Below are 55,382 nucleotides of genomic sequence, written 5' to 3' on the forward strand. Positions count from 1 at the left end.
CGGTTGCGCGGCGACTTGGGATCCTCGGGGAAGAGCGGGTCGCGGTCGGCCAGCCCCACGACGGAGGCGATGCGATCCTCGGCCACGCCCGCGGCGGCCAGGGCGCGTCGGCTGGCATTGGCGCGGTCCGACGACAGTTCCCAATTGCCGTAGTTGCCGCTGCCGTTATTGGCGAAGGGCGTGTTGTCGGTGTGGCCGGTGATGGACACCTTGTTGGGCAGCTTGGCCACCGCTTGCGCCACCAGCGACAAGAGCTGGGCCGTCTGCGTGTTCATCTTGGCGCTGCCGGACGGGAACATGGAGTAACCGTCCTGATCCACCAGGTTCAGCCGCTCCCCTTCCGGGGTGCGCTGCATGATGACGTTCTGCTGCAGGGCCTTCAGTTCCGGCACCTGCTGGATGGCCTGGCGGACCTCTTTCTCGATTTCCTTGAACTGCTGGTCCTCGTGCTGGGCCAGGGCCTGCTTCAGCTCCTGCTCGTCCACCTTGCCGTCGCCGTTCTGGTCCATGTCCAGCCGGCCGTCGCCCGACTTGCTGCCGTCGCTGCGCCCGCCGTTGTTGTCGGTGGTGCCGCTGGTCTTCTCATCCTTGCCGTCGGGCTTGCCCTGGGCCTCGTCCGTGGCGTCCTCCACCGACTGGAAGGCGTTGGACGCCTGGGGGCGCGAGGGCAGGGGCACCGCCACCGAGGTGGGGGAGCTGTTGTTCATGGCCGCGCCGTTGACCGTGATGGTCTTGCCGCCCAGCACACCGCCGGCGCCGCTTTCCTGCTTGGACGGGGTGGCGGGGCTGAAATAGTCGGCCAGGCCCAGCTTCTGCTCCGCCGTGGTCACGCTCAGCAGCCACAGCAGCAGGAAGAAGGCCATCATGGCGGTGACGAAGTCGGCATACGCCACCTTCCAGGCGCCGCCGTGGTGCCCGTCGCCGCCCTTGTTCACCTTCTTGATGATGATGGGCGCCTTCTCGTCGCCCCCCGCGCTGGCCAAGCCGGTATCCCCCATGCCTTCCGTGGGCGACCAGTGTAACCGGGGGCAGGGGCGGCGCGACAGATCCTAAATGGCCCGGCCGCGATGAACGCCCCTCCCAGGTCCTACCCGGAACGATCGGTCGCGGGCGGCATATGGTCATGGCGCCGCTGCTGGCCAAGGGCGGGCTTTCCCCGGGCCGGGGCCCATGGTATCGCTTTGACCATGGCGACCATGACCGAACATACCCTTCGGGGTCTCTCCGCCCTGGGCTTCCACCGCCTGGCCTACACGCAGTGGATGCCAGAGGGTGGGCTCCCCGGACGCACCATCGTTTGCTGCCATGGCCTCACCCGCAACGGCCGCGACTTCGACGTGCTAGCGGCGGACCTGGCTGACAGCCTGGATGCCCGCGTGGTCTGTCCCGATGTGGTGGGCCGCGGCAAGAGCGGCACGCTGGCCAATCCCGACCTCTACGGCTACCCGCAGTACCTGGCCGACATGGCGGCGCTGATCGCGCGCCTGGATGTGGAGAGCCTGGACTGGGTCGGCACCTCCATGGGCGGTCTGATCGGCATGATCCTGGCGGCCCAGGGCGATACCCCCATCACCCGGCTGGTAGTGAATGATGTCGGCCCCCTGGTGCCCAAGGTGGCGCTGGAACGCATCGGCACCTATGTCGGCACCAACCCAGTGTTCCGTACGGTGGACGAGGTGCAGCGCTACCTCAGCCTGGTCTACGCCCCCTTCGGCGACCTGACGGAGGCGCAGTGGCGCCACCTGGCCGAGCACGGCTATTGGACGCGGCCCGATGGCACGCTGGGCCTGGCCTACGACACCGGCATCGCCCGCGCCTTCCAGACCCAGCCCATCACCGATGTCGATCTATGGCCGGTGTGGGGCATGATCCGCTCCCCTGTCCTGGCCATCCGCGGCCTGCAGTCCGACCTGCTGACGGCGGAGATCGCGCAGGCGATGACGGAGCGGGGACCCAAGGCCACGCTGTTCGAGGTGGCGGACGCCGGCCACGCCCCGGCGCTGATGGATCCGGCGCAACTGGCGGCCGTGCGCGACTTCTTGCGCTAAGGTGCCGTACCCCGTTTCGCCTTTGCCCCCCGGCTACCCGGCCTTCCGGCCGCGCCTGCCGTGGCTGGGCCCGGACCTGCAGACCCTACGCAATACCCTGCGCCGCCCCCGGCACGCTTTGCCGGCGGGCGAGGTGCTGGTCTTTCCCATGGGCGACGGCACCGGGGACAGCCTGGCCGGCACGCTGCACCGTCCCTCCGCTCCGGCCGCCGGCCGGCCCTTGGTGGTGCTGATCCACGGCTTGGCGGGGTCGGAGGACAGCCCCTACATCCGCGCCGCCGCCGGGGTGGTGCTGGCCCGCGGCCATGCCGTCCTGCGCCTGAACCTGCGCGGTGCCGGTCCCATGGTCGGCCGGACGCGCCAGCGCTATCACGCTGGCCGCACGCAGGATGCCCGTGCCGTGCTCGCGCACCTTGCCACGACCCTGCCGGACCTGACGGCGCCGGGTGTGGTGGTGGTGGGCTATTCCCTGGCCGGCAACATGGTGCTGAAGCTGATGGGGGAGGTGGGGGCGCTGCCCCCCATGGTGCGCGGCGGCGTGGCGGTGTCGGCGCCCATCGACCTGTCCGCCACCTCCCGCCGCTTCCTGAAGGCGCGCAACCGCCCCTACCACCTGTGGCTGTTGCGCCAGATGAAGTCGGAGACGCTGGCCAAACCGGCCGAGCCCGGAACGGCCGAGGCGGAGCGCCAGGCGGCGGTGCGGCGCGCCCGCACCATCTACGACTTCGACGACGGCTATGTGGCGCCCGCCAACGGCTGGCGGGACGCGGAGGATTATTATCGCGTCAATAGCGCGCTCCAGTTCCTGCCAGCCATCACCCGGCCCACCCTGGTCATCCACGCGCTGGACGATCCCTGGATCGCGCCGAAGCCCTATCTGGCCTTCGACTGGGCGGCGCACCCGGCACTGGTCCCCCTGATCGTGACCAAAGGGGGGCATGTCGGATTTCATGCCGCGGCTGAGGGGCGGGGCGCTATTTTAGGTGGTGGATGGCTCGATCGATGCCTGGTGCGTTTTCTGGAAACGCTGGCATGATGGGGGCGCGATAATAAACATCTGGGAGGGTCATTCCTGTGCTGGATCACATTGGCTTCTCGGTCGCCGACTTCGCGACCTCCTCCGCCTTCTACGATCACGCCCTCGCCCCGTTGGGCATCACCCGCCTCATGAACATCACCGAAGAGATGACGGGCGCCGGCGCCCACGCCGGCTACGGCAGCGACGGCAAACCCTATTTCTGGATCGGCACGGGGCGGCGCCTGCAGGGCGGGGCTTTGCACATCAGTTTCGCGGCGGCGGATCGCAAGACGGTCGACGCCTTCCACGCCGCGGCCCTGGCCGCCGGTGGGCGGGATAACGGCGCGCCGGGCCTGCGCCCGCACTATCATCCCAACTATTACGGGGCTTTCGTGCTGGATCCCGACGGCCATAATATCGAGGCCGTCTGCCACGATCCCGAATGACGGACAGGCGGCGCGGACCGGATGCGCGTCCGGTCCGCGCCTTGCCCGGTCAGTGGCCGGCCCGCAGCAGCCGGGCGGCGTCGATGGCGCCATAGGTCAGGATGGCGTCGGCGCCGGCGCGCCGGAAGGCCAGCAGCGTTTCCAGCAGCGACTTCTCGTAATCCATCCAACCGTTCCGGGCGGCCGCCTTCATCATGGCGAACTCGCCGCTGACCTGGTAGGCGAAGGTGGGCACGCCGAACTCCGCCTTCACCCGGTGGACGATGTCCAGGTAGGGCAAGCCCGGCTTCACCATGACCATGTCCGCGCCTTCCTCAAGGTCCAGCTGCACCTCGCGCAGGGCCTCGTTGGTGTTGGCGGAATCCATCTGGTAGGTGCGCTTGTCGCCCTTCAGCAGGCCACCGGTCTTCACCGCGTCGCGGAAAGGGCCGTAGAAGGCGGAGGCGTACTTGGCGGCATAGGCGCATATGCGGGTCAGCTCATGCCCGCTCTCGTCCAGGGCGTCGCGGATGGCGCCGACGCGGCCGTCCATCATGTCGGACGGGGCGATGATGTCGCAGCCCGCCGCCGCCTGCACCAGCGACTGCTGCACCAGCACGGCCACCGTCTCGTCGTTCAGGATGCGGCCGTCGGTGACGATGCCGTCGTGGCCGTGGCTGGTGTAAGGGTCCAGCGCCACGTCGCCCAGGGTGCCGATGTCCGGCACCTCGCGCTTGATGGCGCGTAGGGCCCGGCACATCAGGTTGTCGGGGTTGGTCGCCTCGCTGCCCATGGGATCCTTCTGGTCCGCCGACAGGCAGGGGAACAGGGCCACGCAGGGGATGCCCAGGTCGCGCGCCTCGGCCACGGCCGGCACCAGCAGGTCGATGCTGAGCCGCTCCACCCCCGGCATGGAGGCGACGGGTTCCCGCTGGTTCTCACCATCCACCACGAAAACCGGCCAGATCAGGTCATCGACCGACAGCCGGGTTTCCGCCACCAGCCGGCGCGTCCAGGCATCGACGCGGTTGCGGCGCGGACGCTGGCGGGGATCGCCGCCGAAACGGCGGGGCAGGGAGGCATGATCAACCATGGAAGGTCTCCAAGTCCTTGAGACGTTTGGGAATGACGTTGGGTAAGGAACCGGTGGCGGGAATGCTACGCCTGGGATCCCCGCCCCTCAAGGGTGCGGACGGGGGCGGGCCGCCCGCCCAGGTCAACGCTGCCCTGCCGGAGGCGGGGTTGGGGAGCCGGGGCAGGGGGCGGCGATGGCCGCCGGGCTGGCATTGCCCGGTGCCGCTCCCTATGATCTCCGGCAACGGGCGGGGCTGCTGGCCGCCGCCCCACAGATAAATCCGAAGGCCCTGAGGGCCTCGGCAGACTTCGGGGGATGAGGGAATGAACGAGACCGTGGATCTAGGTGCGGCGGAACAGCCCCACGTCATCTGCACCGTGCGCGGCGCCATCGGCCATGTGCTGCTGAACCGGCCCAAGGCGCTGAACGCGCTGACCCTGGACATGATCCGCATCATCGATCCGCAGCTGGCCGCCTGGGCCCGGGACCCGGCCGTCAAGGCGGTGGTGATCCAAGGGGCTGGCGACCGCGCCTTCTGCGCCGGCGGCGACGTGCGCGCCGTGTGGGACAGCGGCAAGGCCCTGCAACGCGGGGAAGGTGATGGCGCCGTCGCCCGCGACTTCTTTCGTGAGGAATACCGGCTGAACCGCCGAATCAAGCGCTACCCCAAGCCCTACATCGCCCTGCTGGACGGCATCACCATGGGCGGCGGCGTGGGCCTGTCGGTGCACGGCAGCCACCGGGTGACGACCGAGAAGGCCCTGCTGGCCATGCCGGAGACGGGAATCGGCCTGTTCCCCGACGTGGGCGGCGGTTACTTCCTGTCCCGCCTGCCGGGGGAACTGGGCACCTACCTGGCGCTGACCGGGGCCCGCCTGGGCGCCGCCGACGCCGCCTATGCCGGAATCGCCACCCACCACGTCCCCTCCGCCCAATTGGGCGCGCTGCTGGAGGATCTGGCCGCCGCCGATTATGGCGCGCATGCGCACGCCGCCGTCGATGCCGCGCTGGCCCGCCACGCCGCCTTCCCCGGCGAGGCGCCGCTGGCCGCCCACACGCCCTCGATCGACCGCAGCTTCAACGCCGAGACGGTGGAAGAGATCCTGGCCTGCCTGTGCGATGAAACGCAGGGCTTCGACGACGCCTGGGCGTCGGCCACGGTGAAGACCCTGTCGCAGATGTCACCCACCAGCCTGAAGGTGACCTTGAGCCAGTTGCGCCGGGGCGTGTCGCTGGAGATCGAGGATGTGCTGGTCATGGAATACCGCATGACCCAGGCGGTGATGGCCGGCCATGACTTTTACGAAGGCATCCGGGCCCAGCTGGTGGACAAGGACCGCCAGCCGAAATGGCGGCCGGCGACCCTGGCCGAGGTGTCCGAGTCTGAGGTGGAGCGCCACTTCCAGCCGGTGCCATCCGGGGACCTCGCCTTCACCGATTGACGTACACCGGAGCGGTAGGCCAGGCGGGAATCGCCCGGCTTATCCCTCCGGAAGAGATATGCCGGATAAACGGATGGCGGACCTACCCTTTAGGGGTAGGAAAGCCTCGACTCAGCCGCCAGATTCTGAGCATTTCTTACATTATCGGGTCGATTACCCGGGGGCGATGCGTTAAAGTCTTGTCCGTCCAATGGAATCTACGTATCCCAAATGGTTCATGCCGGTTTACTTGCCGGCGAACACTCTATGTCGTCGGTTCAGTGTGAAGGAGAGGGCTTTGAAGCAACCTTACTACGACAGCATCCTGTTGATCGAAAGGCTGCATCGGCACTTTCTGGAAGTGCTGAAGGTCGAACTGGACCGGCAAGGTGTGCAGGACATCAACAACGTCCAGAGCTTGATCCTCTACAACATCGGTGAGGATGAACTGACGGTGGGGGAGTTGACCGCGCGGGGCTACTACCTGGGGTCGAATGTCTCCTACAACGTCAAGAAGATGCATGAGAATGGCTACCTGACTCAGGAGCGGTCGGCCCATGACCGCCGCTCCGTGCGCGTCCGCCTCTCGGACAAGGGCATCGCGCTGCGCGACAAGATCAACACCCTGTTCGAGCGCCAGGTGGGCGCCCTGGGTGAGGCGGGCCTGTCGGCGGATGAACTGAACAAGGCCAATGAGTTGATGCGCAAGTTGGAGCGGTTCTGGACTTCGGCCCTGGACTACACCAACTATCCTGCCAGTTCCGCCGCCTGAACGTCGGCGTTTATTCCAAGCAGGATGCCGGATGATGGCCGGGAACGACGAAGTCTATGTCGAATACCATCGGATCGGTCAGATCGTGAAGGCGACCGCCATCGACGCCAATACAGGCGTCGAAGTGTCGATTCAGGGACCGGCCAACCTACCGCAGGAACATTTGCGCCGGGTAGTGGTGGCCAAACTGCGGTACGTCCTGGCGAAAAGGCGGAACAAGCCGCGTGGTATCCTGGCTTGAACAGCCGTCCAGGTGGCCAGAAATGAAAAACCGCCGCTCCTCATCGGGCGGCGGTTTTCATTTGGGCCGGCCCGGCCCTCGAGGGGCTGGACCGCAACGCGGTAACTTAGGACGCGCGGCGCCGCGGCTGATCCGCCGGGGCCTTGCCCAGGCCAATCTTCTTCGCGAACTCCGACCGCTGGGCGGCGTAGTTCGGGGCGACCATGGGATAGTCGGCCGGCAGGCCCCACTTGGCGCGGTATTCGTCAGGGGTCATGTTGTAAGTCGAGCGCAGATGCCGCTTCAGCATCTTCAGCTTCTTACCATCTTCCAAGCAGACGATGTATTCCGGGGTCACAGACTTGCGCACGGGCACGGCAGGACGCTGCGGCTCAGGCTGAGCCTCGACCTGCGGCATGTCGAGGCCGGCCAGAGAGCTGTAAACCGTGCTGATGATCTCGGGAATCTGCTGGGCCGGCAGGGCATTTTTGCCAACATAGGCAGAGACGATTTCCGACGTCATCCGGAGAAGTTGAGACGCGCGCAGGTCGCCGTCCTGTTGTTCAATCATTTCAACTGCCTTGACACATTGGAACGAAGTGCGTGTACCCCTCGCACAGTCATAATGTTATGTCAATGTTAATTCGGCTTGTCCTATCGACGTAGGCCTGGTCTTCATACCCTTCATCAAGTGTTTAGCCGTGTTGACTTGGATGGGGATAGTTGGAGCAAATCCCGTTGATTGTGACGTCCATCACATGTCGACAATTTTAGACGGATTGCGGGCTTCACCGTTGAGTTGCTGCATTGGCGGGCTATTGCAGGCGCAGGGGATTCTACTCGACGTTGTCGGGGGACCATCACAACCACCAGCGCGAACACACCCGGCGCTTCGCCGCGTTTGACCGACGCGCCGGGTTTAGATCGGCGTGCCAGGCATATCCTGGCTGCGCCGCCAGCGGATCCCGGAACTGGTGCCGGCAGGGCGCATCTGGTAGTGTCCACACGGTTTTTAGCCCCCACTTCTTGTGGCGCCGCACCATTCGCGGGCGTCCGGGCCCGGGGGCGGCGCCGGGGAGCGGGCCATGCGGGCGCGCCCCCGGGCGCGCGCGTTCACGAAATGGGTTGGGCCTCATGACCGCCAAGACGTTTGCCATTGCTTCCGATCACGCCGGCACCGAGCTGAAGGCCGCGCTGAAGGCGCTGCTGGAGGAACAGGGCGTGACCGTCCTGGACCTGGGCACCAATGGCCCCGCAAGCGTCGACTACCCCAATTTCGCCGACGCCGTGGCGGCCGCCCTGGCCGACGGCCGGGCCGAGGCCGGCGTGCTGATCTGCGGCACCGGCATCGGCATCAGCATCGCCGCCAACCGGCACCGCCATGTCCGCGCGGCCCTGTGTCACGACATCACCACCGCCCGCCTCTGCCGCCAGCACAACGACGCCAACGTCCTGGTGCTGGGCGCCCGCATCGTCGGGCTGGAGGTGGCGCGCGATTGCACCTTGGCTTTCCTGTCCACGCCGTATGAAGGGGGACGTCACGCCCGGCGCGTTGCCATGCTGGGCTGAGGCGCCTTTCCCCGGGACCGGCGCCCCGGCGCGGGTCCAGACGACATGGGATCCGCATCATAGAGGGTTGTCAGAATGGCTTTTACTCAAAGCGCCGGTTTCTTCAGCGACACGCTGGCGGCGGCCGATCCCGAACTGGCCCGCGTCATTGGTGACGAGCTGCACCGCCAGCAGGACCAGATCGAGCTGATCGCGTCGGAGAACATCGTTTCCCGCGCCGTGCTGGAGGCCCAGGGCTCCGTCCTGACCAACAAGTACGCCGAAGGTTACCCGTCCAAGCGCTACTACGGCGGCTGCGAATATGTCGATGTGGCCGAGCAGCTGGCCATCGACCGCGCCAAGGCCCTGTTCAACTGCGCCTATGCCAACGTGCAGCCGCATTCCGGCGCGCAGGCCAACCAGGCGGTGTTCATGGCCCTGCTGAAGCCGGGCGACACCTTCATGGGCATGGACCTGACCCATGGCGGCCACCTGACCCACGGGTCCGCCGCCAACCAGTCCGGCAAATGGTTCAACGTCGTCAGCTACGGCGTGCGCCCGGAAGACCACCGCATCGATTACGAGGCGATGGAGGCCAAGGCCCGCGAGCACAAGCCCAAGCTGATCATCGCCGGCGCGTCCGCCTACCCGCGTGAGATCGACTTCGCCCGTTTCCGCGCCATCGCGGATGAGATCGGCGCCTACCTGATGGTGGACATGGCCCATTACGCGGGCCTGGTCGCCGCCGGCGTCTATCCCAGCCCGCTGCCGCACGCCCACATCGTCACCACCACCACGCACAAGACCCTGCGCGGTCCGCGCGGCGGCATGATCCTGTCCAACGACCTGGATCTGGGCAAGAAGATCAACTCGGCGGTGTTCCCCGGCCTGCAGGGCGGCCCGCTGATGCACGTCATCTCCGCCAAGGCCGTGGCCTTCGGCGAGGCGCTGAAGCCCGAGTTCAAGGAATACGCCGCCCAGGTGAAGGCCAACGCCCAGGTGCTGGCCGACGTGCTGATCAAGGGGGGCTTGGACATCGTCTCCGGCGGCACCGACAGCCACATCGTGCTGGTCGACCTGCGTCCCAAGAAGCTGACGGGCCGCGACGCCGAGGTCAGCCTGGAACACGCCGGCATGACCTGCAACAAGAACGGCGTGCCCTTCGACCCGGAGAAGCCGATGGTGACCTCCGGCGTCCGCCTGGGCACCCCGGCCGCCACCACGCGCGGCTTCGGCACCGAGGAATTCCGCCAGGTCGGCGAGATGATCATCGAGGTGCTGGACGCGCTGGCCAAGTCCAACGGCGACAACTCGGCCGCCGAGGCGCGGGTGCGGGAAAAGGTTCAGGCGCTCTGCCGCCGTTTCCCGATTTACTGAAACAGGGCTGGTTGAACGGCCTTACACGGAGGGGGACCAGGAGTAATGCGCTGCCCGTTTTGTGGTAACGACGACACCCAGGTGAAGGATTCTCGGCCCACCGAGGATAACTCCGCCATCCGCCGCCGCCGCTTCTGCCCCTCCTGCGGCGCGCGGTTCACGACGTTCGAGCGCGTGCAACTGCGTGAGCTGACCGTGGTGAAGGCGACCGGGCAGCGCGAACCCTTCGACCGCGAGAAGGTCTTGCGGTCGATGCGGGTCGCCTTGCGCAAACGGCCGGTGGACGCCGACCGCATCGACCGGGTGGTGAACTCCATCGTTCGCCAGCTGGAATCGTCCGGTGAGACGGAAATCCCGTCCAAGCAGATCGGCAGCATGGTGATGGATACGCTGGCCCAGTTAGACCAGATTGCCTACATCCGCTATGCCTCGGTCTACAAGGATTTCCGCGAAGTGGCCGATTTCAATGAGTTCGTCGGCCATCTTAAGACCGATCCTGAAGTCTGACGATATGATACCTACAGGCGGGGCTTGAACGAGCCCCGCCTGACGGCCCATCCTATGGACTGAGGAGAGGCCGCTTCCCATGTCCACGATTCCCAGTCAATTCTCCGCTGACGACGTCGCGCACATGCGCGCGGCCCTGTCGCTCGCCTCGCGCGGCTTGGGGCGCTGCTGGCCCAACCCGGCGGTGGGCTGCGTCATCGTCAAGGACGGCCGCGTGGTGGGTCGGGGCTGGACCCAGCCCGGCGGGCGCCCGCATGCCGAGACCGTGGCCCTGGCCCAGGCCGGCAACGCGGCGGAAGGGGCCACCGCTTACGTCACCCTGGAACCCTGCAGCCATGTCGGCAAGACGCCGCCCTGCGCCGACGCGCTGGTGGCGGCCGGCATCAAGCGCGTCGTCGTCGCCATCGGCGATCCCGATCCGCGCGTCTCCGGCCGGGGCATCACCCGCCTGCGCGACGCCGGCATCACCGTGGAATTGGGCCTGCTGGAGGATGAGGCGCGGCTGGTGACGGAGGGCTTCCTGCGCCGCGTCACCGAGGGCCGGCCCATGGTGACCCTGAAGCTGGCCACCACGCTGGACGGCCGCATCGCCACCAAGGCGCATGAAAGCCAGTGGATCACGGGACCCGTCGCCCGCTCCTGGGGGCATGGCCTGCGCAGCACCCACGACGCCATCATGGTGGGCATCGGCACGGCCCTGGCCGATGATCCGGAGCTGACCTGCCGCCTGCCGGGGCTGGAGGACCGATCCCCCATCCGCATCGTGGTGGACAGGCGCCTGCGCTTGCCGCTGACCAGCCGCCTGGTGTGCGACGCCCGCCGCGTGCCGGTGTGGGTGGCGACCCTGGCCGGCGGCGATGCCACCCGCCGTCGCGCCTATCAGGACTGCGGGGTGGACATCATCGAGATTCCGGCCGACGCCGACGGCGTCATGCCGCTGACCGACGTGCTGGCGGCCCTGGGCGGCCGGGGCCTGACCCGGGTGCTGGTGGAGGGCGGGGCGCAGCTGGCCGCCTCCCTCTTCAAGGAAGATCTGGTGGACCGCCTGGAATGGTATCGCGCCGCCAAGGTCATCGGCGGCGATGGCCTGGCCGCGGCCCAGGGCTTCGGAGTGGAGCGGCTGAACGCGGCCCCGCGCTTCACGCTGGTGGACGTGCGTTCCGCCGGCGATGACAAGGCCGAGAGCTATCGCCGCACCGGGTGACCGGTTTGCGGCTTTGCGCAAGAAACGCCGCCATTTTCCACTCGCCAGCCGGGGCTCCCGGGCCTAGTTTGTCGCCCATGTTTACCGGACTCATCACGGATGTCGGGCAGGTCACCGCTGTTGAACGGCGTGGCGATACCCGTTTCACCATCGCCACCGGTTTCGACCTGGACACGGTCGCCATCGGCGCTTCCATCGCCTGCAACGGCGTCTGCCTCACCGTGGTCGAGAAAGGCCACGACGGTGGCCCCGGGGGCGGCCCCGGGGGCGACCAGGGCGGCGGCCGGGGCTGGTTCAAGGTGGACGTGTCCGCCGAGACCCATTCCAAGACCACCACCGGCACCTGGCAGGCCGGCACACCCGTCAACTTGGAGCGGTCCTTGCGCCTGGGCGATGAGCTGGGCGGCCACCTGGTCTACGGCCATGTCGACGGCGTGATCGACATCGTCGATGTGCAGCCGGACGGCGACAGCCAGCGCTGGTGGTTCGACGCGCCGCCGCACCTGGCGCGCTTCATCGCCGCCAAGGGTTCCGTCGCGCTGGACGGCGTGTCGCTGACCGTGAACTCGGTCGAGGGGACGCGCTTCGGCATCAACATCATCCCCCACACCCAGGAAAAGACCACCTTCCAGCACCTGAAGGCTGGCGGCGTGATCAACCTGGAAGTCGACATGCTGGCGCGCTACGTCGCCCGTCTCGCGGAAACGAAATAATGAGCAACACGCCGGTCTCCGTGGCCCTGTCCACCCCTGAGGAACTGATCGAGGAGGCCCGCGCCGGCCGCATGTTCATCCTGGTGGATGACGAGGACCGCGAGAACGAGGGCGACCTGGTCATCCCGGCGGAGTGCTGCGACGCGGCCGCCGTGAACTTCATGGCCCGCCACGGCCGCGGCCTGATCTGCCTGTCCATGGACACGGTCCAGATCAACCGGCTGAACCTGCCGCTGATGTCGCGGGACAACGCGTCGCGCCACCAGACGGCCTTCACCGTGTCGATCGAGGCGCGGGAAGGGGTCACCACCGGTATTTCCGCCCCCGACCGCGCCCGCACCATCGCCGTCGCCATCGCCCCCAACAGTGGTCCGCAGGACATCGCCAGCCCTGGCCACATCTTCCCGCTGGTGGCGCGCGACGGCGGCGTGCTGGTCCGCGCCGGCCATACTGAAGCGGCGGTGGACTTCGCCCGCCTGGCGGGCAAGCTGCCGGCCGGCGTGATCTGCGAGATCATGAACGACGACGGCACCATGGCCCGTCTGCCGGACCTGCTGCCCTTCGCCGCCGAACACGGCCTGAAGATCGGCACCATCGCCGACCTGATCGCCTATCGCCGCCGCACCGAGACGCTGGTGGAGCGCACCTACACCACCGCCATCGAAAGCCGCCACGGCGGCCACTTCACCGTGCACCTCTACAAGAACCGCATCACCGGGGCGGAGCATCTGGCTCTGGTCATGGGCGACGTCGCTGACGGCCGGCCGGTGCTGGCCCGCATGCATGCGCTGGAGGTGGTGCACGACCTGCTGGGTGACGTGCGGCGCCAGGGCGCTGGCGACCTGGACATCGCCATGTCCACCGTGGCGCGTGAGGGGCGGGGCGTCATCGTCGTCATCCGCGACGCGCAACCCTTCTCCCTCTTGGATCGTCTGCGGGCGCTGGACGGCGCCGGCACCCCCGACGGCGGCCAGTTGCGCGACTATGGCGTGGGCGCGCAGATCCTGCTGGATCTGGGGGTCAAGGAACTGCACCTGTTGACCAACAATCCCAAGACCCTGGTGGGGGTCGAGGGCTACGGCCTGACCATCCTCAGCCAGCGCTCCATCCCGCCGCGCCCCCCGGTCGCCTGACACACTGCCGCCTAACCCCCCGGTCGCCTGAAGGAGCCGCCGCTTGGCCGAAGCCCCCCACATCATGATCGTCGAGGCCCGGTTCTACGAGGACATCGGCGAGGAGTTGGTGCGCGGGGCCGTGGCCGAGATCACCCGGGCCGGCGCGACGTACGAGCATTTCCAGGTGCCGGGAACGTTCGAGCTGCCGGCGGCCCTGCAGTACGCCGTGAAGTCTATGGACTTCTACTCCGGCCGCCGCCGCTTCGACGGCTATGTGGCGCTGGGCTGCCTCATCCGGGGCGAGACCACGCACTACGACACCGTGGCCGCCGAATGCGCCCGGGGCCTGAACGAGCTGGTGCTGCGCCATACCCTGGCGCTGGGCTACGGCGTGCTGATGGTGGAGAACCGGGAACAGGCTTGGGCCCGCGCATCGGTGGCGCAGAAGAACCGGGGCGGGGAGGCGGCCCGCGCCTGCCTCGACATGATCGAGTTGAAGCGGCAGTTCAGGTTGAACACGCGTTAATTAGGTGTTCCCTCAGGCGCCGGGCGGCCACATCCGTGGCCTTGGCTTGTCCTCGCTGCGCCCTGCGGTGCTCGCTCCGGCGGACGCGGTCGCGTCCTATAGAGGTAGGTAAAAGCTCGGGGTGCTGGTGTCGCGGCTGGCTGCTTTACGGGCAGGCCGGCTATGCCGGATGATTTTTCGGTTGGCCGGCGGGCCCGGCTGCCGCATCTTTCCCTACTTTCCGATTCCCCTTCCTTCCTGGCGAAAAGCGTTCCCGACATCATGGCTCCCCGCAAAAAGGTCACCACCCCCACGCCCACGCCGGAAGTGAAGCTTCCCACGCCCAAGCGGGCCGGTTCCGCCAAGGCACGGCGCAGCGCCGCCCGCCTGAACGCCGTGCAGGCGCTGTACCAGATCGAGCTGACGGAAAGCTCGCCCGAGGTGATCATCACCGAGTACGCCAATTTCCGCCTGGGCCAGGAACTGGACGGCGACCGCTACGTCTCGGCGGATGGGGAACTGTTCGCCGCCATCGTGCGCGGCGCCACCTCACGCCAGCATGAGATCGACCCGGTGCTGAGCCAGGCGCTGGACCGCCAGCACCTGGATCGGCTGGAACTGCTGCTGCGCGCCATCCTGCGCGCTGGCGCGTGGGAGCTGCTGGCCGGCGGCGACACCGCCGCCCGCATCGTCATCAACGATTACATCGACGTGGCCCACGGCTTCTTCGCCGGCCGGGAACCCGGCATGATCAACGGCGTTCTGGACAAGGTCGCCCGCATCGTCCGCCCGGATGAGCTGGCGTCCCGCGCCACCAGCACTGAGGGCGCCCAGGGCTGACGCCCGCCCCGACCGTGAGAGGTTGACCCAGCGGATGGTGGACACGGGTACCGATCCCTGCGCCCCGGCGCTCGCCGCCGTCGCCAAGCCGGACAAGGCCGCCGACCAGCCGCTGGGGGAGTTCGACCGCATCGCCCGCTATTTCCGTCCGCTGGCCCAGGGCTTTCCCGGGGCGCAGGGCCTGCGCGACGACGCCGCCTATGTCACCGTGCCGCCGGGCAAGGAACTGGTGGTCACCACCGACGCCATGGTGGCCGGCGTTCATTTCTTCCCCGAAGACGCGCCCGGCCTGGTGGCCGGCAAGCTGCTGCGCACCAACCTGTCCGATCTGGCGGCCAAGGGGGCGGAACCCCTGGCCTACAGCCTGGTCACCAGTCTGCCGCGCACCCTGCCGGAGGATTGGCTGGCTGGATTCGCCGGCGGCCTGGCCGCCGACCAGGCGGAATTCGGCATCCACTTGCTGGGGGGGGACAGCACCGTCACCGACGGGCCCATCACCCTGGCCATCAGCGCCCTCGGCCTGATCGACGCCGGCACCGCCGTCCGCCGCGTCGGCGCTGGGCCGGGCGACCTGGTCTTCGTCACGGGCACCATCGGCGACGCCACGCTGGGCCTGGCCCTGGTCCGCCAGCGCAAGGGGCCCGTGCCCGAGGATGACCGCCAGTTCCTGCTGGACCGTTTCTACCGCCCTCGGCCGCGCCTGGGCGTGGGTGCGGTGCTGCGCGCCGGCGCCACCGCGTCGGCCGACGTGTCGGACGGCCTGCTGGCCGATCTGGGGCACATCGTCCGCGAAAGCGGCCTGGTGGCGGTGGTGGAGGCCGGACGCATTCCCCTGTCGCCGCCCGCCCGCCGCATGCTAGCCGGGCATGCGTGCACCATCACCGACCTGGCCACGGGCGGCGAGGATTACGAGGTGGTGTTCACCGTCCCGCCGGCCAAGCGCGCCGCCGTCATGGCGGCCGCGGCCAAGGCCAAGCTGACCATCACCGAGATCGGCAGCCTGCGTCCCCTGGCGGCCGGCGGCGGCTTCACCGACGGCACCGGTCCCGCCCGGCTGGTGGACGCCATGGGCCGGGACATCACCCCCCGCGCCGCCGGCTGGCAGCACTTCTGATCCTGGTCTATTGTGCCAAATGAGGCATCCCCTTTGGGGCAGCCTTGCCCTTGGCTGGGCACGGTTTTTTAACGCCCTGGCGTCAGGATGGCGCCCGAGGGTGGGAACTCCGCCCCGTCGCGGTCTTTTCCCTGAATGCTTGTCCCCCTGGATGCATATCGATGAAGAAAATTCTTTTCCTGGTGGTGGCGCTGCTGGCCCTGATCGGCGCTGGCGTGGGCGGCTACATCTTCCTGGTCCACAAGGACGGTCAGCCCAAGGTGGAGGAGGAAAAGAAGAAGCCCGTGGGCCCGCCGCAGTTCGTGGACATCGGCCCCTTCGTCCTGCCCGTCATGGGCGACAAGCAGATCGAGCAGAACCTGTTGCTGCAGGTGCAGATCCAGGTGGCCAGCGACGAGGCCAAGGACAAGGTCAAGGAACGGCGCTACATCCTGCAGAACGCCTACATCGAGACACTGTACGGCAAGTTGGGCCAGCAGCAGATCAAGGCCGGGCAGGTCATCGACGTGGTGGCGGTGCGCCGCTGGCTGATCGAGGCCACACCCAAGGTGATGGGCGAGGGCGTGGTCGATGACGTGCTGATCCAGGCCGTCAACCAGCACCCGGCCTACTGACGATGGCGGACGTGGTCATCCGCCCCTATCGTCCCGGTGACGAGTCGGGCATCGCCGACCTCATCGTCCCCATCCAGCGGGAAGAGTTCGATATTCCCATCACCTATGCCGAACAACCGGATCTGCGCGATATTCCAGGCTTTTACCAGCAAGGCGCCGGGGAATTCTGGGTGGCGGTGGAGGGGGACCGCATCGTCGGCACCATCGCGCTGAAGGACATCGGCGACGGCGCCGCCGCCTTGCGCAAGATGTTCGTGGCGGCCAGTCACCGGGGCGTGCCACACCGGCTGGCCGCCCGGCTGCTGGCGGTTTTGCTGGCACATGCCAGGGATCGGGCGCTGCGGGCCGTGTATTTGGGCACAACCGCTAAGTTCCTGGCGGCCCATCGCTTTTATGAAAAATCCGGTTTTTCCCAGATTACCCCCGATGAGTTACCCCCATCCTTTCCCCGCATGGCGGTCGATACCCGGTTTTACTTTCTGACCCTTTAGACGCCACCTTGCGGGGCGATTGCTTAAGCCCTGTTTCCATGTCACTTTTTTCAGGCTGAAACGGCGACCGACACCCAGCGTTCAGAATTGGGGCGGCGCCGGCTCTGGGAAACCAGTCTGGGAAAAGGAAACGACATGACAGGAGTGCTTCCCTTCGTGTGGGGGTGCGGCGCCTTGGCCGTGCTCTATGGTCTTTTCACCGCCAGGTCCGTTCTTTCCGCCAGCCCGGGCAACGCCCGCATGCTGGAAATCGCGGCGGCCATCCAAGAGGGGGCGGGGGCGTACCTCAACCGCCAGTACCGCACGATCGCCGTGGTCGGCGTCGTCATCGCCATTCTACTGTACGTCACCCTGAAATGGTACGTGGCCCTGGGCTTCGTCGTGGGCGCCGTGCTGTCGGCGGCGGCGGGTTACATCGGCATGAACGTCTCCGTCCGCGCCAACGTGCGTACGGCGGAAGCGTCGCGCCATGGCCTGGCGGCGGGCCTGTCCATCGCCTTCCGCTCCGGCGCCGTCACCGGCATGCTGGTGGCGGGCCTGGCGCTTCTGGGCGTCTCCGGCTATTTCGGACTGCTTTCCCAACTGGAGATCACGGGGCGGCCGCTGGTCGACGCCCTGGTGGCGTTGGGCTTCGGCGCCTCGCTCATCTCCATCTTCGCGCGCCTGGGTGGCGGCATCTTCACCAAGGGGGCGGACGTGGGCGCCGACCTGGTGGGCAAGGTCGAGGCGGGCATCCCCGAGGATGATCCCCGCAACCCCGCCGTCATCGCCGATAACGTGGGCGACAACGTGGGCGACTGCGCCGGCATGGCGGCCGACCTGTTCGAGACCTATGCCGTCACCACGGTGGCGACCATGGTGCTGGCCTCCATCTTCTTCGCCGGAACCGACCTGCTGGCGCCCTTGATGCTGTACCCGCTGGCCATCGGCGGCGTCTGCATCATCACCTCCATCATCGGGACCTACTTCGTGCGGCTGGGCGCCAGCGGCAACATCATGGGGGCGCTGTACAAGGGCCTGATCGCCACCGGCGTCCTGTCCCTGGTCGGCATCTGGGCCGTCACCTACTGGGTGCTGCCCGACCATCTGCAGACCGCCTTCTCCGTCAACGGCAAGGAGTTCACCGGCCAGACGCTGTACTGCTGCGCCGTCGTGGGCCTGGTTGTCACGGCGCTGATCGTCTGGATCACCGAATACTACACCGGCACCAACTATCGCCCGGTGAAATCGGTGGCGCAAAGCTCCACCACCGGCCACGGCACCAACGTCATCCAGGGCCTGGCCATCTCCATGGAGTCGACGGCCCTGCCGGCCATCGTCATCTGCGCCGCCATCCTGGTGACCTTCCTGATGGCCGGCCTGCTGGGCATCGCCATCGCCGTCACCAGCATGCTGGCCCTGGCCGGCATGATCGTGGCGCTGGACGCCTATGGCCCCGTCACCGACAACGGCGGCGGCATCGCGGAGATGGCGGACCTGCCCGGCGACGTGCGGGTGACCACCGACGCGCTGGACGCCGTGGGCAACACCACCAAGGCTGTGACCAAGGGCTACGCCATCGGTTCCGCCGGCCTGGGCGCCCTGGTGCTGTTCGCCGCCTATAACGAAGACCTGCACTACTTCATGGCCAACCCGACCGACTATCCCTACTTCGCCGACCTGTCGGGCAAGCTGGACTTTGGGTTGGACAACCCCTTCGTCGTCGTGGGCCTGATCCTGGGCGGGCTGCTGCCCTTCCTGTTCGGCGCCATGGGCATGACGGCGGTGGGCCGCGCCGCCGGTTCGGTGGTGGAGGAGGTGCGGCGCCAGTTCCGCGAGAACACCGGCATCATGGCCGGCACGTCCAAGCCGGACTACGGCCAGGCGGTGGATCTGCTGACCCGCGCCGCCATCAAGGAGATGATCATCCCCTCGCTGCTGCCGGTGCTGGCGCCGGTGGTGCTTTACTTCATCATCAACGCCATCGCCGGCAAGGGGGCGGCGTTTTCGGCGGTGGGCGCCATGCTGCTGGGCGTCATCGTCACCGGGCTGTTCGTCGCCATCTCCATGACCTCGGGCGGCGGCGCCTGGGACAACGCCAAGAAGTACATCGAAGAGGGCCACCATGGCGGCAAGGGCTCGGACGCGCACAAGGCGGCCGTGACCGGCGACACCGTGGGCGACCCCTACAAGGACACGGCTGGCCCCGCCGTGAACCCTATGATCAAGATCACCAACATCGTGGCGCTGCTGCTGCTGGCCATCCTGGCCCACGGCTGACGCGCACCATTCGAGTCCCAAGCAAAAACCCCGGGGCGAACGCTCCGGGGTTTTCCTTATTCCGTGAAGGTACGAGCAAGGGGCAGGGCGCCTTAGCCGCCGCCCTTCTTCTTCTTGTCGTCCTTCTTCTTCTCGCGGTTGAGGTTGCCCATCAACTGCTCCAGGAAGGTGACCTCATGGCCGGCCGTCGGGGTCTCGCGATCCTCGGGGCTGATGTCCTGCTGCTGGGTCAGGTCCACGTCGCCGATGGCGCTGACCACGCCTTGATCGTTGAAACTGACCTGCAGTACCCGCTGCTGCACGATATCGGGATCGAAGAAGGCTTCGTTCTCGGTGATGGCGCCGATGTAGTACCAGACGTTGGCGTCCAGCGTGCTGGTGGTGCTGGGCGACCCCAGCGCCTTCTGCACATCTTCCTTGGTGCTGGTCCCCGGATGGACGTCGGCCAGGCGTCGATCTTCCACCAGATTGCCGCGGTTGTTCACCGTGGGAGTGCAGGCCGTCAGCCCGATCCCGAGCAGGCCCACGCCAATCAGGCCGGCGGGAGACAGCAACTTAAGGGTCTTGTTCGGCATGGTCTAAGACGTTAATCCCAAGAACGTTGATCGCGGGTCGGCCCCGTTCCACGATTGAGGCACCGCCCGTCCGTCGCGGGGGGTGCGATAATCCGGAGATTGAGGACCAACCGGCCCGGGTTCCAGGCCATCCCCGTCCGGCGCGGCGTCCCTCGTCGCGCTTGACCGGTGGACGACCACCCCCCATCTGGCCGGTGACAATCGCACCAGCCGCTTTGTCCTGTCAACGAAAGCCGGGTTCCGCGCCGTGATCGCCTTGCTGAAGTCCCTGTTCAGCCGTAACCGCCACCAGGCGGCCGTGTTGCGTCTTTATGCCGGCATTGTCGACCAGGCGCGTCAGCCTGGATTCTACGCTGCGGCGGCAGGCGAGGGGCGCGGCGTGCCCGACACGGTGGAAGGCCGGTTCGAGGTGGTGACGCTGCACGCCTGGCTGGTGATGCGCCGTCTGGCGGCGGAAGGGCCAGATCTTGCAGCCCTCAACCAGGCACTGTTCGACCATATGTTCACCGATCTGGACTTCAGCCTGCGTGAGCTGGGCGCCAGCGAGATGGTGGTGGGCAAGAAGGTCAAGGACCTGGGCACGCATTTCTATGGCCGGGCCGATGCCTACGAATCGGGCTTGAAAGGCGGGGTGGGGGAGCTGGAAGCGGCGCTGGACCGCAACCTCTTCGGCTCCACCCTGCCGGATGGACCGGAGGTGGCGGCCATGGCCACCTATGTCCGAGCCTGCGCCGACCGGCTGGGCACCCTGCCGGCGGCCAACCTACTGGCGCGCGGGCCCGCCTTCGCCCCCGCGCCAGTGTTTTGACTTCTTAGACTGTTTTGACTTCTTAGAGTGTGGAGTTGCGCGTCATGGCCGACATGGCCCCTGAATTTTCCCGACCCGTCATCGCCGACAAGGTGTCCGCCCGCGAGAGCGTGGAGAAGATTACGGCCACCCCGGCGGAGCGCGCCGCCCTGGCCAAGCGCCTGGATCTCGTGTCGCTGGACAGCCTGACGGCCCTGGTGCGCCTGCGCCGCATCCGGGGGGGCCAGATGGTGCGCGTCACCGGCGAGTTGGAGGCCGAGGTGGTGCAAAGCTGCGTGGTGACGCTTGAGCCGCTGCCGGCCCAGGTGCGCGACACCTTCCAGGCCCTGTTCGCCCCGGCCCATCTGGTGCCCAAGGACGAGGACGAGCTGGATAACCTGGGCCTAGACGACGAGGCCGACCCGCCCGAGCCGATCGAGAACGGCCGCATCGACATCGGCGAGCTGGTGGCCCAGCACCTGTCGCTGGCCCTCGACCCCTATCCCCGCAAGGCGGATGCCGAGCGCTTCGTGCATGTGGAGGATTGGGAGGGCGAGGGCGAATTCCCCGACGCGCCCAACGAGCCGCCGCCGGATATGGACGGTGGCGAGGACGTGGAGTCGCCCGCCAGTGGCATGCCGCCCGCCCAGGACGCCGACGGTGGAGAGAAGCCGAATCCCTTTGCCGCCCTTGCGAAGCTGCGGCCCAAGACTTAATTTGGTCTTTGGCCCTTGCCCTTGCCGGGGATTTCGAGTACTTAAGGCGCCCTGTTTGATCCGGTCCAGGGTTGGGCCGGGTTCGTTGTCGTTTGACCCCGTATCGTTTTCCGCAAGCCCGTCCCTAGTAAATTGGGGGTGGGAAAAGGATGACGGTTTCGCTAAAGCATGGGGCCTGACGATGGTTAGCAAGACGGCACATGAGTGGTCGTCTTAATCGAGTAGAGAGTAGACGATCATGGCCGTTCCTAAGAAAAAGACCTCCCAGTCTCGCCGCAACATGCGCCGTTCGCACCACGCCATCAGCGCCGGTGCGCACCACGAGTGCAGCAACTGCGGTGAGCTGACCCGCCCGCACCACGTCTGTGGCTCCTGCGGCCACTACGACGGCCGTGAGGTCGTCGTCGACACTGCTACCGCTGCCGCCTGATCCGGTTCGCACGGTGCTTGAGGAGGTCGCCGTCCGGTGAGCACACGCCTGCGAATCGCCCTGGATGCGATGGGCGGCGATCATGCCCCGGACATGGTGGTGGACGGCGCGGATATCGCGCGCGAACGCTGCCCCAATGTCGATTTCCTGTTCGTCGGTGACGAGCAGCGCATCAATGCGCTGCTCGATGCCCGGCCGGCACTGAAGGCGATCTCCCAGGTTCGCCATACAGCTGACGTTGTGGCCATGGACGCGAAACCGTCCGTGGCCCTTCGTTCTGGGCGCGGCTCCAGCATGCGTCTGGCCATCGACGCCGTGGCGTCGGGGGAGGCGGCCAGCGTCGTCTCCGCCGGCAACACCGGCGCGCTCATGGCCATGGCCAAGTTCGTGCTGAAGACCCTGCCGGGGATCGACCGGCCGGCCATCGCGTCCATGCTGCCCACCATGCGGGGCGACTGCGTGATGCTGGATCTGGGCGCCAATCTGGAATGCGACGCCGACAATCTGGTGCAGTTCGCGGTGCTGGGCACCGTGTTCGCCCAGACGGTGCTGGGCCTGCTGGAACCCACCATCGGCCTGCTGAACGTGGGATCGGAGGAGCAGAAGGGCCATGAGGCCATTCGCACCGCCGCTTCCGCCCTGCGCGCCACGCCGCTGGCCCGCAACTTCCACGGTTTCGTGGAAGGCACCGACATCGCCGCCGGCACGGTGGACGTGGTCGTGACCGATGGGTTCACCGGCAACGTCGCCCTGAAGACGGCCGAGGGCACCGGCAAGCTGTTCGGCGAATTCCTGCGCCGCACCTTCCAATCCTCCCTGCTGGCCAAGCTGGGCTATCTGCTGGCCCGCACCGCGTTCAACAAGCTGCGCCAGCGCATGGATCCCCGCCGCTACAACGGTGCGATGTTCCTGGGTCTGCAAGGCGTGTGCGTGAAAAGCCACGGCGGCACCGACGGGCTGGGCTTCGCCAACGCCATCTGCGTGGCGGTGGACCTGGTCCAGCACGGCTTCAACGAGAAAATCCGCAAGGAGCTGGCCCTGCTGCAGGAAAGCCTGCAGGCGGCGTCCGCCGCCGCTTCCGGTTCCGACCCCCAGGCCGTCGCCCAGTGACGGCCCATCCCCTGATGGCTGGTTGAACGATGGTAATGCGCTCCGTGATCGTGGGCTGCGGCTCTTACCTGCCCGCCCGCGTCGTGACCAACGACGACCTGGCCAAGATGGTCGATACCTCGGATGAGTGGATCACCCAGCGCACCGGCATCCGCAGCCGCCACATCGCCGCCGAAGGCGAGATGACATCCGACCTGGCGCTGGCCGCCGCCAGGGCCGCCCTGGCCCACGGCAACGTCGCGGTGGATGAGCTGGACCTGATCGTCCTGGCCACCGCCACCCCCGACCAGACCTTCCCCGCCACCGCCGCCAAGGTGCAGGCCGCCTTGGGCATGACCCGGGGCGCCGCCTTCGATGTACAGGCGGTCTGCTCCGGCTTCATCTACGCCCTGTCGGTGGCCGACAACTTCATCAAGGCTGGCCAGGCGCGCACGGTGCTGGTGATCGGCGCCGAAACCTTCTCGCGCATCCTGGACTGGAACGACCGCGCCACCTGCGTGCTGTTCGGCGACGGCGCCGGCGCCGTGGTGCTGCGCGCCGAGGAAGGCGAGGGCACGGCCGCCGACCGCGGCATCCTGTCCACCCACCTGCATTCCGATGGCCGCCATCACGACCTGCTGTATGTCGACGGCGGTCCGTCCTCCACCCAGACCGTGGGCCATGTGCGCATGGCGGGGCAGGAGGTGTTCAAGCACGCCGTGGTCAACCTGGCCGAGGTGGTGGGCGAGGCGCTGGAGGCCAACGGCCTGACGCCCGCCGACCTGAACTGGCTGGTGCCCCACCAGGCCAACCGCCGCATCATCGAGAACACCGGCCGCAAGCTGAAGATGGATCCCGCCCGGGTGGTGATGACCGTGGACCACCACGGCAACACCTCGGCCGCGTCCATCCCCCTGGCCCTGTGCGAAGCCGTGGCCGATGGTCGCATCCAGCGGGGCGAGCTAGTCCTCCTGGAGGCCATGGGCGGCGGTTTCACCTGGGGCGCCGCGCTGGTTCGCTTCTAGGCCAGGCCGCACATCGGTGGACTTACGCCAGCCGGCAAATCCGCTCACCCAAATCCGCTTACCGACGTATTCAAGGGGCGTTCCGCCGGGGCGCCCCTTCGCCATTGCGGTGACGGCCCTCCCGCTTTCGCGGCGCACCATTCTTGGGTGCTCTGCAACAGCCGTTTCGCCCTGACGGATGGTCTAGCCAAATCTGACAAAACTTTGGCAAACCTTTGGAATTGACGGCTTTCCCGGCTGGCATTACCGTTCCCGCAGTTGGCGAAGGGGCCACTGGTTGAGGGAGGGCACCCATGGGAGATCACACCGTCACGCGCGCTCAGTTGAGCGAGGCCGTCTACCAAGAGGTGGGGCTGTCGCGGAATGAGTCCGCCGATCTGGTGGAAAGCGTGCTGGATGAGATCGCCTCCGCCTTGGGGCGGGGGGAAATGGTCAAGATTTCCTCCTTCGGGAGCTTCTCCGTACGGTCCAAGGGCGAGCGCATCGGCCGCAACCCCAAGACGGGTGAAGAGGTGCCGATCCTGCCCCGCCGCGTCCTGGTGTTCCGCGCCAGCCATGTGCTGAAGAACCGCATCAACGAAGTCCTGTCGGCCAACGAGCACTAAGCCATGTCCGGCATGCCCGCGCCTGAGCCCCGGATACCGGCTGAAGACATGTCGGCTGATGATGTCGAGACCGGGGACGATCTCGTCGCGCCCGACATGACGGACGCGGGCGACGGGGCGGGGGCGGACACGGGCACCGAATCCGACACCCTGGACGAGGTGGGCCCGGATGACGCGGCAAACGAGACGCCGGTGGCTGATCGCGGCCGCGCGGGGGCCAAATCGCCCACTGCTTTCCGTACCATCAGCGAGGTGTCGGCGGAGTTGGATGTGCCGCAGCATGTGCTGCGCTTCTGGGAAACCAAGTTCCCCCACATCCGTCCGCTGAAACGCGGCGGCGGCCGGCGCTACTATCGCCCGGACGATGTGGAACTGCTGCGACGCATCCAGGTGCTGCTCTATAAGGAAGGGTACACCATCAAGGGCGTGCAGCGTCTGCTGCGCACCGGCGGTGGTCGCACGTTGCCCCCTAATGGCCCCATCAGCGAGTCCGCCGGCGGCGCTGAAGAGGCCGCTGAGCCTGCGGATGAGAGCTGGGTCGAACCGGCACCGCCATCCCCGCCGCCCGCGCCCCGCGCGCAGCCGGAGGAGAAGCTGCGCATTATCGGCCTGTTCGACCACGATCCCGAGGCGGATCCTGAATGGTCGCGCACGCCGCCATCCACGCCGGAGCCTGCGGCCCCCCGCGCCCATGAGCCGCGCCGGATCCCCACGGAAAAGGTGGAGAAGGGCCTGTCTGCCCCCAAGCGTGAGGCGCTGGGCCAGGTGCTGGCGGACCTGGAAGAGATTCGCGACTTGCTACGCCGCGTGCTGTAAGCGCTCCCCCCCACTTCTACATGCGACTCCCGTATCGGTCCCGTCTTGGCGGTATCGCCCAGGTGGCTGTTCCTGCCCGTCGTCCGGCGCCCGGCGCGAGCGGGATGACGAACAGCATCGTCAAGCCGGCCCGGGAAAGATGATCCACTGTGCGTCCCGAACCCGTTTTGGTGGTCCTGTGCTTTTGGATCGTGCTAAAGTGAGTCGATAACCAATTGATCTAAAAAGAAAAATTAAGAAAATTCATTTTTTTGACGTTTAGGCATCCAACGCCGTTGCATCTGGTGAATCTCGTGGCTATAGTCCGCGCCCGAACCGCAGCCCACTGCGGTTCACTCGAGAGGTCGGAGCGTAGCGCAGCCTGGTAGCGCATCAGACTGGGGGTCTGGGGGTCGCAGGTTCGAATCCTGTCGCTCCGACCATCTCTCGATACCATGAAGACGGCGCCGGTCCCGTTAAGGGCCAGGCGCCGTTTCCATTTCAGGCGCTTGTTTCCCCTGTGGCCACCAGTCCGTCCGCCTTCCTGCGCGCCGGGGCCCTGCCGCACACGGCGCGGCCGGCGTCCGTCAGGCGGCAGACCAGCCAGTCGGGCTTCAGCGGGTTGCTGAACCAGGGGGTGGCCCAGCCGGCCTCCAGGCAGGCCTTCACCGTGGCGGCGGTCACCTTGCTGCCGTCCGCCCAGAACAGGGGCAGCTTGCCGCCGGCCTGGTCCAGGCCGCGCCGCAGCCAGCGTTTCTGCACGGGCGTGGGAAGAGGCGGCGGCGGGGCCTCGTGCATGGGTGTTTCAGGAACAGCTGCCTTGCCGCGCGCCATGCCCAGTCTCCCCCGTCAATTGGGTGCCGTCGTCCACCGGTCCATTCAATCGGCCCATTTGGAATCGCCACGCCCTTTGGGCCATGGCGCGGGGCCTGCCGGTATCTTACGCTGACGGGACCGGGCGTCAAACGGCCCCCTGCGTCAGGTGCTTGCGGCACCGGACCGCTGGCGGCGGCGTCCAGGCGGAATATCTTCGAACCGAGAGGTGGGTGATGGCGGCGTTCCTGGTCTATATGACGGCGGCCTCGCGGGAGGAGGCGGAGACCATCGGCCGGGCATTGGTGGAGGAGCGGCTGGCCGCCTGCGTCAACATCCTGGGTGCCAGCCAATCCATCTATCGCTGGAAGGAGGGGGTGGAGACGGCGGCGGAGGTGGCTTTCATCGCCAAGACCCGCGCCGACCGGTTCGAGGCGCTGACCAAGCGGGTCAAGGCCCTGCACAGCTACGACACGCCCTGCATCGTCGCCCTGCCGGTGGTGTCGGGCAACCCGGGCTTCCTGGAATGGATCGCCGCCTCGGCGGCGCCCGACGCCAGCGACGAATAGGGTCAGTCGCTCCCCGGGAATTCCCGATCAGGCAAGCCGCCGGGGAACAGGCGGGGCAGATCGATCTTGGGGCAGCGGTCCTGGATGACCGTGGCGCCCAGGGCCCGCGCCTGGGCGGCCGATTCCTCATGGCTCACCCCCAGCGGCATCCAGATATAGGGAATGCCCCGCTGCGCCGCTTCCACCACGAAGGGGGCGATGGCCGGGGCGGCGCGGAAGATCTCGACGAAGTCCACGCCGTCGGGCAGATCGGCCAGGGTGGCCACCACCGGTTCCCCCAGGATGGTGGTGCCGACGTGGGCCGGGTGCACCGGGATGATCTTGTAGCCGTATTCCTGCTGCATGAAGGCCGGTACGTAGTGCGAGGGTTTGGCCGGGTCGGGCGATATGCCGACGATGGCCACCGTCTTCGTCTTCAGGAAGACCTCACGCAGCACGTCGTCGGTGATCTTCTCGCTCATGGCTTGCAGTTCCTTATGCGATAGGGCGCCCATGGGCAGTGGGCAGTGGGCTGGTGGGGAGTGGGCAGGGCGCCTGGGGACGGGTATACCGGACACCATAAATGGGATGAGGGGAGGAGTTTGGGAATGACGGATGAGATGGACATGGCGGCAGATACGCCGGCGTCCGACACCAAGCCGGACGACAAGCTGGCGGCCATGGGCAAGGCGCCCGTCTTCACGCCGGCGGATTTCGACCGCTTGCTGGAAAAGGGATTGCCCCAGGCCCATCGCGCCGGCATCCGGACGAAGGAGATGGGGCACGGCACCATCACCCTGACCATGCCGGTGTCGGAGGACTTCCTGAGGCCGGGCGGCACCGTCTCCGGCCCCACCATGTTCGCGCTGGCCGATGTGGCGCTCTATGGCGCGGTGCTCAGCATGGCGGGACACATCGTGCTGGCCGTCACCAGCAACATGAACATCACCTTCCTGCGCCGCCCGCCGGCCAAGCCACTGCTGGCCTACGCCCGCATCGTGCGCATGGGCCGGAACCTGGCTTATGGCGAGGTCACCATCCATTCCGAGGGCGAGGACGACCCCGTGGCGCACGCGACGGGCACCTATGCGATTCCGCGGGGCTGAGGGGCGCAGCGGGCGGGCCGCCCGGGACGGTTCCGCCAATGTCCTGGATTCATTGGGGAAAACGGAAACGGCGCCGTTTCGGCGGTCTTAAAAATATCAATAAAATCAATACGTTTGAGTTATTGGTATTATGATACCGCAGCGGTAAGCATTTGATGGATGGTGTCTTTTTCCCGTTGACACTCGACCGTCACCAACATAAAAACCGCCCACTTCGGTGCCGGTCCCAGGAGCGGTGCCCCTGGGGCCCATTTGGGCCCGGACCTCATTTTGAGTGAGTGCGCGGATGAAAACCTTGTCTCTCAAGCCGTCTGAGATCGAGAAGAAGTGGCTTCTCATCGACGCCGACGGCCTCGTGCTGGGCCGCCTGGCCAGCATCATCTCCATGCGCCTGCGCGGCAAGCACAAGCCGACCTACACCCCCCACATGGATTGCGGTGACAACGTCATCGTCATCAATGCGGAGAAGGTGAAGCTGACCGGCAACAAGCGCAGCGACGAAATCTTCTACTGGCACACCGGTTACGCTGGCGGCATCAAGCAGCGCAGCCTGGGCCAGATCCTGGACGGCAAGTACCCCGAGCGGGTCATCGAGAAGGCCGTCGAGCGCATGATCACCCGCGGTCCGCTGGGCCGTCGCCAGATGGGTAACCTGCGCGTTTACAAGGGGCCGACGCATCCTCACGAAGCGCAGAACCCCGAGGTGCTGGACGTCGGCGCCCTGAATCCCAAGAACAAGGGGGCCTAATCCATGGCTCAGACCATCAACAGCCTGGCTGACCTGAAGCAGGGCGCCGCCGTCGTGACGACCGAGGCCGCCGAACCGGCTCAGCCGAAGATCGACGCCCAGGGCCGTTCCTACGCCACCGGCAAGCGCAAGGACGCGGTCGCCCGCGTCTGGATTAAGCCGGGCAAGGGCCAGGTCACGGTCAACGGCCGTGACATCACCGTCTACTTCGCCCGCCCCGTGCTGCGCATGATGATCAACCAGCCGTTCCAGATCGTCGGCCGGGTTGAGCAGTACGACGTGGTGTGCACCGTGTCCGGCGGCGGCCTGTCCGGCCAGGCCGGCGCCCTGCGCCACGGCATCTCCAAGGCCCTGACCTACTTCGAGCCGGCCCTGCGCCCGCCGCTGAAGGTCGCCGGCCTGCTGACCCGCGATCCGCGCGTGGTCGAGCGTAAGAAGTACGGTAAGGCCAAGGCCCGTCGTAGCTTCCAGTTCTCCAAGCGCTGATCCCTCAGCAGCCTGGATTACCGAGGAAAGGCGTCTTCCCCCCGGGGAAGGCGCCTTTTCCTTTTGGTGTTTCGCGCATTCGTGCGAGAAGGCTCTACAAAAATGCCACCAAGTGGACCTTGCGCATCAGGTGGGCCCCGGCCCACCGTCGTGGGGTCATGGGTCCATTTCAGGCCAGACAAGGCCAGGCCCAGGGAAGGATAGACGGATGTCGGATCAGAAGCCGCACGGCCGCGTGCGCCGCGCCTTGGGATGGCGACCCAGCCCGCAGGCCCGCCTGTGGCTGCGGCGGCTGCTGACCCCGCTGGCGGTGATCGCGGCCTTGGCTTACGTGCTGGTCGACGTCTGTTTCCTGCCCCTGGTGCGGCCATTCGCCAACCGCATGGGGCGGTGGTCCCCCTTCCAGGCGCTGGGCCGCTTCATCGATCGCCTGGGGCCGCGGACCACCCTGGTGCTGTTCCTGGTGCCGTTGGTGGTGCTGGAACCGGCGAAGCCGCTGGGCGCCTTCCTGATCGCCCAAGGCAAGACGCGCCTGGGCATCCTGCTGATCGTGGGGGCGGAGGTGCTGAAGCTGCTGACGGTGGAACGCCTGTTCCAGCGCAGCCGGCATAAGCTGCTGACCATCCGCTGGTTCGCGCGGGTGCATGGCTGGATCGTCGGATGGATAGACCGCCTGACGGCGCTGCCGGCCTGGCGAGCCGTCGTGGCCCTGGCCAAAGGGATACGGGCGATCCTGGCACCGGCGCTGTCCGCCGCCTGGCGCCAGGCGGCGCGGTCGGCGGCCTTGGCCCGCGAACGCCGCCGTTATCGGCGCGGCGGATAGGATATTGGAACGTTTCCAAACGGTGCGTATCCAAAAGGCCTAAGGCAAAGGCTCGACTATTGGGGGTCTGCCGTAGGGCATAAGGTGGCCGCCCGCCTGCGGGTCGCCCGACAGGCAAGATGGGGTTGGGTGGATGACTGTGGATGTGACGAAGGGCGGTGCCGTGGGTGGTGCGGCGGCCCGGGGGATCGTGAATGAACTGGCGTCGGTGGCGGCCTTCGCCTGCCTGGCGCCGGACCTCCTGTCCTCCTTGGCAGCGGCATGCCACATCCAGGATCTGGGCGCGGGCGACCTGGCCGTCCGCCAGGGGAACCGCCTCACCGATGTCCACGTCCTGCTGTCCGGCACCGTGATGCTGGTCGCCGGCAATGCCGAGGTCGGGCAGCGACGGGGACCGGAAACCACCTTCCTGCTGCCAGAGGCGCTGACCGGTGTGGCCGCCCCGGTCACCATACGCGCGGCGGGTGGGGTCCGCCTGCTGGTTCTGCCGCTGGCGGCGTTGCGTGCACGCCTGGGGGACGGGGCCGACTTGGCCCTGTCGCTGATGGCGGGGCAGGCCGCACGGGAACGGGTTCTGGTGGAGGCAGTGGCCGCCTTGCAGGACCTGTCGCTGCCCCAGCGCCTGGCCGCCCATTTGCTGAAGGAACACAACGACCGCCGCGCCGGCGGCCGGCTGGACCTGGACATGGGCGCCGTCGCCGCCGCCCTGGCCGCCACGCCGGAGGATGTGGCCTGGACCTTAACCGACCTGCGCCGCCACGGCGTGGCGCTGGAGGGCACCACGGCCGTGCTCAAGGATTTCGACGCCCTGCGCGCGCTGGCCACCCCCGGCCCGCTGCGCCGCCGCCAGGCGGAGGAATGGCCCGTGGTCATGTGGGACGTGGACGCACCCATCCCTTGATCAGGTCGCTCGGCGGCGCCCCAGCCATACGGGTCCACCGTTAGACAACCGGGGCGGGCCCGTTTAGGATCGCGGACCTTGATCATCCGTGGTTCCGTTCCCATGTTGCCACCGTCTTCCCCACCGCCATTCCAGGGCCCGACCGTGCTGGTCGCGCCGGGGATCCGGCTGGCCGAGACGGAGCTGCTGGAGAGCTTCCTGCGGGCCGGCGGCCCCGGCGGGCAAAACGTGAACAAGGTGGAAACGGCGGTGCAGCTGCGCTTCGACGCGGCCGCCTCACCCAATCTGCCGCAATGGGTTAAGGACAAGCTGAAGACCCTGGCGGGCCGCCGCTGGACGGGTGACGGCGTCATCGTCATCACCGCCCAGCGCCACCGTACCCAGGAGCGGAACCGTGAGGACGCGCGCGAGCGGCTGTTCGAGCTGATACGCGAGGCCACGGTGCGTCAGGCCGTGCGCCGCGCCACCCGGCCCACCCTGGGCTCGCAGAAGCGGCGGCTGGATGCCAAGGCCACCCGCAGCGGCGTGAAGCGCCTGCGCGGTTCCGTCGACATCGATTAAGAAACCCGCATGACCGTTTCCAGCAGCCCCGACGTCATCGTCATCGGCGCCGGCGCCGCCGGCCTGTTCACCGCCATCGCCGCCGGCAAGCGCGGCCGCCGGGTGGTGGTGGTCGACCACGCCCCCGAGGCTGGCGCCAAGATCCTGATCTCCGGTGGCGGACGCTGCAACTTCACCAACGTGGATGCGCAGCCGGCGCGTTACCTGTCGGCCAATCCGCACTTCTGCATTTCGGCGCTGCGCCGCTACACGCCGCGCGACTTCCTGGACCTGGTGGAGCGTCACGGCATCGCCTGGCACGAGAAGAAGCTGGGCCAGCTGTTCTGCGACAGCTCCGCCCGGGATATCCTGGGCATGCTGCTGGCCGAAGCTGCGGACGCCGGCGTGGAGCTGCGGCTGGACTGCGCAGTGCGGGACGTCCAGGGCACGGAAGGCGGCTTCGTTCTGGACACGGTGCGCGGGCGCATGGCGGCGCCCAAGCTGGTGGTGGCCACGGGCGGCCTGTCCATTCCCAAGATGGGCGCCACCGACTTCGCCTATCGCCTGGCGAAACAATTCGGCCTGAACGTCGTGACTCCACGGCCCGGCCTGGTGCCCTTCACCTTCACGCCCCAGGACCTGGCACGGACCCAGGGCCTGTCCGGCGTGGCGCTGGATGCTGTCGTCAAAGCCGGCAAATCGGCGTTCCGCGAAGCCTTGCTGATCACCCATCGCGGTCTGTCCGGTCCCAGCATCCTGCAGGCGTCCAGCTATTGGCAGCCGGGGCATCCCGTCACCGTCGATCTCACCCCCGACCTGGACTTGGCCGAGCATCTGAAGGCGGCCAAGCGGGCGCGTCCCAATGCCGAGCTGAAGACCATCCTGGGCGATGTCCTGCCCCGCCGCTTCGCCGAGCGGCTGTGCGGGGAGGGCGGCGCCGGTGGCGGAGAGGTGGAGAGCCGCCCCTTGCGCGACCTGTCGGACAAGGCCCTGGCCGCGGTGGGGGAGCAGTTGCGGCGCTGGACCGTGGTGCCGGCCGGTACCGAGGGCTATCGCACGGCGGAGGTGACGGTGGGCGGCGTCGACACCAACGACCTGTCGTCCAAGACGCTGGAGGCCAAGGCCGTGCCCGGCCTGCACTTCGTGGGCGAGGCCGTGGACGTCACCGGCTGGCTGGGCGGCTATAATTTCCAGTGGGCCTGGTCCTCCGGCTGGGTCGCCGGCCAGGCTCTTTAGTATCCTTCAGGTGGCGGGCGGCAGCCTAAGGGCGCATCGGACTGCGGGTCTGAGGGTCAGTCTCCACCCGCCTCGGCCCGCGCCTCCATCGCCACCGGCGCCTCCAGGATGGGGGCGGCCCTGTGGCGGCGGAAGGGGAAGGCCAGCTGGCCCAGGAAGGTCAGCGGCACGGCGTCGGCGGTGCCGATATCAACCGGCGGGCGGCGGTCCGACGGCAGGTAGCGGGTGCGGAAGATCACGTCCCACAGCAGCAGGTTTTCACCATAGTTGGTGTTGCCCTCGGCCGGGATGCGGCTGTGGTGCCAGCGGTGCAGGTCCGGCGTGTTGAACAGCCAATTCAGGCCACGGCAATCCATGTCCACGTTGCAGTGTGTGAGGAAGCCGATGTAGGTGGTGATGACCAGCACCCAGACGATGACCTCCTTGGGCGCGCCGACCAGCATGCCCAGCGCCAGGGCGAATCCGCTGCTGAGCAGGCTGTCCACGAAATGGAACCGGCCGGTGTTCACCACCCACAGGCGGGTGACGCTGTGGTGCACGGCGTGATAGGGCCACAGCCACGACACCTCATGGCACAGGCGGTGCGCCCAATAGAGGCCGAACTCCGCCACCACCAGGCCCAGAACCACCTGGGCGGCCATGGGCCAGTGGGCGGGCCAGACACCCCCGGCGGCGGCCGGCGCCACCTCACTGGCGCCGATCACGGCGGCGAGGCTGGCCAGGAACTGGCCGATGCCCTTGTTCAGGGCGGTGTGGCTTATGTCCTGACGCATCTGGCCGTCGCTCTTGGCCCATGCCGCCTCATAGGGCATCAGGCGTTCAAGCAGCAGCAGGGCGGCGGCCATGCCGAAATAGGTGATGTTGTAGGTCAGGATGGGATGGCCCAGCGCGTTCCCATAGGCATAACCGGCAATGCACAGGGCCAGTAGCCCCGGCCACGCGATCCAAGAAAACACCCGGCGCATTCGTCACCCATCGCAAGGCGCCCCGATGGTCATCGAGGACGCGGAACGGCGGCGGGGCCTGGCGAAACCAGCCTCTGGTGTGATCCAGTTTAAGACCGATCCCCCATACGACCAGGACCGCCCCGCTATCGTTTTGCGCTCAGACCGGCCCCGGGCGCAAGGGCCTGCGTCACAGCGGAAGCGGCTAAATCACTGATGTTTCGGGCGCCAAATAAATCCAAGTCAACTCATGCTTGTTGTGCGACAGATGCAGCAGGCGCGAGCCGGGAATGGCGGCGAAGGCGCGGGCGCTGGCGTGGTCCGTCTCCCCCTGGAACTTCAGGGTGCAGATGAAATTGCGGGCGTGGCCGCCGTCCTTCCACTGATGGACCAGGCGCAACAATCGTTCCGGATAGCAAATGACATCGCTGCACAGCCAGTCGACCGGCCCTATCGTGGCCGGATCCAGGCCAAAGGCGCTTTCCCGCCGCACGGTGACGCGGGGCAGGCTGGCGATGCGCGGATCCAGCGGCGCCTTGTCGATGGCGGTGACGTCCGCGCCCAGCGACTGCAGCACCCAGGTCCAGCCGCCGGGGCAGGCGCCCAGATCCAGGCAGCGGTCGCCGGGGCCCGGCATGCGACCGGCCAGCGTCAGCGCCTCCCACAGCTTGAGGTAGGCACGGTTGGGCGGCGTCGCCTTGTCCTCCACGAACGCCACCTCGCCGTTGGCGAAGGCGCTGCTGCACACCGGGCTGGCCAGGATGGTGCCCTCATCCAGCAGCGTCCAGGCGCCCAGGGGGGCGGTGGGGGCGGGGGCGGGGAAGACCAGCGGCTTGGCCGAGACGTGCGGCAGCTGTTCCTGGATCAGCTTGGCCCGGCGATGGTGGCCATGCTCATAGACCGCCCAATTGCGCTGGATGGCCCGCAGGCTGCGGGCGCCGTCCTTGATGGACGCGATGGCGATGCGGCGGGGCTGCAGCCAGGTGTTGATGGACCAGGCGGCCGGCCGGGGCGGCGCCCGGGTGATCACCAGGCGGCCATGCACCGTGGCTGTCGAATCGGCCAGTTCCTCCAGCAGGGGCTCAAGGAAGCCGTCGGCGGCGAGATAGGCGGCGCCGGGAGCGGGCGACTCGCCGCCGTCAAAAGACGGCGCCCCGGGAGCTGCGCTCGCCGGGGCGTTGGTTCCATCCGGATGACCGGTCATGTCGGTACTTCTGAAAGGTCGGAAAGCAATATCCTGCGTTTAGGGCAGAATGTCGGCCGACGCAATAACCGCCTGGGTGCGGTTGCGCACGCCCAGGGAGCGCATGACGGCGGTCACGTGGATCTTCACGGTGCCTTCCGACAGGCCCAGCTCATAGGCGATCTGCTTGTTGGACTTGCCCTCGCGCAGGCAGCGCAGGACGTCCCGCTGGCGCTGGGTCAGGGAGGGGCTGTTGCCGCCGCCACCGCCGCCACTGGACGCGCCGCCACCGCCGCCGGAGAACACCAGGTTCAGGGCGCTCAGCATGATCTTCACGCTGGAGGACTTGGGGATGTAACCGGACGCGCCGGCGTCCAGCGCCGCGCGCACATCCGCCTGGCTTTCGGAGGCGGAGACGATCACCACCGGCGTGCCGGCCTGGATTTCACAGATTTCCTGGATACCGGAGAAGCCCGGCCAGTTGGGCATTTGCAGGTCCAGAAGGATCAGATCGAATTCCTGCTCGCCCTGCGCGAACTCCAGCGCCTCGTTGAACGTGCCCGCCTCGGTAAAGGTGGCATCGGCACTGAGTTGGGTCAGCAGCCGGCAAAGGCCTTCGCGGAACAGCAGGTGGTCGTCACCGATCAGGATGTTCATGTCCGACTCTCGTTCAGAGGTAGTAGGGAACCAAGGTTGCCAGCGAACCCAGACGATTATGTTGTTTACGTTCGGTAAGCACGTCTGCGTCGGCTTTAGCGTCTGCCTGGTGGCAGAAACCAGCCGCCGTATGGATGAACAGACCCGGTTCGGGAATATTGAGGCGCCAAACTTTACGCTAAACTACTACAAATTCCGCCCGGCCCTGTCACGCTGATTTGACTTGGGTTGGTTAATTTAAGCAACGGATTTAGGTGTGATTGAGGCGAAAGTTATCGTTTGGAGAGGCGATTCATCCAACCAACGGGCGCCGACCCCGACCATGGATATAGACACCGGCATAGGCCATCATGGGCTTGAATGGCGCGTTTTCTTGCCACGAAAGCGTCAGAAAGTCTCATCAGCTTGATTGCGTGCCCGGATGTCGATGTGGCAGAAGGGCCGAACGGACGGGACTGTGCGGAATCGGGCGTCCCACCCACCAATTCCAATAATCCCCCGGGTAATCCGGGGCTTGAACTCCAGGGGTCGGTCTATGGTCAAGCGCGTACGCAAAGCGGTGTTTCCGGTTGCTGGTCTGGGCACGCGGTTCCTGCCGGCGACCAAGGCCATACCGAAGGAAATGCTGCCGCTGGCCGACAAGCCGTTGATCCAGCACGCGGTGGATGAGGCGAAGGCGGCCGGCATCGAAATGTTCTGCTTCGTCACCAGCCGGGGCAAGACTCCGCTGGAGGATCATTTCGACCTTAACTACGAGTTGAACCAGACGCTGAAGAATCGCGGCAAGCTCGACCTCCTCAAGGTGGTCGAGGACATCCAGATCGACAGCGGCAAGATCGCCTACGTCCGCCAATCCGAACCGCTGGGCCTGGGCCATGCCGTCTGGTGCGCCCGCGAATTCATCGGCGACGAACCCTTCGCCGTGCTGCTGCCCGACGAGCAGGTGCTGGGCGACCGTCCCTGCCTGGCGCAGATGATGGATGCCTACAGCCAGGTCGGCGGCAACCTGCTGTCGGTGTTCGAGGTACCGCGCGAGCAGACCAACAAATATGGCATCCTGGACATCGGCAAGGACGATGGTCGCCTGGCTGAGGTGAAGGGCCTGGTGGAAAAGCCGGATCCGGCTGCCGCCCCGTCCACCCTGTCCATCCAGGGCCGCTACATCCTGCAGCCGGAGATCTTCCATCACCTGGAACGGTTCGAGACCGGCGCCGGTGGCGAGATCCAGCTGACCGACGCCATGGCCAAGCTGATCGGCACGCAGCCCTTCCACGGCTTCCGCTTCGAGGGCAAGCGCTTCGACTGCGGCGACAAGCTGGGCTTCGTCCTGGCCAACGTGGCCTATGCCCTGGAACGCCCCGACATGGCGACCAAGGTGCGCGCCGCCCTTAAGGAAATGCTCTGAGCGGGGGCTGGCCCGGGTTAATCGCCCGGGCCACCGATTCTCGGTAGCCCGACAGAAACTTAGGGCCTGTCCCGGGGCTTTAATTCAAATCGGAAAGACCCTAAAAGGTCACATGCGCGACATAGCCATGTCGCCTTAAATAAGGGCGCGGTCCGGCCCAATCGCCGGCGCCGCCCCTGATCCCGATGCCCCATGCCTGTGGCACGCCCACACGGCCTATACTGGGCGCGGGAAATGGGACTACGTGACGATAGGGGATCGGTATGCGCATTGCGGTGATCGGGACAGGCTACGTCGGCTTGGTGTCGGGCGCCTGTTTTTCCGAGTTCGGCGTGACCACGGTCTGCGTCGACAAGGACACCAGCAAGATCGAGCGCCTGAACCGGGGTGAGATCCCGATCTTCGAGCCGGGACTGGATGATCTGGTGGCCAAGAACGCCAAGGCGGGCCGCCTCAGCTTCACCACGGATCTGGCCGCCGCCGTCAAGGGCGTGGATGCCGTGTTCATCGCCGTGGGCACGCCCTCGCGCCGGGGCGATGGCCACGCCGACCTATCCTATGTCTATGCCGCCGCCCAGGAAGTGGCGCTGGCGCTGGATCCCGACCGCTATACGGTCATCGTGACCAAGTCGACGGTGCCCGTGGGCACCGGCCGCGAGGTGGCGCGCATCATCGGGGAGACGCGGTCCGGCCTGGACTTCGACGTCTGTTCCAACCCGGAGTTCCTGCGTGAGGGGGCTGCCATCGCCGACTTCATGCGCCCCGACCGCGTGGTGATCGGCGCTGAATCGGATCGTGCCCGGGCGGTGATGAAGGCCCTGTACCGGCCGCTCTACCTCATCGAGACGCCCATCGTCATGACCAGCCTCGAAACGTCCGAGCTGATCAAGTACGCGGCCAACACCTTCCTCGCCACCAAGATCACCTTCATCAACGAGGTGGCGGATCTGTGTGAGAAGGTGGGCGCCAACGTCCACGACGTGGCCAAGGGCATCGGCCTGGACGGCCGCATCGGCCGCAAGTTCCTGCACGCCGGCGCCGGCTACGGCGGCTCGTGCTTCCCCAAGGACACGCTGGCCCTGGCCCGCACGGCGGCCGACGTGGGATCGCCCCTGCGCATCGTCGAGACGGTCATCGACATCAACGACAAGCGCAAGAAGTCCATGGCCGGCCGCATCGTGGCCGCCGCCAACGGCACCGTGGAGGGCAAGCGCATCGGCATCCTGGGCGTGACCTTCAAGCCGAACACCGACGACATGCGCGACGCCCCGTCGCTGGACATCATCCCGCAACTGCAGCGTCTGGGCGCCACCGTCCAGGCCTACGACCCCGCCGGCATGCAGGAGGCGGAGCATCTTCTGCCAGGGGTGGTGTGGTGTGCCGACGCCTATGCCGCCATCCAGGACACCGACGTCCTAGCCATCATCACCGAATGGAACGAATTCCGCGCGCTGGATCTGGACCGGGTTCGCCGGTCCATGAAGGCGCCGGTCCTGGTAGACCTACGCAACATCTACAATCCTGACGATATGAGCGCCGCCGGTTTCACCTACACGTCCATCGGCCGTCCGGCGCGTCGATAAGTCAAAGCAGCAAGGGAGCAGGTGCAAGTCATGACCGCTAATCATCGGTTCCACCCCACGGTGCTGCGCGAGTACGATATCCGCGGCGTCATCGGCAAGACCCTGGGCCCGGACGACGCCCGCGCCATCGGCCAGGGCTTCGGCACCCTGGTGGTGCGCGCCGGCGGCACCCGCGTGGCCATCGGCTATGACGGCCGCCTGTCTTCGCCGGAGCTGGAGCAGGCCTGCGTCGAGGGCCTGATGTCCACCGGCCTGGAGGTCATCCGCATCGGCCTCGGCCCCACGCCCATGCTGTACTTCACCGTGCGGCACCTGGAACTGGACGCCGGCGTGATGATCACCGGCTCGCACAACCCGCCGGACTACAACGGTTTCAAGATGATGCTGGGCAAGGGTCCGGTGTATGGCGAGCAGATCCAGGAGATCGGCCGCCTGGTCCACGGCAACGACCTGGCGACGGGCGCCGGCTCTTCCCGCCAGCTGGACGTGAGCGAGGATTACATCAACCGCCTGGCGGCCGACTATGACGGCACCCGCGACCTGACCATCGTCTGGGATGCCGGCAACGGCGCCGTGGGCCATGTCCTGCGTCGCCTGACCGACAAGCTGCCGGGCAAGCACATCCTGCTGTTCGAGGAGGTGGACGGCAATTTCCCCAACCACCACCCCGACCCGACCGTGCCGGAGAACCTTGAAGACCTGATCCACGCCGTCCACACCCATAAGGCGGACATCGGCATCGGCTTCGACGGCGACGGCGACCGCATCGGCGCCGTGGATGAGCATGGCGACATCATCTGGGGTGATCAGCTGCTGGCCATCTACGCCGCCGACGTGCTGAAAAGCCACCCGGGCGCCACCATCATCGCCGACGTCAAGTCCAGCCAGACGCTGTACGACGACATCGCCAGGAACGGCGGCAAGCCCCTGATGTGGAAGACCGGCCACAGCCTGCTGAAGGCCAAGATGGCCGAGACGGGCTCCCCCCTGGCCGGGGAGATGAGCGGCCACATCTTCTTCGCCGACAAGTACTACGGCTTCGACGACGCGCCCTACTGCGGCGTGCGCCTGGCCGGCCTGGTCAGCCGCGAAGGCAGCCTGGCCAAGCTGAAGTCGGTGCTGCCGCCCGTGTTCAACACCCCGGAAGTCCGCTTCCAGGTGGATGAGGAACGCAAGTTCAAGGCGGTGGAGGAGATCGTTGCCCGCGCCAAGGCCCTGGCGGGCAAGGGTGTCGAGGTCAACGACATCGACGGCGTCCGCGTGAAGACCGAGGACGGCTGGTGGCTGCTGCGCGCCTCCAACACCCAGGACGTGCTGGTGGCCCGCGCCGAGGCCTTCAGCGAAGCCGGCCTGGAACGCCTGAAGGGCAGCATCCGCGACCAGCTGAGCCAGAGCGGCATCGAGGCGCCGGAAGGGTTCTAATCTCAAGCATGCGCGTTTAGGGAAGGGCTGCGATCCTGGTGGGTCGCGGCCCTTTTGCTTATTTTCGCACCACCCAGCCCCGGCGCACGCCCAGATACCAGTATAGGCCGGCCAGGACGCCCATGGTTGCCAGGACGCCGGCCACGTCTTCCAAGCCCGCCGGCTTGTTCTCCGGCGCGCCCACGCCCAGCAGGGAGGGGAAGGGCGGGCCCAGCACGCCCATGACGTAGATGGCCGTCAGGTTCTGGCCCAGGTGGATGCCGATGGCGGCCTCCAGCCGGCCGGCGCGGGCCGTCACCGCCGACAGCAGCAGCGAGATGGTGAAATACAGCGCGCGCTGGTCCCACACGGCGTTGCCCCAGGATTGGGTGTGCAGGCCGGCGAACAGCAGGGCGACGGGCAGGGCGGTGACCCACGCGCTGCCGGTCACGGCGTACAGGCCCTGGCTGATGTAGCCGCGGAACAGCGCCTCCTCCGCCGTGACCTGCAGCACGACCATCCAGCCGGTGGCGGCGGTGAAGGCCAGCACCTGGGGCCAGGGCTGGCCGCCCGGGGCGAAGGGCTCCCCATTCCAGACGTCGAGCAGGCCGCTGGTCACGACGGCCAGCAGCACCAGCCCGCCCCACAGCAGGGCGGAGCGCAGCGCCAGGCCCACATCCAGGCCGGGCAGGGGCGACAGCAGGCTGCGCAGCGGGCGCCCATGCAACCAGCGCACCGCCAGGGCCAGGGGCAGCAGCGCCGCAGCGACACTGCCCAGCATCGTCAGGAGTTCAACGACGGCGCGCAGCCCCTCATCACGCCTCATCGCCCGGTCCAGGTGGGCCCACTGCGGCACCTTCACCAGCACCACGGCGATAAGGATGGCGCCCAAGACCACGATGACCAAGCCGCCGAGAAAGGCCCACCACGGCTCGCGCCGCAAACGGGCCACGGCCAAGAGGGAGGGGGCGGCGGCATCACCGCCCGCCACAGGAGAGGCTTGCGACACAGGGGAAGGGATCAGCTGGCGCCAGGGGCGATGGTGATGCAACCCTGGCCTTGGCGGCGCAGTTGGACGCAGGCGGCGCGGGCGTTCTTCTCGCTCAGGCCCGCCAGACGGGCGCGATACAGCGTGGACTTGGCGGACGATACCTCCACCACGTTGGGCACGGCGGCGTTCAGCAGGCCCTTGCCCTTCTGCGTGGCGCGCGCGATGGCGGCCTGGGTGGCGGCGCGGTCGTTGTAGGCGCCCACCTGGATGCTCCACCCCGCCGGGATGGTCTTGCCCTTGGCGCCGGTGGCCACGGCGGGCGCCGCCTCGGCCGGTGCCGCCAGCAGCGTGTGGTCGGCGACGCTCTCGGCCGCCTTGCTGACGGCTTTGGCGGCCTTGCCGGCGGCGCTGGCCAGCCGGACACCCGTGCTGGCCTTCGTGGCCTTGGGCGCCGGGGCCTCATCCGCCTCGTCCTCATCGCCCTCGGAAGTGGCGCTGTCCTGGCTGTCGGCCGTATCGGCGCGCGCCACTTGGGTTGAGGCCACCTGCACGGCGCCGCGGCCACGCGGGGCGCGGATGGGCGCCTCGGCCGTCAGCACCTCACCGGGTTTGGTGGCGAAGCCCTCGTCCAGAAGGTCGGCCATGCGGTTGTCGCGCCAAACGGCGCTGCTGCCGCCCATGACCACGGCGATCAGGCGGCGGCCGTCATGCACGGCGGAGCCCACGAGGTTGAAGCCGGAGGCGTTGATGAAGCCGGTCTTGATGCCGTCCATGCCCGGATAGCGGGACATCAGGTGGTTATGGTTGGCCATGGTCTCACCGTTGTAGGTGAAGCTGGCCGTCCTGAAATAGGTGTACTGCTTGGCGTGGTCGTGGATCAGCGCCTGGGCCAGGCGGGCCAGGTCGCGGGCCGTGGTGACCTGGCCGGTGTTGGGCAGGCCCGAGGCGTTGCGGAAGGTGGTGCGGCTCATGCCCAGGGCGCGGGCCTTGGCCGTCATCATCTGGGCGAAGCGCGGCTCGCTGCCACCCAGGTTCTCGCCCACCGTCACCGCCACGTCGTTCGCGGACTTGGTGACCAGCGCCAGGATGGCGTCGCGCACGCGGATGGTGTCGCCCGCGTCCAGGCCCAGCTTGCTGGGCGCCTGGGCGGCCGCGTGGGCGGAGACCTTGAAGGGCGTATCCAAGGTGACGCGGCCGGCGTCCAGCGCGTCGAACAGTAAATACAGCGTCATCATCTTGGTCAGGGACGCCGGATAATTCTGGGTGTCGGCACCGGCGGCGTGCAGCACCTGGCCGGTCTCCGCATCCACGACAATGGCGGCGTACTTGGCGAAAGCGCTCACCGGCGCCAGGGCCCAGCAAGCCAGGAAGGCCAAGGCTGCCCAGCGCAGGCGCCAGGCGGCAAAACCCGGGCGTCGCGCCAGGTTCGAGCGATTCCAATGGGTCACGGTGAACTGCCCCTTCCGCCGATGCCACGTCGTTGGTGACGACAAAAGTAAAGGCACGATGATTCGCTGTCCAGTATTGAAAATACGGTTAAGGGCGAAGGATGCACGGTTTTTGACTGCCGCCTTTACATGACGCGACGCGACTCCGGGTCGCCCGCTACCCCGGGCGAGGAAGAGGTGTTTATTCATATGATATATTGCGCCGCAACATACACCTGCCTTCCGGCGCGACAGTGACTAGCCGGTTTGGCCTATGAAGGGCGATTTCACGTTTGAAAGCCACGAATTACACCCGTATGCGGGGCGCCAATCCCATGTGACGAAATTTTTGCGGTGCACAAAAACGGGTTGACAAACTCCTTTTCCGGGTCCAGATAAGGCATCGTGCTGCGACGCAACATGACGGTGCCGCGAAATGGGCTGTCCGCCGCAGGCACGCCACCCGGCCGATGCCGGTTTGCCTGACCCGGGTACGGGCCGCATCGGGCGGCCGATGGATCATTAGCGATCATTGGAAGGAGCACTGATATGACCACCGCGAATACTACCGCCCCCACCGCTACCGTCGCGCGTGCCAAGAAGGTCGTCACCGACGCCGCTGTGGACACCGCCGCCGCCACGAAGCAGACGGCCGAGACCACCGTGGCCGCCGCGCAGGACACCGTAACCAAGAATTACGAGCAGGCCGTCGCCCTCACCAAGGAGCAGGTCGAGAAGGCCAGCAAGAAGGCCTTCGAGGCGTATGAGGAACTGACCGCCTTCAACAAGGAGACGGTCGACGCCCTGGTGCTGTCCTCCACCGTCCTGGCCAAGGGCCTGGAAAGCCTGTCCAAGTCCTTCGTCGCCTACGCCCAGTCCTCGCTGGAGAGCAGCGTGTCGGCCACCAAGGCTCTGCTGGCCGTGAAGACCCTGCGCGAGGCCGTGGACCTGCAGTCCGAATTCGCCAAGACCAGCTTCGACACCCTGGTCAGCGAGGCCACCAAGACCTCCGAGCTGTCGGTGAAGCTGGCCAACGAGGCGATCGAGCCCATCTCCGCCCGCGTCAACGCGGTCGTGACCAAGTTCGGCAAGCCGCGCCTGGCGGCCTGAGTGACGGCCCGGGCCGCGCCCGTGCGGCCCGGCGACATCGCCGATGCTGACGAACCCGGTGGGCCCGCGCCCACCGGGTTTTATTTTGCCCGCTGTGACCACCGCCGTTGCGGGGCACACGGTTCGCTTGCGTCCGGGTGATTTCCGTGCGGCAATCGCACCCCAGGCATGAATAAGGTTACCAGGGGTCTTCCAACGGCCCGCCGCGATCTCATATTATTCCTGGGATGACCACCCCGAGAGACACGTACCTGGAAGGCCATGACGGAGTTCGATAGTCAGGGAAATGAGGGCGGCACTGGCGGCGACGGCACCAACACCGGTGTCGTGGTCAAGGCCAAGCCCAAGACCAAGAAGCCCTCCATGTACAAGGTCCTGATGTTGAATGACGACTACACTCCCATGGAGTTCGTCGTTCACATCCTGGAGCGTTTCTTCTCGAAGAATCGGGAGGAAGCGACGCGGATCATGCTGCATGTCCATCGCCGCGGCGTCGGCGTGTGCGGCGTGTTCACCTACGAGGTGGCGGAAACGAAAGTGACCCAGGTGATGGATTTCGCGCGCCAGAACCAGCATCCCCTGCAATGCACCTTGGAGAAGGATTAGTAGGCATGCTCTCGCGTAATCTCGAGCAGACGCTGCACCGGGCCCTAGCTTACGCCAATGAGCGTCGGCACGAGTACGCGACCCTGGAACACCTGCTGCTGGCTCTCACCGAAGACCAGGACGCCTTGGCCGTGCTGCGCGCCTGCGGCGTGACCGTGGAGAAGCTGCGCGTCGAACTGGGCGAGTACCTGGACAACGAGCTCAGCAACCTGATCTCCAGCCGGTCCGAGGACGCCAAGCCCACGGCCGGCTTCCAGCGGGTGCTGCAGCGCGCCGCCATCCACGTCCAGAGCTCCGGCCGGGAGGAGGTGACCGGCGCCAACGTGCTGGTCGCCCTGTTCTCCGAACGGGAGAGCCACGCCGTCTATTTCCTGCAGGAGCAGGAGATGACGCGGTTCGACGCGGTCAACTACATCTCCCACGGCATCGCCAAGTCGCCCGGCCGGTCGGAGACCAAGCGCGTCAGTGGATCGGAGGAGGAGCCGCCCGCCGGTGAAAAGGCGCCCAAGAAGGGCACCGAGGCGCTGGAGGCCTATTGCGTCAACCTCAACAAGAAGGCGCTCAGCGGCAAGATCGATCCCCTGATCGGCCGCGGGCAGGAGGTTGACCGCACCATCCAGATCCTCTGCCGTCGCTCCAAGAACAACCCGCTGTACGTCGGCGACCCGGGTGTGGGCAAGACCGCCATCGCCGAGGGCCTGGCCCGCCGCATCGTCCACGGCGAGGTGCCGGAGGTGCTGCAGAACGCCACCATCTTCGCGCTGGATATGGGCGCGCTGCTGGCCGGCACCCGCTATCGCGGCGATTTCGAGGAACGGCTGAAGTCCGTGCTGTCGGAGCTGGAGGCGGTCGAGGGCTCCGTCCTGTTCATCGACGAGATCCACACGGTGATCGGCGCCGGCGCCACCTCGGGCGGCGCCATGGACGCCAGCAACCTGCTGAAGCCGGCCCTGGCCAGCGGCGCGCTGCGCTGCATCGGCTCCACCACCTACAAGGAATACCGCAGCTACTTCGAGAAGGACCGCGCCCTGGTCCGCCGCTTCCAGAAAATCGACGTCAACGAGCCCTCGCTGGATGACGCTGTGAAGATCCTGGAAGGGATCAAGAGCTACTACGAGAAGCACCACAACGTCCGCTACACCCGTGAGGCCATCCGCTCGGCGGTGGAGCTGTCGGCCAAGTACATCGGCGACCGCAAGCTGCCGGACAAGGCCATCGATATCATCGACGAGGTGGGTGCCGCCCAGATGCTGCTGCCGCCGGGAAAGCGCAAGAAGACCATCCAGGTCAAGGACGTGGAGGCGGTGGTCGCCAAGATCGCCCGCATCCCGCCGAAGAGCGTCAGCCGCGACGACCGCGAGGTGTTGCTGAACCTGGAGCGCGACCTGAAGACCATGGTGTTCGGCCAGGACAAGGCCATCGACACCCTGGTCAGCGCCATCAAGCTGGCGCGCGCCGGCCTGCGCGACCCGGAAAAGCCCATCGGCAACTACCTGTTCTCCGGCCCCACCGGCGTGGGCAAGACCGAGGTGGCGCGCCAGCTGTCGCGCACCTTGGGCATCGAGCTCACCCGCTTCGACATGTCGGAGTACATGGAGCGGCACACGGTGAGCCGCCTGATCGGCGCCCCCCCGGGCTATGTCGGCTTCGACCAGGGTGGTCTGCTGACCGACGCCATCGACCAGCATCCGCACTGCGTGCTGCTGCTGGACGAGATCGAGAAGGCGCACCCGGATCTGTACAACATCCTGCTGCAGGTGATGGACCACGGCAAGCTGACCGACCACAACGGCAAGACGGTCGACTTCCGCAACGTCATCCTGATCATGACCACCAATGCCGGTGCCGCCGATTTGGCCAAGCCCGCCTTCGGCTTCGGCCGGGAGCAGCGGCTGGGCGAGGATGAGGAGGCGATCAACCGCCTATTCACACCCGAGTTCCGCAACCGCCTGGACGCCATCATCGCTTTCTCCGGCCTGTCGCCGGAAATCATCGGCCGGGTGGTGGACAAGTTCGTCATGGAGCTGGAGGCGCAGCTGAGCGATCGCGGCGTCACTATCGAACTGACGGACGAGGCCCGCGAGTGGCTGTCGAAGAAGGGTTACGACCCGCTGTACGGCGCGCGCCCCCTGGGCCGCACCATCCAGGAGTACATCAAGAAGCCCCTGGCGGAGGAACTGCTGTTCGGCAAGCTGGTGAAGGGCGGCGCCGTCCGCGTCACCGTGAAGGACGACGCCTTGTCCTTCGACTACGTCGCTGGCGGCACCCGTCCGCCGCAGTCGGAAAAGCCGGAAGAGAAGGTGCCTGAACTGGTCAACTGAACCAGCACCTCCAACCCGCTGGAAACGGGCGGGCCTCCAGGACATTCCTGGGGGCCCGTGCCGTTTTGGAACGGTTGCACAGAGGGTTGGTGAAATTGGAGGTCTGGTGAAAAGAGACGGAGGCGCCCCGGCACTTGAGGGAGCGCCTCAGGACAACGCCACCAACCGCTTGATCAGGGCGTCCAGGTCGTTCCAGGCCAGGGGCTTGGCGACGTAGCCTGAGAACAGGCCGGTGGTCAGGTGGTCGATGACGTCGGTCTCGGCCGTCATCAGCACCAGGGGCACGGGCCGATCGCGACCGGCGGGGATGGGGCGGCCGTGCAGTTCCCGGGCGGCCTCGGCCCCGCCGACGCCGGGCATGTTGAGATCCAGCAGCACCAGGTCGAAGGGTGTTTCGGCGGCGTCGAACAGGGCGATGGCCTCCGCCCCATCGGCGGCGCCCGTCGCCTGGTACCCCAGGCGGCGCAGGACAGCCAGGATCAACTCCCGATTCACTCGATTGTCTTCCGCCACCAGGACGCGAAGGCCGGGGATGGCGTCTGCGGCGCCGGTATTTTGGATACTCATTACGGTCGGCCCCTCGGCTCCTCGCAGTAGGCGCGCCCTGGGGCGCAAGCCTGTGTTGCCGCCACAATAGGCCTGTTCCCCACCCTCGCACAGTCCCTTTGCCGCAGGACCCATTGGAACCGGTATCGTTGATTTTGTGGCGCGGCGCCGCCTTTCCTATAAAATCCAGGATTGTTCGGGCCACCCGTATCGGTGACTCCGGCGATTGCCGTCACCCTGGTGGTTGTGCTGATGCGCGTAGTGTCCTTGTTCGTTGTGGTGTGGCTGGCCGCCCTGGGGGCCGCCTGCGTCCCATGGGGCGCGGCGCGGGCGGAGCCTGGACCATGGCAGGCGCTGGGACAGACGGCATTCGAGCATATCGACCGCAGCCGCGGTTTACCCAGCGATACCATCTTCTCCCTGGCGCAGGACCAGCGCGGCTTCATCTGGATCGGCACCACCAACGGCCTGGCCCGCTTCGACGGCTATCACATGCGGGTGTTCCAGCCGGATCCTGAGGTGCCGGGCTCGCTGCCGGACGGCGTCATCCGCGCGCTGCACGTCGATCCCGCCGGCCGGCTGTGGATCGGCACCCACGTGGGCGGCTTGGCCCTCTATGACCCGGTGACGGAACGCTTCCGCACCATCGCCCCCGGCCCTGCGGGCGTCAGCGCCGCCACCATCTATGACATCAGCGACGACGGCGACGGCGGCGTCTGGGTCGCCACCCGCGGCGGCATGGATCACCTGAACGGCGACGGTCGGGTGCTGGAGCGCTTCCGCCATGCCGACAGGGGCGTGAAGGGCGGAGGCCCCGGCGATGGGGCATCTGGAAGCAAGGCACCTGGCGACGACGCGCTGCCCCACAGCACCGTCTTCACCGTGCATCAGGACCGCACCGGCGCCCTGTGGGCCGGGACCGCCAAGGGGCTGGTGGTGCGCGCGGCCGGCGGCGACCGCTTTGCCCCGCCGCCGGTGGTGACACCATCCCCCGCCGCCGGCGCCCTGCTGGCCGACAGCATCTGGCAGATCGAGGAGGGGGCGGACGGCCGCCTGTGGCTGGGCGGCGACCGCAGCGGCCTGGGCGTCTACGACCCGCACGACCATGCTCTGACCGTCATCCGCCCGCAAGGCGAGGGGGAGCCGCCGCTGGCGGCCGTCACCATGCGGGGTGCCGTGGAGGTGCGGCCGGGCGTGCTCTGGGTGGCGACACTGGGCAACGGCATCGCCGAAGTGGATGTCGCCAAGGGCGTCTATCACACCATCCGGCATGAGCCGGACATCCCCGCCACCCTGTCCAGCAACGCCCTACGCGCCATCCTCAAGGACCGCTCCGGCCTGATCTGGACGGGCGGCGACTCCGGCCTGGACATACACAACCCCACCAACGCCGCCCTGGTGACGCTGTTCACCGGCAACGGCCGGCCGCCGCTGGGCGACCTGCCCACCATCAAGAGCGTGGCCGTGGCTCCCCAGGGCACGCTGTGGCTGGGCGGCGATGGCGCTGTGCTGGTGTTCGATCCCGCGACCCGCCAGGTGCGCCGCATCCTGGCCGGCGGCGCGCAGGCCGATCCCGAACACAGCCTGCCGCAACTGGACGTGCTGGCCATGGCCCGGCGCGCGGGCGGGGACGGCGCCACACCAGGGTACATCTGGGCGGGCACGCCCCGTGGCCTCTACCACGTGGGCGAGGCGTCGGGGACGGTGGATCGGGAGGCGCTGCCCACCGCCAACCCCTATCCCTACATCTCCCGCGTGGTGACGGCGGGCGGGGTCACTTGGGTGGGCACCTTCTCTGGCCTGGTGCGCGTCGATGCCGATGGCGCCAAGACGCTGTATCGGCGCGATCCGGCCAATCCCGCCAGCCTGGTGGACGACCGCATCATCGCCTTGACGATCGACCATACCGGGGCGGTGTGGGCCGGTACGGAACACGGGCTGAACCGCCTGGACCCGGCCAGCGGCACGGTGGAGCGCCTGGCCCATGACAAGAACGACCCCGGTTCCCTGCCGCATGATTATATCAACAGCCTGGCGGAGGATGGGCGGGGCCGCCTGTGGGTTGGGACCGCCCAAGGTGGCATCGCCATCCTGGAAGGGCGTGATGACGGGGGCAAGCCGCGCTTCCGTACCCTGGACCGGGAAAACGGCCTGCCCAGCCTGCGCGTCAACAACCTGACCTATGATGGTCACGGCCATGTCTGGGCCACCACCGCGGACGAGTTGGTCAGCATCGACATCGACAGCCTGGCGGTGCGTGTGCTGGGCCCGGCGGAGAACGCCCTGATCCGCCGCTACTGGGAAAACGCCTCCGCCGTGACGCCGGACGGAAAGCTGCTGTTCGCCGGCGATGGCGGCATGACCATCGTATCACCCGACGCCATTACCGACTGGCGCTTCGCCCCGCCCCTGGCGGTGACCGACGTGCGGGTGGGGGCGCAGAGCGTGCCGCCCGCCGCCATCGAGGGGTTGCCCCTGATCCTGCATCCCGGCGACCGGGGATTCGAGGTGGAGTTCACGGCGCTGGACTTCTCCGCCCCTGACCGCAACCGCTACGCCGTCATGCTGGAAGGCTTCGACAGCGGCTGGCTGGACAAGGACGCGCAGCGGCGCCGCGCCGTCTACACCAACCTGGCGCCCGGCCATTACCGCCTGCTGGTGCGGGGCAGCAACAAGGACGGGCAGTGGAACCCGCAGACCCTGTCGCTGCCCGTGACGGTGCTGCCCGCCTGGTACCAGACCTGGTGGTTCCGCATCCTGGCGGGGGCCAGCGTCATCGGCGCCGTCGCCCTGGCGGTATGGGCCCGCCTGGCCTGGCATCGGCGCCGCCAGCGCGAGCTGGAGGAACTGGTGGACGCGCGCACGGCGGACCTGGCGGCCTCCGCCGCCACCCTGCGCCGCGTGGGCGACGCCGGCCGCGACCTGTCGGCCTCGCTGGAGCGCGAGGCCATCTGCCGCGCCCTGCACGCCCATGTCGCGGAGCTGATGCCGGCCGCGGCCCTGCGCGTGGCCCTGTTCACCGAGCCCGAGGCGGCCAGCCTATCCTTGGTCTATGCCGCCGGCACGCCCGATACGGACCTGGGGCCCCTGTCGCCGGAGGATCCGCTGTACCAGCGGGCGGCCGAGGGTGCCTCCACCAGCAGCGGCCCCGACGATACCGCGCTCTATGCCCCCTTGCGCGTTGGCGGCCGCCGCCTGGGCGTGGTGGAGGTGCGCATCAGCCGGCCGGAGGCGGCGCTGCCCCGCCATGTCGAGGCTTTGCGCTCCATGGCCGCCTTCGCCGCCGTGGCCATCACCAACGCCGCCGCCTTCCGCGAGGTGGAGCGGGCGCGGGAAGAAACGGCGGAGACACTGGCCAACCTGGAGAACGCCCTGACCCGACTGGTGCAGCAGGAGAAGCTGGCCTCGCTGGGCAACCTGGTGGCGGTGGTGGCGCATGAGATCAACACGCCGCTGGGCGTCTCCGTCACCCTGGGTTCGCAGTTGCAAGGGGAAGTCGAATCCCTTGCCGACGCCGTGGCGGAGAAGCGCCTACGGCGGGGCGACCTGGACGAATTCCTGTCCCAGGCCCGGGACGAGTGCGAGATCCTGAACCGCAACCTGCGCCGCGCCGCCGACCTGGTGCAGAGCTTCAAGCAGCTGTCGGTGGACCAGACCAGCGAGCGGGCACGCGCCATTCCCCTGACGGAATACCTGCGTGAGACGCTGGTCAGCCTGGATCCCTTGCTGAAGGGCCACGGGGTGACAGCCACGGTGGACGGGCCCGCCGGCCTGATCGTGCCCACCCGGCCGGGGCAGCTGGCCCAGGTGCTGACCAACCTGGTGCAGAACGCTGTGGTCCATGCCTTCGACGGGGTGGACCAACCGGCCATCCATATCCAGGTGGCGGGCACGCCGGGCGGCCAAGCCACCGTCACCGTGTCCGACAACGGGCGGGGCATGACCGCCGACCTGGCGGCCCAGGCGTTCGAGCCCTTCTTCACCACCAAGCAAGGGGCGGGCGGGTCCGGCCTGGGCCTGCACATCGTGCACAACCTGGTGACCGGCCCCCTGCGAGGGGAACTGACCCTGGACAGCCTGCCGGGCGAGGGGACGCGCATCCACATCGCGCTGGGCAGCTTCCAGTCCAGCGAGGCGCCGCCGGTGCTGGAACCCAGCCTGTAAAAACACATGTCATCGTGACAACTGGGTGGTGGCCTTTCGGGCTCACGCCGTGGCAGTTTCCTATCCAATGACGGTCCGGGACGATGGCGGGGGCCGCGCCCGGGACAGTGCGATGGATGGGAGACAAGGGCGTGTTGGGATTGAAGAACAAGGCCTTGGGCACGGGCGTTGCCCTGAGCGTCATCGCGGGCCTTCTGGCCACCGCGGCGTGGGCCGACGCGGGACCGGCCACCATTCCCGCCTCGGCGCTCAACAGCGTGAAGGAATTGCAGAAGCGCGCGCTAGCCGGCAGCGGCGCCTATGAGGTTGTGGAATCGCTGACCACCCAGGTGGGCCCACGCCTGCCCGGCACGCCCAATGACGCGGCGGCCGTGGCCTGGGCGGTCAAGGCCATGAAGGACATGGGCCTGCAGGATGTCCACACCGAGGCCGTGCCCATGCCCGGCTGGCGGCGCGGCCTGGAACGCGCCAGCATCATCGCCCCCATGCCGCAGCCAGTGGCCGTGGCGGCGCTGGGCGCCAGCGTAGGCACCGGGCCGGAAGGCATCGAGGCCGAGGTGGTGCGCTTCGCCAGTCTCGCGGATCTGAAGGCCGCGCCCGACGGCTCGCTGACCGGCAAGATCGCCTACATCGCCCTGCCCATGGCCCGCACCCAGGACGGCAGCGGCTATGGCGAAGCCGTAGCCATGCGCATCGCCGGCCCGGCGGCGGCGGCCAAGAAGGGTGCTGCGGCGGTCATCATCCGCTCCGTCGGCACCGACGCCCACCGGACGCCCCACACCGGCATGACGCGGTATGAGGACGGCGTGGCCAAAATCCCGGCCGGCGCCATCTCCACCATCGACGCCGGCCAGTTGGACCGCCTGCTTGAGCGCGGCCCGGTGAGGATGAAGCTGGTGCTGGACGTGGGCCCGCTGGATCCCATCACCACCTACAGCGTCGTGGGCGACCTGAAGGGTACGGAGAAGCCGGATGAGATCGTGGTGATGGGCGCGCACCTGGACAGCTGGGACCTGGGCACGGGCGCCATCGACGACGGTGCCGGCGTGGCCATCGCCCTGGCCTCCGCCAAGCTGATCAAGGGCCTGCCGGAAAAGCCCAAGCGCACCCTGCGCATCGTGCTGTTCGCGGCGGAGGAGGAAGGCACCTACGGCGCCGCCGCCTATGGCAAGGCCCACGCGGCCGACGCCGCGCATTATGTTCTGGGCACCGAGGCCGACCTGGGCATCGGCCCCGTCTGGCAGTTCAAGCTGAAGTCCAACGCCAATGCCGAGGGCGCCATCGCCGCCATGGCCGCGACGCTGAAGCCCCTGCGCGTCATCCAGGGTGCCGATGGGGAGGGCGAAAGCTCCGACCTGGGGCCCATGGCCGAGGCCGGCATGCCGGTGGCGGAACTGTCGCTGGACGCCACCACCTACTTCGACATCCACCACACCGCCGATGACACGCTGGACCGGATTGACCGTCCCACCATCGACCAGTCCACGGCCGCCTATGCCAGCGTGCTGTGGCTGGCCATGCAGGCCGGCGGCACCTTCCGCGCCCCGGGTGCCAAGTAAAAGGGGGGAGGGCGCCTTCGCCTTCCCCCAATTACCTTCAAATGACGATATTGCCGGAATATCCGGTGCCGTGGGCCGCGCGCGCTCCACTACGGTTGCCCGACCATCAAGGGCATCCGGGAGGGAAGGGCATGGGGTTGGGACATTTCTCGCGGCGCGCGGCTCAGGCGTTGCCCATCCTCTTGGTGCTGGCAGCCGGGGCGGCGCAGGCGGCCGACGCCCGCCTGGGTTTCGCGCCCTATGTCGACCTCACCAACGACCCCGACTTGGCCGCTTGGGCCAAGGCCACCGGCCAGAAGGGCCTGACGCTGGCCTTCTTCAACGCCCAAGGCTCCTGCCAAGGCGGCTGGCCCATTCCCGAGGCGCGGCTGATGGAACGGGTGGCCACCTTCCGCACCGCCGGGGGCGCGGTGATCCTGTCCAGCGGTGGCTGGAACGCCGACGACCTGGCGGAGCGCTGCGCCGGCGCCGACGCCATCGCCGACCAGTATGACGTGGCGCTGACCCGCCTGGGCATCGACCATCTGGACATCGATGCCGAGGATGGCGACGTGCATGACAATTTGCGTCCCGCCATCGTCGCGGCGCGCACCCAGGGATTGCGCCGCCTGCAGGACCGTTGGGACGCGGCGGGCAAGGCCCTGCACCTGTCCTTCACCCTGGCCGTGCGCCCGGACCTGGGCATGCGCCCCATCGATCTGGCGGTGCTGCGGTCGGCGGTGGCGGCCGGCGTGCGCTTCGACGTCGTCAACCTCATGACCATGGACTACCGCGACGGCAAATCCGCCGGCCGCATGGGGCCCCGGTCCGTGGAGGGGCTGGTTCACGTCCGCCAGCAATTGGCAACCCTGCTGCCTGGCCGCACGGATGCACAATACTGGGCCATGATCGCCGCCACGCCCATGATCGGCCAGAACGACGCGGGGGATGAAGTCTTCACCCTGGCCGACGCCGCCCTGCTGCGCACCTTCGCCGACCAGCATGGTCTGGCCGGCCTGTCGTTCTGGCAGATCAGCCGGGACAGCGGCGCCTGCCCCGGCGACGGCAAGGCGCGGAATGACTGCAGCGGGCAGGATCAGGCGCCGAACGCCTATGCCCGAACGTTTTCCGGATTTGCTGGGAAACGCTAGGGGACGATCCGATACGCACAGCGCCGTGCGCCATTCGGAACGTGTTCCGTCCGCTCCACCTGGGCGCCCAATACGGCACGGAAGGTTTCCAATTCCGACCGGCAGAAGCCGGCGCAGGCCGTGGCGGCGGCGCAGATGGGGCAGTGGTTCTCCACCAGCAGCCAGCTGCCGTCATCCAGCATCCAGTTGTCGGCCATATAGCCTTCCGCCGAACGGATGGCGGCCAGGCGGCGGACGCGCTCGGCCAGGTCCGGGGCGTCCGCCAGCTCGGCGCGATAGCGGGCGAGGGTCTCCGCCTCCCGCGCGGCGATGACGGCATCCAGGGCGCCGGCGCCCAGCTGCGCCACCAGGGTAGACAGCAGGGTGTTGGTCAGCGCGGCATGGCCATCCGGGAACTGGGCATGGCCCGCCGCCGTCAGCTGCCATAGCTGGCGGGGACGGCCCCGGCCGGCCGGCCCTTCGCCGGCGCTGACCACCAGGCCGTCCTCGGCCATGCGCGACAGCTGCTGGCGCGCCGCCTCGCCGGTGATGCCCAGCGCGGCGGCCAAGGTCGCGGTGGCCTGGGGCCCCTCCGTCTTCAACAGCAGCAGGATGCGGTTCACGGGTGACTGGCGGGTCATATTCCAAGTTTCAGCTTGCTTAAATCCGGTCAGGACATATTTTCCAATTAATAACTTGGAAAAAATCATCCAGCAGGTCAAGGATAAGCCCGCGAGGAAAGCCACCCCATGTCCGTTAACCCCCGACCCGACCCCACCGAGACGCCCCAGCCCCCCGCCGTCTCGGTCTTCCAGCTCTTTTCCCCCAGACTGTTGCCGGCCACGCTGATGCTGGGCGGCGGCGTCACCCTGTTCGCGGTGGAAACCTATGTCACCGCCACGGTGGCGCCCTCCATCGTGCGCGACATCGGCGGGCTGGAGCTGTTCGCCTGGGTCACCACGCTGTATGTCGCGGCGGCGGTGCTGGGGTCCTTGTTCGTGGCCTTGCGGCCCCGGACATTGGGCCTGCGCGGCGTCTACACCGTGGGCGCCCTGGTGTTCAGCGCCGGCAGCCTGGTCTGCGGCCTGGCGCCGTCCATGCCCGTGGTGCTGCTGGGGCGCACGGTGCAGGGCCTGGGGGCCGGCATGCTGTCGGGACTCGCCTACGCCTTCATCCGGCATGTCTATCCTGAGCCGCTGTGGCGCAAGGCCTCGACCCTCTATGCCGCCATCTGGGGGGTGGCCACCTTCCTCGGCCCTACCGCCGGCGGCCTGTTCGCCGATGGATCCGCCTGGCGCTGGGGCTTTTTCATCCTGCTGCCACCAGCCTTGATCATGGCGCTGTCCGCCCCGCGCCTGCTGCCCCGGGTGGCGGATGAGCGTGCCGACGCCCGCGCACCCCTGGTGCAGATCGGCCTGCTGCTGGCGGCGGTGCTGCTGGTCAGCACGGCGGGAACGGAAGAGCGCGGCGACCTGAAGGCCGGGCTGCTGGCGGGGTCGCTGGCTCTGTTCGCCGCCATGCTGGTGGTGGAACGCCGTGCGCCCCTCCGCCTGCTGCCCCAGGGAGCGGCGCTGCTGGGCCAGCCCATCGCCCGGCTGTATCTCATCATGTTCGGTCTGATCGTCACCGTCTCCAGCGATGTCTACATCCCCTATTTCCTGCAGACCCTGCACGGTGTGGCGCCACTGGCCTCAGGGTATCTGGTGGCGCTGGTGGCGCTGGGCTGGACGCTGACCGCCTTTTTCACCGGCACGCTCAGCGGCGGACGGGCGGTGCTGGCCATCAGCGCCGGCTGTGCGCTGGAAGCGGGCGCGACGCTGGCCTTGGCCCCCGTGCTGGGTGGTTCCGGAGCCTGGGACGACCCGGCTTCCCTGCTGCCCGCGATCC

56 protein-coding genes and 1 tRNA gene (2 of these 57 cut by a window edge) are annotated in these 55,382 nt (G+C 67.5%); 44 read left to right on the top strand and 13 right to left on the bottom strand.

Going from position 1 to position 55,382, the window contains the following annotated elements:
• Window positions 1-983, bottom strand: partial view of a flagellar motor protein MotB gene (locus FBZ88_RS04905; protein ID WP_145615764.1) — the 5' portion only. 163 nt of this gene lie to the left of the window's left edge; 983 of the gene's 1,146 nt are visible here — the first part of the coding sequence; its start codon is at window positions 981-983; the stop codon falls past the left edge of the window.
• 213 nt (window positions 984-1,196) lie between these two features.
• Here FBZ88_RS04905 and FBZ88_RS04910 point away from each other — a divergent pair, with 213 nt between their 5' ends.
• From FBZ88_RS04910 to FBZ88_RS04920, 3 genes are read left to right on the top strand one after another with little or no spacing between them, the layout of a single operon-like run.
• Window positions 1,197-2,048, top strand: coding sequence for an alpha/beta fold hydrolase (locus FBZ88_RS04910; protein ID WP_246138499.1), 852 nt, complete (start codon window positions 1,197-1,199; stop codon window positions 2,046-2,048).
• A 1-nt stretch (window position 2,049) separates the two neighbouring features.
• Window positions 2,050-3,084, top strand: coding sequence for a YheT family hydrolase (locus FBZ88_RS04915; RefSeq protein WP_211102516.1), 1,035 nt, complete (start codon window positions 2,050-2,052; stop codon window positions 3,082-3,084).
• Window positions 3,085-3,122: 38 nt separating this feature from the next.
• A complete protein-coding gene (locus FBZ88_RS04920) occupies window positions 3,123-3,512 on the top strand; it encodes a VOC family protein (RefSeq protein WP_145615665.1) in 390 nt (129 codons plus the stop codon).
• A gap of 49 nt (window positions 3,513-3,561) precedes the next feature.
• Here FBZ88_RS04920 and hemB read toward each other — a convergent pair whose 3' ends face one another.
• Window positions 3,562-4,584 carry a porphobilinogen synthase gene (hemB, locus tag FBZ88_RS04925; protein ID WP_145615666.1) on the bottom strand — a complete coding sequence of 341 codons (1,023 nt, stop codon included), beginning with the start codon at window positions 4,582-4,584 and terminating at the stop codon, window positions 3,562-3,564.
• Window positions 4,585-4,889: 305 nt separating this feature from the next.
• On the opposite strand from hemB, the gene FBZ88_RS04930 reads away from it, so the two are divergent.
• The 3 genes from FBZ88_RS04930 to FBZ88_RS04940 all read left to right on the top strand — a co-directional run bounded on the left by FBZ88_RS04930 (window position 4,890) and on the right by FBZ88_RS04940 (window position 7,000).
• Window positions 4,890-6,008 carry an enoyl-CoA hydratase/isomerase family protein gene (locus FBZ88_RS04930; protein ID WP_145615667.1) on the top strand — a complete coding sequence of 373 codons (1,119 nt, stop codon included), beginning with the start codon at window positions 4,890-4,892 and terminating at the stop codon, window positions 6,006-6,008.
• Window positions 6,009-6,285: 277 nt separating this feature from the next.
• Window positions 6,286-6,759, top strand: coding sequence for a MarR family winged helix-turn-helix transcriptional regulator (locus FBZ88_RS04935; RefSeq protein ID WP_145615668.1), 474 nt, complete (start codon window positions 6,286-6,288; stop codon window positions 6,757-6,759).
• A 31-nt stretch (window positions 6,760-6,790) separates the two neighbouring features.
• Window positions 6,791-7,000, top strand: coding sequence for a DUF6898 family protein (locus FBZ88_RS04940; RefSeq protein ID WP_040845357.1), 210 nt, complete (start codon window positions 6,791-6,793; stop codon window positions 6,998-7,000).
• 106 nt (window positions 7,001-7,106) lie between these two features.
• On the opposite strand, the gene FBZ88_RS04945 is transcribed toward FBZ88_RS04940, so the two are convergent.
• Window positions 7,107-7,550: a Ros/MucR family transcriptional regulator gene (locus tag FBZ88_RS04945; protein WP_145615669.1), complete on the bottom strand. Its 444-nt coding sequence runs from the start codon at window positions 7,548-7,550 to the stop codon at window positions 7,107-7,109.
• Window positions 7,551-8,113: 563 nt separating this feature from the next.
• Between FBZ88_RS04945 and rpiB the strand changes: the two genes are divergently transcribed.
• The 12 genes from rpiB to FBZ88_RS05005 all read left to right on the top strand — a co-directional run bounded on the left by rpiB (window position 8,114) and on the right by FBZ88_RS05005 (window position 19,266).
• On the top strand, window positions 8,114-8,548 hold the full coding sequence (gene rpiB / locus FBZ88_RS04950) for a ribose 5-phosphate isomerase B (protein WP_145615670.1): 435 nt from the start codon (window positions 8,114-8,116) through the stop codon (window positions 8,546-8,548).
• 75 nt (window positions 8,549-8,623) lie between these two features.
• On the top strand, window positions 8,624-9,904 hold the full coding sequence (gene glyA, locus FBZ88_RS04955; RefSeq protein ID WP_145615671.1) for a serine hydroxymethyltransferase: 1,281 nt from the start codon (window positions 8,624-8,626) through the stop codon (window positions 9,902-9,904).
• Window positions 9,905-9,949: 45 nt separating this feature from the next.
• Window positions 9,950-10,411: a transcriptional regulator NrdR gene (gene nrdR / locus FBZ88_RS04960; RefSeq protein WP_088871453.1), complete on the top strand. Its 462-nt coding sequence runs from the start codon at window positions 9,950-9,952 to the stop codon at window positions 10,409-10,411.
• A gap of 79 nt (window positions 10,412-10,490) precedes the next feature.
• Window positions 10,491-11,615 carry a bifunctional diaminohydroxyphosphoribosylaminopyrimidine deaminase/5-amino-6-(5-phosphoribosylamino)uracil reductase RibD gene (ribD, locus tag FBZ88_RS04965; protein ID WP_246138500.1) on the top strand — a complete coding sequence of 375 codons (1,125 nt, stop codon included), beginning with the start codon at window positions 10,491-10,493 and terminating at the stop codon, window positions 11,613-11,615.
• A gap of 77 nt (window positions 11,616-11,692) precedes the next feature.
• Window positions 11,693-12,328, top strand: a complete 636-nt coding sequence (locus FBZ88_RS04970; RefSeq protein ID WP_145615672.1) for a riboflavin synthase — start codon at window positions 11,693-11,695, stop codon at window positions 12,326-12,328.
• The gene (gene ribB, locus FBZ88_RS04975) at window positions 12,328-13,461 is read left to right on the top strand and encodes a 3,4-dihydroxy-2-butanone-4-phosphate synthase (RefSeq protein ID WP_186464206.1); all 1,134 of its coding nucleotides are present in this window, start codon (window positions 12,328-12,330) and stop codon (window positions 13,459-13,461) included. The genes FBZ88_RS04970 and ribB overlap by 1 nt, the downstream gene beginning before the upstream one ends.
• Before the next feature lie 43 nt (window positions 13,462-13,504).
• Complete coding sequence (ribH, locus tag FBZ88_RS04980; RefSeq protein WP_145609424.1) at window positions 13,505-13,969, top strand: 6,7-dimethyl-8-ribityllumazine synthase; 465 nt, start codon at window positions 13,505-13,507, stop codon at window positions 13,967-13,969.
• A gap of 261 nt (window positions 13,970-14,230) precedes the next feature.
• The gene (gene nusB, locus FBZ88_RS04985) at window positions 14,231-14,788 is read left to right on the top strand and encodes a transcription antitermination factor NusB (RefSeq protein ID WP_246138501.1); all 558 of its coding nucleotides are present in this window, start codon (window positions 14,231-14,233) and stop codon (window positions 14,786-14,788) included.
• Between the two features lie 34 nt (window positions 14,789-14,822).
• Window positions 14,823-15,902, top strand: coding sequence for a thiamine-phosphate kinase (gene thiL, locus FBZ88_RS04990; RefSeq protein WP_145615674.1), 1,080 nt, complete (start codon window positions 14,823-14,825; stop codon window positions 15,900-15,902).
• 161 nt (window positions 15,903-16,063) lie between these two features.
• Window positions 16,064-16,516 carry a flagellar basal body-associated FliL family protein gene (locus FBZ88_RS04995; RefSeq protein ID WP_088871458.1) on the top strand — a complete coding sequence of 151 codons (453 nt, stop codon included), beginning with the start codon at window positions 16,064-16,066 and terminating at the stop codon, window positions 16,514-16,516.
• 2 nt (window positions 16,517-16,518) lie between these two features.
• Window positions 16,519-17,007 (top strand): GNAT family N-acetyltransferase, encoded by a 489-nt coding sequence (locus FBZ88_RS05000; protein WP_145615675.1) that lies wholly within the window; start codon window positions 16,519-16,521, stop codon window positions 17,005-17,007.
• Window positions 17,008-17,142: 135 nt separating this feature from the next.
• Window positions 17,143-19,266, top strand: a complete 2,124-nt coding sequence (locus tag FBZ88_RS05005; protein WP_145615676.1) for a sodium-translocating pyrophosphatase — start codon at window positions 17,143-17,145, stop codon at window positions 19,264-19,266.
• Window positions 19,267-19,358: 92 nt separating this feature from the next.
• Here the strand turns inward: FBZ88_RS05005 and FBZ88_RS05010 are convergent, their stop codons facing one another.
• On the bottom strand, window positions 19,359-19,841 hold the full coding sequence (locus FBZ88_RS05010) for an outer membrane protein assembly factor BamE (RefSeq protein ID WP_145615677.1): 483 nt from the start codon (window positions 19,839-19,841) through the stop codon (window positions 19,359-19,361).
• A gap of 247 nt (window positions 19,842-20,088) precedes the next feature.
• Here FBZ88_RS05010 and FBZ88_RS05015 point away from each other — a divergent pair, with 247 nt between their 5' ends.
• From FBZ88_RS05015 to FBZ88_RS05050, 8 genes are all read left to right on the top strand, one after another.
• Complete coding sequence (locus FBZ88_RS05015) at window positions 20,089-20,649, top strand: ubiquinol-cytochrome C chaperone family protein (protein ID WP_186464207.1); 561 nt, start codon at window positions 20,089-20,091, stop codon at window positions 20,647-20,649.
• Window positions 20,650-20,693: 44 nt separating this feature from the next.
• Window positions 20,694-21,344, top strand: coding sequence for a YceD family protein (locus tag FBZ88_RS05020; protein ID WP_145615679.1), 651 nt, complete (start codon window positions 20,694-20,696; stop codon window positions 21,342-21,344).
• A gap of 238 nt (window positions 21,345-21,582) precedes the next feature.
• Entirely contained in the window at window positions 21,583-21,774 is a 192-nt protein-coding gene (rpmF, locus tag FBZ88_RS05025; RefSeq protein WP_081486680.1) for a 50S ribosomal protein L32, read from the top strand.
• 36 nt (window positions 21,775-21,810) lie between these two features.
• Window positions 21,811-22,884 carry a phosphate acyltransferase PlsX gene (gene plsX / locus FBZ88_RS05030; RefSeq protein ID WP_088871462.1) on the top strand — a complete coding sequence of 358 codons (1,074 nt, stop codon included), beginning with the start codon at window positions 21,811-21,813 and terminating at the stop codon, window positions 22,882-22,884.
• Window positions 22,885-22,913: 29 nt separating this feature from the next.
• A complete protein-coding gene (locus tag FBZ88_RS05035) occupies window positions 22,914-23,888 on the top strand; it encodes a beta-ketoacyl-ACP synthase III (RefSeq protein WP_145615680.1) in 975 nt (324 codons plus the stop codon).
• A gap of 293 nt (window positions 23,889-24,181) precedes the next feature.
• A complete protein-coding gene (locus FBZ88_RS05040) occupies window positions 24,182-24,493 on the top strand; it encodes an integration host factor subunit alpha (protein ID WP_040847058.1) in 312 nt (103 codons plus the stop codon).
• 48 nt (window positions 24,494-24,541) lie between these two features.
• Window positions 24,542-25,309: a MerR family transcriptional regulator gene (locus FBZ88_RS30735; protein WP_246138502.1), complete on the top strand. Its 768-nt coding sequence runs from the start codon at window positions 24,542-24,544 to the stop codon at window positions 25,307-25,309.
• Between the two features lie 345 nt (window positions 25,310-25,654).
• Window positions 25,655-25,731: transfer RNA gene (locus FBZ88_RS05050), tRNA-Pro, on the top strand.
• 58 nt (window positions 25,732-25,789) lie between these two features.
• Here the strand turns inward: FBZ88_RS05050 and FBZ88_RS05055 are convergent.
• Window positions 25,790-26,122: a hypothetical protein gene (locus tag FBZ88_RS05055; protein WP_411861180.1), complete on the bottom strand. Its 333-nt coding sequence runs from the start codon at window positions 26,120-26,122 to the stop codon at window positions 25,790-25,792.
• A gap of 215 nt (window positions 26,123-26,337) precedes the next feature.
• Here FBZ88_RS05055 and cutA point away from each other — a divergent pair, with 215 nt between their 5' ends.
• Window positions 26,338-26,670, top strand: coding sequence for a divalent-cation tolerance protein CutA (gene cutA / locus FBZ88_RS05060; protein WP_186464209.1), 333 nt, complete (start codon window positions 26,338-26,340; stop codon window positions 26,668-26,670).
• A 2-nt stretch (window positions 26,671-26,672) separates the two neighbouring features.
• Here cutA and FBZ88_RS05065 read toward each other — a convergent pair whose 3' ends face one another.
• Window positions 26,673-27,131 carry a CoA-binding protein gene (locus FBZ88_RS05065; RefSeq protein WP_145615682.1) on the bottom strand — a complete coding sequence of 153 codons (459 nt, stop codon included), beginning with the start codon at window positions 27,129-27,131 and terminating at the stop codon, window positions 26,673-26,675.
• 126 nt (window positions 27,132-27,257) lie between these two features.
• On the opposite strand from FBZ88_RS05065, the gene FBZ88_RS05070 reads away from it, so the two are divergent.
• From FBZ88_RS05070 to FBZ88_RS05100, 7 genes are all read left to right on the top strand, one after another.
• Window positions 27,258-27,755, top strand: a complete 498-nt coding sequence (locus FBZ88_RS05070; RefSeq protein WP_145615683.1) for a PaaI family thioesterase — start codon at window positions 27,258-27,260, stop codon at window positions 27,753-27,755.
• Between the two features lie 286 nt (window positions 27,756-28,041).
• On the top strand, window positions 28,042-28,503 hold the full coding sequence (gene rplM / locus FBZ88_RS05075) for a 50S ribosomal protein L13 (protein WP_004273148.1): 462 nt from the start codon (window positions 28,042-28,044) through the stop codon (window positions 28,501-28,503).
• A 3-nt stretch (window positions 28,504-28,506) separates the two neighbouring features.
• Window positions 28,507-28,989 (top strand): 30S ribosomal protein S9, encoded by a 483-nt coding sequence (gene rpsI, locus FBZ88_RS05080; protein WP_050898408.1) that lies wholly within the window; start codon window positions 28,507-28,509, stop codon window positions 28,987-28,989.
• Between the two features lie 208 nt (window positions 28,990-29,197).
• Entirely contained in the window at window positions 29,198-29,812 is a 615-nt protein-coding gene (locus tag FBZ88_RS05085) for a hypothetical protein (protein ID WP_145615684.1), read from the top strand.
• Window positions 29,813-29,945: 133 nt separating this feature from the next.
• Entirely contained in the window at window positions 29,946-30,713 is a 768-nt protein-coding gene (locus FBZ88_RS05090; RefSeq protein ID WP_145615685.1) for a Crp/Fnr family transcriptional regulator, read from the top strand.
• 102 nt (window positions 30,714-30,815) lie between these two features.
• Window positions 30,816-31,274, top strand: a complete 459-nt coding sequence (gene arfB / locus FBZ88_RS05095) for an alternative ribosome rescue aminoacyl-tRNA hydrolase ArfB (RefSeq protein WP_145615769.1) — start codon at window positions 30,816-30,818, stop codon at window positions 31,272-31,274.
• 9 nt (window positions 31,275-31,283) lie between these two features.
• Window positions 31,284-32,489, top strand: coding sequence for a BaiN/RdsA family NAD(P)/FAD-dependent oxidoreductase (locus tag FBZ88_RS05100; protein ID WP_145615686.1), 1,206 nt, complete (start codon window positions 31,284-31,286; stop codon window positions 32,487-32,489).
• 56 nt (window positions 32,490-32,545) lie between these two features.
• Here the strand turns inward: FBZ88_RS05100 and FBZ88_RS05105 are convergent, their stop codons facing one another.
• From FBZ88_RS05105 to FBZ88_RS05115, 3 genes are all read right to left on the bottom strand, one after another.
• A complete protein-coding gene (locus FBZ88_RS05105; RefSeq protein ID WP_145615687.1) occupies window positions 32,546-33,454 on the bottom strand; it encodes a sterol desaturase family protein in 909 nt (302 codons plus the stop codon).
• A gap of 184 nt (window positions 33,455-33,638) precedes the next feature.
• Window positions 33,639-34,637: an SAM-dependent methyltransferase gene (locus FBZ88_RS05110; RefSeq protein ID WP_145615688.1), complete on the bottom strand. Its 999-nt coding sequence runs from the start codon at window positions 34,635-34,637 to the stop codon at window positions 33,639-33,641.
• Between the two features lie 39 nt (window positions 34,638-34,676).
• Window positions 34,677-35,273 (bottom strand): response regulator transcription factor, encoded by a 597-nt coding sequence (locus FBZ88_RS05115; protein WP_145615689.1) that lies wholly within the window; start codon window positions 35,271-35,273, stop codon window positions 34,677-34,679.
• 535 nt (window positions 35,274-35,808) lie between these two features.
• Here FBZ88_RS05115 and galU point away from each other — a divergent pair.
• The 3 genes from galU (at window position 35,809) to pgmG (ending at window position 39,683) form a co-directional block, all read left to right on the top strand.
• Window positions 35,809-36,678: a UTP--glucose-1-phosphate uridylyltransferase GalU gene (gene galU / locus FBZ88_RS05120; protein WP_145615690.1), complete on the top strand. Its 870-nt coding sequence runs from the start codon at window positions 35,809-35,811 to the stop codon at window positions 36,676-36,678.
• Between the two features lie 263 nt (window positions 36,679-36,941).
• Entirely contained in the window at window positions 36,942-38,261 is a 1,320-nt protein-coding gene (locus tag FBZ88_RS05125) for a UDP-glucose dehydrogenase family protein (RefSeq protein ID WP_145615691.1), read from the top strand.
• Between the two features lie 30 nt (window positions 38,262-38,291).
• Window positions 38,292-39,683 (top strand): phosphoglucomutase/phosphomannomutase PgmG, encoded by a 1,392-nt coding sequence (gene pgmG / locus FBZ88_RS05130; protein WP_145615692.1) that lies wholly within the window; start codon window positions 38,292-38,294, stop codon window positions 39,681-39,683.
• 58 nt (window positions 39,684-39,741) lie between these two features.
• On the opposite strand, the gene FBZ88_RS05135 is transcribed toward pgmG, so the two are convergent.
• Window positions 39,742-40,671, bottom strand: coding sequence for a CPBP family intramembrane glutamic endopeptidase (locus FBZ88_RS05135; protein WP_145615693.1), 930 nt, complete (start codon window positions 40,669-40,671; stop codon window positions 39,742-39,744).
• Between the two features lie 11 nt (window positions 40,672-40,682).
• Window positions 40,683-42,101, bottom strand: a complete 1,419-nt coding sequence (locus FBZ88_RS05140; protein WP_246138503.1) for a D-alanyl-D-alanine carboxypeptidase family protein — start codon at window positions 42,099-42,101, stop codon at window positions 40,683-40,685.
• A 528-nt stretch (window positions 42,102-42,629) separates the two neighbouring features.
• Here FBZ88_RS05140 and FBZ88_RS05145 point away from each other — a divergent pair.
• From FBZ88_RS05145 to clpA, 3 genes are all read left to right on the top strand, one after another.
• Window positions 42,630-43,190: a phasin family protein gene (locus FBZ88_RS05145; protein WP_088871478.1), complete on the top strand. Its 561-nt coding sequence runs from the start codon at window positions 42,630-42,632 to the stop codon at window positions 43,188-43,190.
• A 261-nt stretch (window positions 43,191-43,451) separates the two neighbouring features.
• Window positions 43,452-43,796: an ATP-dependent Clp protease adapter ClpS gene (gene clpS / locus FBZ88_RS05150; RefSeq protein ID WP_040843733.1), complete on the top strand. Its 345-nt coding sequence runs from the start codon at window positions 43,452-43,454 to the stop codon at window positions 43,794-43,796.
• A gap of 5 nt (window positions 43,797-43,801) precedes the next feature.
• Complete coding sequence (gene clpA, locus FBZ88_RS05155) at window positions 43,802-46,117, top strand: ATP-dependent Clp protease ATP-binding subunit ClpA (RefSeq protein ID WP_145615695.1); 2,316 nt, start codon at window positions 43,802-43,804, stop codon at window positions 46,115-46,117.
• Between the two features lie 147 nt (window positions 46,118-46,264).
• Here the strand turns inward: clpA and FBZ88_RS05160 are convergent, their stop codons facing one another.
• A complete protein-coding gene (locus FBZ88_RS05160) occupies window positions 46,265-46,684 on the bottom strand; it encodes a response regulator (RefSeq protein ID WP_186291103.1) in 420 nt (139 codons plus the stop codon).
• A 240-nt stretch (window positions 46,685-46,924) separates the two neighbouring features.
• Between FBZ88_RS05160 and FBZ88_RS05165 the strand changes: the two genes are divergently transcribed.
• The 3 genes from FBZ88_RS05165 to FBZ88_RS05175 all read left to right on the top strand — a co-directional run bounded on the left by FBZ88_RS05165 (window position 46,925) and on the right by FBZ88_RS05175 (window position 53,516).
• Window positions 46,925-50,827 (top strand): two-component regulator propeller domain-containing protein, encoded by a 3,903-nt coding sequence (locus FBZ88_RS05165; protein WP_211102517.1) that lies wholly within the window; start codon window positions 46,925-46,927, stop codon window positions 50,825-50,827.
• Window positions 50,828-50,958: 131 nt separating this feature from the next.
• Window positions 50,959-52,386: a M20/M25/M40 family metallo-hydrolase gene (locus FBZ88_RS05170; protein ID WP_211102518.1), complete on the top strand. Its 1,428-nt coding sequence runs from the start codon at window positions 50,959-50,961 to the stop codon at window positions 52,384-52,386.
• 131 nt (window positions 52,387-52,517) lie between these two features.
• Window positions 52,518-53,516 (top strand): glycoside hydrolase family 18 protein, encoded by a 999-nt coding sequence (locus FBZ88_RS05175; RefSeq protein WP_186464210.1) that lies wholly within the window; start codon window positions 52,518-52,520, stop codon window positions 53,514-53,516.
• Here FBZ88_RS05175 and FBZ88_RS05180 read toward each other — a convergent pair.
• Window positions 53,513-54,136 (bottom strand): helix-turn-helix transcriptional regulator, encoded by a 624-nt coding sequence (locus FBZ88_RS05180; protein WP_145615699.1) that lies wholly within the window; start codon window positions 54,134-54,136, stop codon window positions 53,513-53,515. The genes FBZ88_RS05175 and FBZ88_RS05180 overlap by 4 nt on opposite strands.
• A 108-nt stretch (window positions 54,137-54,244) precedes the next feature.
• Here FBZ88_RS05180 and FBZ88_RS05185 point away from each other — a divergent pair, with 108 nt between their 5' ends.
• On the top strand, window positions 54,245-55,382 hold the 5' portion of the coding sequence (locus tag FBZ88_RS05185; RefSeq protein ID WP_145615700.1) for an MFS transporter. It continues 296 nt past the right edge of the window; only the first 1,138 of its 1,434 coding nucleotides appear in the window; it begins with the start codon at window positions 54,245-54,247; its stop codon lies off the right edge, out of view.

The sequence above is a fragment of the Nitrospirillum bahiense genome (assembly GCF_007828025.1).
Taxonomy (GTDB): domain Bacteria; phylum Pseudomonadota; class Alphaproteobacteria; order Azospirillales; family Azospirillaceae; genus Nitrospirillum; species Nitrospirillum amazonense.

Bases quoted from the DNA above. Each gene is read 5' to 3' on its own strand.
- FBZ88_RS05020 (WP_145615679.1), top strand. From the start codon at position 20,694: ATGGCCGACATGGCCCCTGAATTTTCCCGACCCGTCATCGCCGACAAG.
- FBZ88_RS04910 (WP_246138499.1), top strand. From the start codon at position 1,197: ATGACCGAACATACCCTTCGGGGTCTCTCCGCCCTGGGCTTCCACCGC.
- galU (WP_145615690.1), top strand. From the start codon at position 35,809: ATGGTCAAGCGCGTACGCAAAGCGGTGTTTCCGGTTGCTGGTCTGGGC.
- FBZ88_RS05090 (WP_145615685.1), top strand. From the start codon at position 29,946: ATGACTGTGGATGTGACGAAGGGCGGTGCCGTGGGTGGTGCGGCGGCC.
- FBZ88_RS05035 (WP_145615680.1), top strand. From the start codon at position 22,914: ATGGTAATGCGCTCCGTGATCGTGGGCTGCGGCTCTTACCTGCCCGCC.
- FBZ88_RS05100 (WP_145615686.1), top strand. From the start codon at position 31,284: ATGACCGTTTCCAGCAGCCCCGACGTCATCGTCATCGGCGCCGGCGCC.
- FBZ88_RS05105 (WP_145615687.1), bottom strand. From the start codon at position 33,454: ATGCGCCGGGTGTTTTCTTGGATCGCGTGGCCGGGGCTACTGGCCCTG.
- FBZ88_RS05160 (WP_186291103.1), bottom strand. From the start codon at position 46,684: ATGAGTATCCAAAATACCGGCGCCGCAGACGCCATCCCCGGCCTTCGC.
- FBZ88_RS05085 (WP_145615684.1), top strand. From the start codon at position 29,198: ATGTCGGATCAGAAGCCGCACGGCCGCGTGCGCCGCGCCTTGGGATGG.
- FBZ88_RS05180 (WP_145615699.1), bottom strand. From the start codon at position 54,136: ATGACCCGCCAGTCACCCGTGAACCGCATCCTGCTGCTGTTGAAGACG.
- FBZ88_RS04930 (WP_145615667.1), top strand. From the start codon at position 4,890: ATGAACGAGACCGTGGATCTAGGTGCGGCGGAACAGCCCCACGTCATC.
- nusB (WP_246138501.1), top strand. From the start codon at position 14,231: ATGGCTCCCCGCAAAAAGGTCACCACCCCCACGCCCACGCCGGAAGTG.
- glyA (WP_145615671.1), top strand. From the start codon at position 8,624: ATGGCTTTTACTCAAAGCGCCGGTTTCTTCAGCGACACGCTGGCGGCG.
- clpA (WP_145615695.1), top strand. From the start codon at position 43,802: ATGCTCTCGCGTAATCTCGAGCAGACGCTGCACCGGGCCCTAGCTTAC.
- FBZ88_RS05070 (WP_145615683.1), top strand. From the start codon at position 27,258: ATGACGGATGAGATGGACATGGCGGCAGATACGCCGGCGTCCGACACC.
- thiL (WP_145615674.1), top strand. From the start codon at position 14,823: ATGGTGGACACGGGTACCGATCCCTGCGCCCCGGCGCTCGCCGCCGTC.
- FBZ88_RS05125 (WP_145615691.1), top strand. From the start codon at position 36,942: ATGCGCATTGCGGTGATCGGGACAGGCTACGTCGGCTTGGTGTCGGGC.
- ribD (WP_246138500.1), top strand. From the start codon at position 10,491: ATGTCCACGATTCCCAGTCAATTCTCCGCTGACGACGTCGCGCACATG.
- rplM (WP_004273148.1), top strand. From the start codon at position 28,042: ATGAAAACCTTGTCTCTCAAGCCGTCTGAGATCGAGAAGAAGTGGCTT.
- pgmG (WP_145615692.1), top strand. From the start codon at position 38,292: ATGACCGCTAATCATCGGTTCCACCCCACGGTGCTGCGCGAGTACGAT.
- ribB (WP_186464206.1), top strand. From the start codon at position 12,328: ATGAGCAACACGCCGGTCTCCGTGGCCCTGTCCACCCCTGAGGAACTG.
- FBZ88_RS05065 (WP_145615682.1), bottom strand. From the start codon at position 27,131: ATGAGCGAGAAGATCACCGACGACGTGCTGCGTGAGGTCTTCCTGAAG.
- FBZ88_RS05005 (WP_145615676.1), top strand. From the start codon at position 17,143: ATGACAGGAGTGCTTCCCTTCGTGTGGGGGTGCGGCGCCTTGGCCGTG.
- FBZ88_RS04945 (WP_145615669.1), bottom strand. From the start codon at position 7,550: ATGATTGAACAACAGGACGGCGACCTGCGCGCGTCTCAACTTCTCCGG.
- FBZ88_RS04970 (WP_145615672.1), top strand. From the start codon at position 11,693: ATGTTTACCGGACTCATCACGGATGTCGGGCAGGTCACCGCTGTTGAA.
- clpS (WP_040843733.1), top strand. From the start codon at position 43,452: ATGACGGAGTTCGATAGTCAGGGAAATGAGGGCGGCACTGGCGGCGAC.
- rpiB (WP_145615670.1), top strand. From the start codon at position 8,114: ATGACCGCCAAGACGTTTGCCATTGCTTCCGATCACGCCGGCACCGAG.
- rpmF (WP_081486680.1), top strand. From the start codon at position 21,583: ATGGCCGTTCCTAAGAAAAAGACCTCCCAGTCTCGCCGCAACATGCGC.
- nrdR (WP_088871453.1), top strand. From the start codon at position 9,950: ATGCGCTGCCCGTTTTGTGGTAACGACGACACCCAGGTGAAGGATTCT.
- cutA (WP_186464209.1), top strand. From the start codon at position 26,338: ATGGCGGCGTTCCTGGTCTATATGACGGCGGCCTCGCGGGAGGAGGCG.
- FBZ88_RS05145 (WP_088871478.1), top strand. From the start codon at position 42,630: ATGACCACCGCGAATACTACCGCCCCCACCGCTACCGTCGCGCGTGCC.
- arfB (WP_145615769.1), top strand. From the start codon at position 30,816: ATGTTGCCACCGTCTTCCCCACCGCCATTCCAGGGCCCGACCGTGCTG.
- hemB (WP_145615666.1), bottom strand. From the start codon at position 4,584: ATGGTTGATCATGCCTCCCTGCCCCGCCGTTTCGGCGGCGATCCCCGC.
- FBZ88_RS30735 (WP_246138502.1), top strand. From the start codon at position 24,542: ATGTCGGCTGATGATGTCGAGACCGGGGACGATCTCGTCGCGCCCGAC.
- FBZ88_RS05175 (WP_186464210.1), top strand. From the start codon at position 52,518: ATGGGGTTGGGACATTTCTCGCGGCGCGCGGCTCAGGCGTTGCCCATC.
- FBZ88_RS05010 (WP_145615677.1), bottom strand. From the start codon at position 19,841: ATGCCGAACAAGACCCTTAAGTTGCTGTCTCCCGCCGGCCTGATTGGC.
- FBZ88_RS04995 (WP_088871458.1), top strand. From the start codon at position 16,064: ATGAAGAAAATTCTTTTCCTGGTGGTGGCGCTGCTGGCCCTGATCGGC.
- FBZ88_RS05040 (WP_040847058.1), top strand. From the start codon at position 24,182: ATGGGAGATCACACCGTCACGCGCGCTCAGTTGAGCGAGGCCGTCTAC.
- FBZ88_RS05055 (WP_411861180.1), bottom strand. From the start codon at position 26,122: ATGGCGCGCGGCAAGGCAGCTGTTCCTGAAACACCCATGCACGAGGCC.
- FBZ88_RS05115 (WP_145615689.1), bottom strand. From the start codon at position 35,273: ATGAACATCCTGATCGGTGACGACCACCTGCTGTTCCGCGAAGGCCTT.
- FBZ88_RS05110 (WP_145615688.1), bottom strand. From the start codon at position 34,637: ATGACCGGTCATCCGGATGGAACCAACGCCCCGGCGAGCGCAGCTCCC.
- FBZ88_RS04940 (WP_040845357.1), top strand. From the start codon at position 6,791: ATGATGGCCGGGAACGACGAAGTCTATGTCGAATACCATCGGATCGGT.
- FBZ88_RS05000 (WP_145615675.1), top strand. From the start codon at position 16,519: ATGGCGGACGTGGTCATCCGCCCCTATCGTCCCGGTGACGAGTCGGGC.
- rpsI (WP_050898408.1), top strand. From the start codon at position 28,507: ATGGCTCAGACCATCAACAGCCTGGCTGACCTGAAGCAGGGCGCCGCC.